Origin of the sequence: Mycobacterium sp. IS-1264, assembly GCF_001954195.1 — a bacterium.
Taxonomy (GTDB): domain Bacteria; phylum Actinomycetota; class Actinomycetes; order Mycobacteriales; family Mycobacteriaceae; genus Mycobacterium.
In genome coordinates this window covers 111,300-166,589 of the sequence record NZ_MBES01000078.1, presented here as the reverse complement: position 1 = coordinate 166,589, position 55,290 = coordinate 111,300, and the positions used below count along the sequence as shown (strand labels likewise).

At 66.3% G+C, this 55,290-nt stretch carries 62 protein-coding genes and 1 tRNA gene (2 of these 63 running past the window's edge); 28 read left to right on the top strand and 35 right to left on the bottom strand.

The annotated features are described in order from the left end of the window. A protein-coding gene (locus A5744_RS21015) for an alpha/beta hydrolase-fold protein (protein ID WP_076064286.1) crosses the window boundary here: on the top strand, window positions 1-119 show its final stretch. The gene continues 781 nt to the left of window position 1, outside the view; the window shows 119 of its 900 coding nt (coding positions 782-900); its start codon lies off the left edge, out of view; it ends in the stop codon at window positions 117-119. A 30-nt stretch (window positions 120-149) separates the two neighbouring features. Then, window positions 150-1,733, top strand: a complete 1,584-nt coding sequence (locus A5744_RS21010; RefSeq protein ID WP_076064285.1) for a gamma-glutamyltransferase family protein — start codon at window positions 150-152, stop codon at window positions 1,731-1,733. 6 nt (window positions 1,734-1,739) lie between these two features. On the opposite strand, the gene purD is transcribed toward A5744_RS21010, so the two are convergent. The 5 genes from purD to A5744_RS20985 are packed head-to-tail and all read right to left on the bottom strand — an operon-like array spanning window position 1,740 to window position 6,557. Continuing rightward, a complete protein-coding gene (gene purD / locus A5744_RS21005; protein ID WP_076064284.1) occupies window positions 1,740-3,008 on the bottom strand; it encodes a phosphoribosylamine--glycine ligase in 1,269 nt (422 codons plus the stop codon). Between the two features lie 23 nt (window positions 3,009-3,031). Further along, window positions 3,032-3,469: a carboxymuconolactone decarboxylase family protein gene (locus A5744_RS21000; RefSeq protein ID WP_076064283.1), complete on the bottom strand. Its 438-nt coding sequence runs from the start codon at window positions 3,467-3,469 to the stop codon at window positions 3,032-3,034. After that, entirely contained in the window at window positions 3,470-4,324 is an 855-nt protein-coding gene (locus A5744_RS20995) for an NAD(P)-dependent oxidoreductase (protein ID WP_076064282.1), read from the bottom strand. Beyond that, window positions 4,321-5,070, bottom strand: coding sequence for an SDR family oxidoreductase (locus A5744_RS20990; protein ID WP_076064360.1), 750 nt, complete (start codon window positions 5,068-5,070; stop codon window positions 4,321-4,323). Before A5744_RS20990 ends, A5744_RS20995 begins: the two co-directional genes overlap by 4 nt. Before the next feature lie 17 nt (window positions 5,071-5,087). Then, window positions 5,088-6,557 (bottom strand): aldehyde dehydrogenase, encoded by a 1,470-nt coding sequence (locus tag A5744_RS20985; protein ID WP_076064281.1) that lies wholly within the window; start codon window positions 6,555-6,557, stop codon window positions 5,088-5,090. Window positions 6,558-6,790: 233 nt separating this feature from the next. Between A5744_RS20985 and A5744_RS20980 the strand changes: the two genes are divergently transcribed. The 9 genes from A5744_RS20980 (at window position 6,791) to A5744_RS20940 (ending at window position 15,328) form a co-directional block, all read left to right on the top strand. Beyond that, window positions 6,791-7,414 (top strand): TetR/AcrR family transcriptional regulator, encoded by a 624-nt coding sequence (locus A5744_RS20980; protein WP_240563135.1) that lies wholly within the window; start codon window positions 6,791-6,793, stop codon window positions 7,412-7,414. Further along, complete coding sequence (locus tag A5744_RS20975; protein WP_076064279.1) at window positions 7,411-8,628, top strand: cytochrome P450; 1,218 nt, start codon at window positions 7,411-7,413, stop codon at window positions 8,626-8,628. The genes A5744_RS20980 and A5744_RS20975 overlap by 4 nt, the downstream gene beginning before the upstream one ends. Next, complete coding sequence (locus tag A5744_RS20970; protein WP_076064278.1) at window positions 8,629-9,453, top strand: SDR family oxidoreductase; 825 nt, start codon at window positions 8,629-8,631, stop codon at window positions 9,451-9,453. Further along, a complete protein-coding gene (locus A5744_RS20965; protein WP_076064277.1) occupies window positions 9,450-10,802 on the top strand; it encodes a cytochrome P450 in 1,353 nt (450 codons plus the stop codon). The genes A5744_RS20970 and A5744_RS20965 overlap by 4 nt, the downstream gene beginning before the upstream one ends. 12 nt (window positions 10,803-10,814) lie before the next feature. Continuing rightward, window positions 10,815-11,024, top strand: a complete 210-nt coding sequence (locus A5744_RS20960) for a ferredoxin (RefSeq protein ID WP_076064276.1) — start codon at window positions 10,815-10,817, stop codon at window positions 11,022-11,024. Between the two features lie 2 nt (window positions 11,025-11,026). Beyond that, on the top strand, window positions 11,027-11,581 hold the full coding sequence (locus A5744_RS20955; protein ID WP_076064275.1) for a hypothetical protein: 555 nt from the start codon (window positions 11,027-11,029) through the stop codon (window positions 11,579-11,581). Between the two features lie 150 nt (window positions 11,582-11,731). Further along, window positions 11,732-12,859: an NDMA-dependent alcohol dehydrogenase gene (locus A5744_RS20950; RefSeq protein WP_076064274.1), complete on the top strand. Its 1,128-nt coding sequence runs from the start codon at window positions 11,732-11,734 to the stop codon at window positions 12,857-12,859. Between the two features lie 18 nt (window positions 12,860-12,877). After that, the gene (locus A5744_RS20945; protein ID WP_240563128.1) at window positions 12,878-14,893 is read left to right on the top strand and encodes an FAD-dependent oxidoreductase; all 2,016 of its coding nucleotides are present in this window, start codon (window positions 12,878-12,880) and stop codon (window positions 14,891-14,893) included. A 15-nt stretch (window positions 14,894-14,908) separates the two neighbouring features. Next, window positions 14,909-15,328: a ketosteroid isomerase family protein gene (locus A5744_RS20940; RefSeq protein ID WP_076064273.1), complete on the top strand. Its 420-nt coding sequence runs from the start codon at window positions 14,909-14,911 to the stop codon at window positions 15,326-15,328. 99 nt (window positions 15,329-15,427) lie between these two features. On the opposite strand, the gene A5744_RS20935 is transcribed toward A5744_RS20940, so the two are convergent. Further along, window positions 15,428-15,667: a zf-HC2 domain-containing protein gene (locus A5744_RS20935; RefSeq protein WP_240563126.1), complete on the bottom strand. Its 240-nt coding sequence runs from the start codon at window positions 15,665-15,667 to the stop codon at window positions 15,428-15,430. Then, window positions 15,664-16,296 carry a sigma-70 family RNA polymerase sigma factor gene (locus A5744_RS20930; protein WP_076064272.1) on the bottom strand — a complete coding sequence of 211 codons (633 nt, stop codon included), beginning with the start codon at window positions 16,294-16,296 and terminating at the stop codon, window positions 15,664-15,666. The genes A5744_RS20935 and A5744_RS20930 overlap by 4 nt, the downstream gene beginning before the upstream one ends. Window positions 16,297-16,412: 116 nt before the next feature. Here A5744_RS20930 and A5744_RS24715 point away from each other — a divergent pair, with 116 nt between their 5' ends. Genes A5744_RS24715 through A5744_RS20915 form a run of 3 tightly spaced genes read left to right on the top strand, consistent with a single transcriptional unit; the run spans window position 16,413 to window position 17,922 of the window. Beyond that, the gene (locus A5744_RS24715) at window positions 16,413-16,910 is read left to right on the top strand and encodes a hypothetical protein (RefSeq protein WP_076064271.1); all 498 of its coding nucleotides are present in this window, start codon (window positions 16,413-16,415) and stop codon (window positions 16,908-16,910) included. Then, window positions 16,907-17,425, top strand: a complete 519-nt coding sequence (locus A5744_RS24710; RefSeq protein ID WP_076064270.1) for a GNAT family N-acetyltransferase — start codon at window positions 16,907-16,909, stop codon at window positions 17,423-17,425. Before A5744_RS24715 ends, A5744_RS24710 begins: the two co-directional genes overlap by 4 nt. 50 nt (window positions 17,426-17,475) lie before the next feature. Beyond that, window positions 17,476-17,922, top strand: coding sequence for a DUF417 family protein (locus tag A5744_RS20915; protein ID WP_076064357.1), 447 nt, complete (start codon window positions 17,476-17,478; stop codon window positions 17,920-17,922). Here A5744_RS20915 and A5744_RS20910 read toward each other — a convergent pair. Next, window positions 17,909-18,553, bottom strand: coding sequence for a dihydrofolate reductase family protein (locus A5744_RS20910; RefSeq protein ID WP_076064356.1), 645 nt, complete (start codon window positions 18,551-18,553; stop codon window positions 17,909-17,911). The genes A5744_RS20915 and A5744_RS20910 overlap by 14 nt on opposite strands. Before the next feature lie 76 nt (window positions 18,554-18,629). Between A5744_RS20910 and A5744_RS20905 the strand changes: the two genes are divergently transcribed. After that, complete coding sequence (locus tag A5744_RS20905) at window positions 18,630-19,034, top strand: HIT family protein (RefSeq protein WP_076064269.1); 405 nt, start codon at window positions 18,630-18,632, stop codon at window positions 19,032-19,034. A 3-nt stretch (window positions 19,035-19,037) separates the two neighbouring features. Here the strand turns inward: A5744_RS20905 and A5744_RS20900 are convergent, their stop codons facing one another. Then, window positions 19,038-20,477, bottom strand: a complete 1,440-nt coding sequence (locus A5744_RS20900) for a HAMP domain-containing sensor histidine kinase (RefSeq protein ID WP_076064268.1) — start codon at window positions 20,475-20,477, stop codon at window positions 19,038-19,040. Window positions 20,478-20,479: 2 nt separating this feature from the next. Continuing rightward, on the bottom strand, window positions 20,480-21,199 hold the full coding sequence (gene phoP / locus A5744_RS20895; RefSeq protein ID WP_076064267.1) for a two-component system response regulator PhoP: 720 nt from the start codon (window positions 21,197-21,199) through the stop codon (window positions 20,480-20,482). A gap of 173 nt (window positions 21,200-21,372) precedes the next feature. On the opposite strand from phoP, the gene A5744_RS20890 reads away from it, so the two are divergent. Then, window positions 21,373-22,095, top strand: coding sequence for a hypothetical protein (locus A5744_RS20890; protein WP_076064266.1), 723 nt, complete (start codon window positions 21,373-21,375; stop codon window positions 22,093-22,095). Between the two features lie 150 nt (window positions 22,096-22,245). Here A5744_RS20890 and A5744_RS20880 read toward each other — a convergent pair. Continuing rightward, a tRNA-Thr gene (locus tag A5744_RS20880) sits at window positions 22,246-22,321 on the bottom strand. 166 nt (window positions 22,322-22,487) lie between these two features. After that, the gene (locus A5744_RS20875; RefSeq protein ID WP_076064265.1) at window positions 22,488-23,264 is read right to left on the bottom strand and encodes a DUF732 domain-containing protein; all 777 of its coding nucleotides are present in this window, start codon (window positions 23,262-23,264) and stop codon (window positions 22,488-22,490) included. Window positions 23,265-23,333: 69 nt separating this feature from the next. Here A5744_RS20875 and A5744_RS20870 point away from each other — a divergent pair, with 69 nt between their 5' ends. Next, window positions 23,334-23,600, top strand: a complete 267-nt coding sequence (locus A5744_RS20870; protein WP_076064264.1) for a YdeI/OmpD-associated family protein — start codon at window positions 23,334-23,336, stop codon at window positions 23,598-23,600. A 19-nt stretch (window positions 23,601-23,619) separates the two neighbouring features. Here the strand turns inward: A5744_RS20870 and A5744_RS20865 are convergent, their stop codons facing one another. The 5 genes from A5744_RS20865 to A5744_RS20845 all read right to left on the bottom strand — a co-directional run bounded on the left by A5744_RS20865 (window position 23,620) and on the right by A5744_RS20845 (window position 27,377). After that, window positions 23,620-24,390: an enoyl-CoA hydratase gene (locus A5744_RS20865; RefSeq protein ID WP_076064263.1), complete on the bottom strand. Its 771-nt coding sequence runs from the start codon at window positions 24,388-24,390 to the stop codon at window positions 23,620-23,622. Window positions 24,391-24,420: 30 nt separating this feature from the next. Beyond that, a complete protein-coding gene (locus A5744_RS24705; protein ID WP_076064262.1) occupies window positions 24,421-25,347 on the bottom strand; it encodes an MAP_0585 family protein in 927 nt (308 codons plus the stop codon). Between the two features lie 50 nt (window positions 25,348-25,397). Beyond that, entirely contained in the window at window positions 25,398-25,823 is a 426-nt protein-coding gene (locus A5744_RS20855; protein ID WP_076122697.1) for a lipoprotein LpqH, read from the bottom strand. 165 nt (window positions 25,824-25,988) lie between these two features. After that, on the bottom strand, window positions 25,989-26,636 hold the full coding sequence (locus tag A5744_RS20850; protein ID WP_076064260.1) for a S1 family peptidase: 648 nt from the start codon (window positions 26,634-26,636) through the stop codon (window positions 25,989-25,991). 81 nt (window positions 26,637-26,717) lie between these two features. Beyond that, window positions 26,718-27,377, bottom strand: a complete 660-nt coding sequence (locus A5744_RS20845; protein WP_076064355.1) for a S1 family peptidase — start codon at window positions 27,375-27,377, stop codon at window positions 26,718-26,720. 148 nt (window positions 27,378-27,525) lie between these two features. On the opposite strand from A5744_RS20845, the gene A5744_RS20840 reads away from it, so the two are divergent. Further along, window positions 27,526-28,188 (top strand): MFS transporter, encoded by a 663-nt coding sequence (locus A5744_RS20840; RefSeq protein WP_076064259.1) that lies wholly within the window; start codon window positions 27,526-27,528, stop codon window positions 28,186-28,188. On the opposite strand, the gene A5744_RS20835 is transcribed toward A5744_RS20840, so the two are convergent. Next, window positions 28,160-29,038: an alpha/beta hydrolase gene (locus A5744_RS20835; protein WP_205866328.1), complete on the bottom strand. Its 879-nt coding sequence runs from the start codon at window positions 29,036-29,038 to the stop codon at window positions 28,160-28,162. The genes A5744_RS20840 and A5744_RS20835 overlap by 29 nt on opposite strands. A gap of 94 nt (window positions 29,039-29,132) precedes the next feature. On the opposite strand from A5744_RS20835, the gene A5744_RS20830 reads away from it, so the two are divergent. Beyond that, a complete protein-coding gene (locus A5744_RS20830; RefSeq protein WP_170874549.1) occupies window positions 29,133-29,402 on the top strand; it encodes a hypothetical protein in 270 nt (89 codons plus the stop codon). Window positions 29,403-29,693: 291 nt separating this feature from the next. Continuing rightward, window positions 29,694-31,244, top strand: a complete 1,551-nt coding sequence (locus A5744_RS20825) for an LCP family protein (protein ID WP_076064258.1) — start codon at window positions 29,694-29,696, stop codon at window positions 31,242-31,244. An 11-nt stretch (window positions 31,245-31,255) separates the two neighbouring features. Here the strand turns inward: A5744_RS20825 and A5744_RS20820 are convergent, their stop codons facing one another. Next, window positions 31,256-32,047: an SDR family oxidoreductase gene (locus A5744_RS20820; protein WP_076064257.1), complete on the bottom strand. Its 792-nt coding sequence runs from the start codon at window positions 32,045-32,047 to the stop codon at window positions 31,256-31,258. Between the two features lie 48 nt (window positions 32,048-32,095). Between A5744_RS20820 and A5744_RS20815 the strand changes: the two genes are divergently transcribed. Beyond that, window positions 32,096-32,989 (top strand): NAD(P)-dependent oxidoreductase, encoded by an 894-nt coding sequence (locus tag A5744_RS20815; protein WP_076064352.1) that lies wholly within the window; start codon window positions 32,096-32,098, stop codon window positions 32,987-32,989. Here A5744_RS20815 and A5744_RS20810 read toward each other — a convergent pair. Further along, the gene (locus tag A5744_RS20810; RefSeq protein ID WP_076064351.1) at window positions 32,972-33,802 is read right to left on the bottom strand and encodes an SDR family oxidoreductase; all 831 of its coding nucleotides are present in this window, start codon (window positions 33,800-33,802) and stop codon (window positions 32,972-32,974) included. The two genes, A5744_RS20815 and A5744_RS20810, sit on opposite strands and share 18 nt — an antisense overlap. A 70-nt stretch (window positions 33,803-33,872) precedes the next feature. After that, the gene (locus tag A5744_RS20805; protein ID WP_076064350.1) at window positions 33,873-34,802 is read right to left on the bottom strand and encodes an enoyl-CoA hydratase; all 930 of its coding nucleotides are present in this window, start codon (window positions 34,800-34,802) and stop codon (window positions 33,873-33,875) included. Window positions 34,803-34,986: 184 nt separating this feature from the next. On the opposite strand from A5744_RS20805, the gene A5744_RS24455 reads away from it, so the two are divergent. From A5744_RS24455 to A5744_RS20795, 3 genes are all read left to right on the top strand, one after another. Then, on the top strand, window positions 34,987-35,151 hold the full coding sequence (locus A5744_RS24455) for a hypothetical protein (RefSeq protein WP_139329559.1): 165 nt from the start codon (window positions 34,987-34,989) through the stop codon (window positions 35,149-35,151). Next, entirely contained in the window at window positions 35,152-36,633 is a 1,482-nt protein-coding gene (locus A5744_RS20800) for a trehalose-6-phosphate synthase (RefSeq protein WP_076064256.1), read from the top strand. Between the two features lie 69 nt (window positions 36,634-36,702). Continuing rightward, window positions 36,703-37,281, top strand: a complete 579-nt coding sequence (locus A5744_RS20795) for a hypothetical protein (protein ID WP_076064255.1) — start codon at window positions 36,703-36,705, stop codon at window positions 37,279-37,281. Window positions 37,282-37,378: 97 nt separating this feature from the next. Here A5744_RS20795 and A5744_RS20790 read toward each other — a convergent pair whose 3' ends face one another. The 13 genes from A5744_RS20790 to A5744_RS20730 form a co-directional block, all read right to left on the bottom strand. Beyond that, window positions 37,379-37,804, bottom strand: a complete 426-nt coding sequence (locus tag A5744_RS20790) for a nuclear transport factor 2 family protein (RefSeq protein ID WP_076064254.1) — start codon at window positions 37,802-37,804, stop codon at window positions 37,379-37,381. A gap of 46 nt (window positions 37,805-37,850) precedes the next feature. Then, window positions 37,851-38,360, bottom strand: a complete 510-nt coding sequence (locus tag A5744_RS20785; RefSeq protein ID WP_076064253.1) for a mammalian cell entry protein — start codon at window positions 38,358-38,360, stop codon at window positions 37,851-37,853. Further along, on the bottom strand, window positions 38,361-39,059 hold the full coding sequence (locus A5744_RS20780) for a mammalian cell entry protein (RefSeq protein ID WP_076064252.1): 699 nt from the start codon (window positions 39,057-39,059) through the stop codon (window positions 38,361-38,363). It lies immediately after the preceding gene. Next, a complete protein-coding gene (locus tag A5744_RS20775; RefSeq protein ID WP_076064251.1) occupies window positions 39,059-40,783 on the bottom strand; it encodes a virulence factor Mce family protein in 1,725 nt (574 codons plus the stop codon). The genes A5744_RS20780 and A5744_RS20775 overlap by 1 nt, the downstream gene beginning before the upstream one ends. Before the next feature lie 12 nt (window positions 40,784-40,795). Then, window positions 40,796-41,959, bottom strand: a complete 1,164-nt coding sequence (locus tag A5744_RS20770) for a virulence factor Mce family protein (RefSeq protein ID WP_076064250.1) — start codon at window positions 41,957-41,959, stop codon at window positions 40,796-40,798. Then, a complete protein-coding gene (locus A5744_RS20765; RefSeq protein ID WP_076064249.1) occupies window positions 41,956-43,392 on the bottom strand; it encodes a virulence factor Mce family protein in 1,437 nt (478 codons plus the stop codon). The genes A5744_RS20770 and A5744_RS20765 overlap by 4 nt, the downstream gene beginning before the upstream one ends. Beyond that, window positions 43,389-44,456 (bottom strand): virulence factor Mce family protein, encoded by a 1,068-nt coding sequence (locus A5744_RS20760; protein WP_076064248.1) that lies wholly within the window; start codon window positions 44,454-44,456, stop codon window positions 43,389-43,391. Before A5744_RS20760 ends, A5744_RS20765 begins: the two co-directional genes overlap by 4 nt. Further along, complete coding sequence (locus A5744_RS20755) at window positions 44,446-45,501, bottom strand: MCE family protein (RefSeq protein WP_076064247.1); 1,056 nt, start codon at window positions 45,499-45,501, stop codon at window positions 44,446-44,448. The genes A5744_RS20760 and A5744_RS20755 overlap by 11 nt, the downstream gene beginning before the upstream one ends. Beyond that, complete coding sequence (locus A5744_RS20750) at window positions 45,501-46,703, bottom strand: MCE family protein (RefSeq protein WP_076064246.1); 1,203 nt, start codon at window positions 46,701-46,703, stop codon at window positions 45,501-45,503. The genes A5744_RS20755 and A5744_RS20750 overlap by 1 nt, the downstream gene beginning before the upstream one ends. A gap of 18 nt (window positions 46,704-46,721) precedes the next feature. Further along, complete coding sequence (locus A5744_RS20745) at window positions 46,722-47,567, bottom strand: ABC transporter permease (RefSeq protein ID WP_076064245.1); 846 nt, start codon at window positions 47,565-47,567, stop codon at window positions 46,722-46,724. A 19-nt stretch (window positions 47,568-47,586) separates the two neighbouring features. Next, on the bottom strand, window positions 47,587-48,351 hold the full coding sequence (locus A5744_RS20740) for an ABC transporter permease (protein WP_076064244.1): 765 nt from the start codon (window positions 48,349-48,351) through the stop codon (window positions 47,587-47,589). A 236-nt stretch (window positions 48,352-48,587) separates the two neighbouring features. Beyond that, on the bottom strand, window positions 48,588-49,502 hold the full coding sequence (locus A5744_RS20735; protein WP_076064243.1) for a 3-oxoacyl-ACP reductase: 915 nt from the start codon (window positions 49,500-49,502) through the stop codon (window positions 48,588-48,590). 44 nt (window positions 49,503-49,546) lie between these two features. Next, window positions 49,547-49,738 carry a ferredoxin gene (locus tag A5744_RS20730; protein ID WP_076064349.1) on the bottom strand — a complete coding sequence of 64 codons (192 nt, stop codon included), beginning with the start codon at window positions 49,736-49,738 and terminating at the stop codon, window positions 49,547-49,549. A gap of 202 nt (window positions 49,739-49,940) precedes the next feature. Here A5744_RS20730 and A5744_RS20725 point away from each other — a divergent pair, with 202 nt between their 5' ends. The 4 genes from A5744_RS20725 to A5744_RS20710 are packed head-to-tail and all read left to right on the top strand — an operon-like array spanning window position 49,941 to window position 54,506. Further along, entirely contained in the window at window positions 49,941-51,122 is a 1,182-nt protein-coding gene (locus A5744_RS20725) for an acyl-CoA dehydrogenase (RefSeq protein ID WP_076064242.1), read from the top strand. A 17-nt stretch (window positions 51,123-51,139) separates the two neighbouring features. Beyond that, the gene (locus A5744_RS20720) at window positions 51,140-52,237 is read left to right on the top strand and encodes an acyl-CoA dehydrogenase family protein (RefSeq protein WP_076064241.1); all 1,098 of its coding nucleotides are present in this window, start codon (window positions 51,140-51,142) and stop codon (window positions 52,235-52,237) included. Window positions 52,238-52,282: 45 nt separating this feature from the next. Then, entirely contained in the window at window positions 52,283-53,788 is a 1,506-nt protein-coding gene (fadD17, locus tag A5744_RS20715) for a long-chain-fatty-acid--CoA ligase FadD17 (RefSeq protein WP_076064347.1), read from the top strand. Between the two features lie 4 nt (window positions 53,789-53,792). After that, window positions 53,793-54,506 carry a serine hydrolase gene (locus A5744_RS20710; RefSeq protein ID WP_076064348.1) on the top strand — a complete coding sequence of 238 codons (714 nt, stop codon included), beginning with the start codon at window positions 53,793-53,795 and terminating at the stop codon, window positions 54,504-54,506. Here the strand turns inward: A5744_RS20710 and A5744_RS20705 are convergent. Continuing rightward, window positions 54,492-55,290, bottom strand: the 3' portion of a protein-coding gene (locus tag A5744_RS20705; protein WP_076064240.1) for an acetolactate synthase large subunit. 752 nt of this gene lie beyond the right edge of the window; only the last 799 of its 1,551 coding nucleotides appear in the window; the start codon falls outside the window, past its right edge — the gene reads right to left on this strand; the stop codon is at window positions 54,492-54,494. The genes A5744_RS20710 and A5744_RS20705 overlap by 15 nt on opposite strands.

Genomic DNA, 55,290 nt, shown 5'->3' with positions numbered 1-55,290 from the left:
TCGCTCAACTGCCCAACCCACCCGCGGGCGGTTTCTCCCCCGGCGGGCACACGGCAGAATTCTGGAGCTCACAGCTGCCGGCCGAGCTGACCTGGATGGCACCGCTGCTGACGGCGTGAGCCCGTGGTGCGCGCGTTACGCTCGCGAGCGTGACCGCACCGTTCGGTTGGAGCTTCCCCTACGCCTGGCCGCGCAAACCCCTGCTGGCCGCCAACGTGGTGTGCACGTCGCAACCGCTCGCCGCGCAGGCGGGTCTTCGGATGCTCGCCCAGGGCGGCAATGCGGTCGACGCCGCCGTCGCGACGGCCATCACTCTGACCATCGTGGAACCGGTGTCGAACGGCATCGGATCGGACGCGTTCGCCATCGTCTGGGATGGCAATCGACTGCACGGACTGAACGCTTCGGGTCGCTCACCCGCGGCGTGGACGCCAGAGTACTTCGGCGGCAACGCCGTTCCCGCACTCGGCTGGAATTCGGTGACCGTACCGGGAGCGGTGTCGGCGTGGACCGAACTGCACACCAAGTTCGGAAAGCTCCCGTTCGACATGCTGTTCGAGCCCGCGATCGGCTACGGCCGCGACGGCTTCCTGGTCTCGCCGACGGTCGCGGAGCAGTGGGCGGCTCAGGTCCCGCTCTTCAAGGAGCAGCCCGGGTTCGCCGAGGCCTTCATGCCCGGCGGGCGCGCGCCGAAAGCCGGTGAGCGGTTTAGGTTTCCCGACCATGCGGCCACGCTCGAGAAGATCGCGGCAACCGGGGGTGCGGCGTTCTATCTCGGGGAGCTGGCGGACAAACTCGAGTCGCATGCGGCGGCGAACGGCGGAGCCATGCGGGCCGACGACCTCGCCGCTCACCGCGCCGACTGGGTAGGCACGATCGACACCACCTATCGCGGCTACACCGTCCACGAGATACCGCCCAATGGGCAGGGCATCGTGGCCCTGATGGCGCTGGGAATCCTGGAGCACTTCGACATGGCCTCGCTGCCAGCCGATTCCGCCGACAGCGTGCACCTTCAGATCGAAGCGGTGAAGCTGGCTTTCGCCGACGCGCAGGCCTACGTCGCCGATGCGAACCACATGCCGTTTCCCACACAACGCTTGCTGAATAAGGAATATCTGCGGAAGCGGGCGGCGCTGATCGACCAGGGTCAGGCCAAACCGGCGTCCGCCGGCACCCCGGCGGGGGGCACCGTGTATCTGACCGCCGCGGACGCCGCGGGGATGATGGTGTCGATGATCCAGTCCAACTACATGGGATTCGGCTCCGGTGTGGTGGTGCCGGGCACGGGGATTTCGCTGCAGAATCGGGGCGCGGATTTCGCTGCGATGCAAGGCCATCCGAACCAAGTCGGCCCGCGCAAGCGCCCCTATCACACGATCATCCCGGGCTTTGTCACCAAAGACGGGAGCCCCGTGATGAGCTTCGGGGTGATGGGCGGTCCCATGCAACCCCAGGGTCACGTGCAGGTGATGGTGCGCATCGCCGACCACGGCCAGAACCCGCAGGCGGCGTGCGACGGCCCTCGCTTCCGTTGGATACAGGGGACGCAGGTCAGCTGCGAACGGGGTTTCCCGCCCTCGACGCTCGACGAGCTCCGGCGGCGCGGGCATGACCTGGTGGCCGTGGACGACTACAGCCAATTCGGTAGCTGCCAAGCGATCTGGCGCCTGGACGGCGGATATTTCGCGGCGAGCGATCCACGCCGGGACGGGCAAGCGACGGGTTTTTGAAACCCGCTAGACGCTGATCTTGCCCTCCGCGGCCGCCAGGCCGATGTCGCTGCGGAAATGACTGCCGGGCAACCGAATTGACGCGAGGATTTCGTAGGCGCGGCTGCGCGCAGCGGCCAGGTCGGCGCCGGTGCCCACCACCGACAGCACCCGCCCGCCCGACGAGACGATCGCGCCGTCGTCGCGCCGGGTCGTCCCGGCATGCAGCACCCCCTCGGCTTCGGAGCCGACGACGACGTCTCCGACCCGCGGGCGCCCGGGATAGTTTTCGGCCGCCAGCACGACGGTCACCGCGGCGCCGTCCCGCCAGCGCAGTTCACCGAAGTCCGCCAGCGTGCCGGTGCCCGCCGCATACAGCAGCTGGCCGAGCGGCGAGTCCAGCAGGGCCAGCACGGCCTGCGTCTCGGGATCGCCGAAGCGGCAATTGAATTCGACCACCGCGGGCCCCTTCGCGGTGATCGCCAGACCGACGTACAACAATCCGGAGAACGGGCTTTCGCGCCTAACCAGTTCGGCGGCAACGGGTTCGACGATCTGGCTGACGATTTCCCGGTGCAGCTCGTCGGGCAGCCAGGGCAGCGGCGCATAGGCGCCCATGCCGCCCGTGTTGGGCCCGGTGTCGCCCTCGCCCACCCGCTTGAAGTCCTGTGCCGGCAGCAACGGCACCACGGTCGGGCCGTCGACGACACAGAACAGCGACACCTCGGGGCCGTCCAGATAGGACTCCAGCAGCACCGGGTGACCGGCCTCGAGCAGGGCGGCGGCGTGCGCGCGCGCGACGTCGCGATCCGGCGTCACCACCACACCCTTGCCGGCGGCCAAATGGTCGTCCTTGACCACCCAGTTCGGGTCGCCGGCGGGGGGCCCGAACCGGTCCAGGGCCGCGTCCAAAAGGGCTGGGCTGTCGACGATTTCGCTATCGGCGGTGCGCACATCGGCGGCCGCCATGACCTCCTTGGCGAACGCCTTGGAGCCTTCGATGCGTGCCGCGTCCTTACCGGGACCGAAGCAGACGATGCCGGCCTCCCGGACGGCGTCGGCCACGCCAAGCACCAGCGGCACCTCGGGACCGATCACCACCAGGTCGGCCCGGACCTCGCGGGCCAGGGCGACGACCTCTTCGCCGGAGGTGACGTCCACATCGCGCTGCTCGGCGAGCCGGGCGGTGCCGGCGTTGCCGGGGGCGATGGCCAGCCCGGTGACCTCGGGGTCCCTGCCGAGCGCGAGCAGCAGGGCGTGTTCACGGGCACCGGAACCGACCACCAGGACGCGCACGAAACGTCACTCTAGCGGGCCGGCTAGTCGCCGGTATTGCCCCTGTGCATCTTCACCGCGTTGTCGACGTTGGCCTTCTTGTCCTCCCCGGCGCCCTTTGCCGCGGCCTTCTTGCGCTTGGCCACCACGGTGTCGACCGCGCCGTTGAGCGCCGAGCCCAGCGGGAACCCGAGATAGTGGGTGAGGAAGACGGCCATCTCCTTGAGTTCGGTCTCGCTGAGCTCCCCGTTGAGCAATGCCGCATTGATTTGGATCTCGGCCAGGTCGCGATTTCCGACGGCGGTTACCGCAGTCAGCGTCATGATGCGCTTGTCGCGCATCGACAATCCCGGCCGGGACCAGATAGTGCCGAATAGGTGGTCGACGGTCAGGTCGAAGTACGCGTCGCCCTCGATGTTGGGCATCTCCCAGCCGTAGACCTCGTTCATTTTTTCGAGGCCTTTGCGGCGCAGTTCGTCCATTTAGGTTTCTTCCTGTGTGTGCGGTACTCCGAGGCCGGCCGCCAGCCGCTCGAAGGCCAGCTCCGCGAGCGGTAGCTCAACCGATACGGCCTCACCCAAGGCCAGCGCCAGACTCAGATCCTTCTCCCCCAGGCCGCGGGTGTGCAAGAACGGCTGGTACAGGAAGTGGTCGGGCTCAAGGTCTTTCATGTCGTCGCGCACCATGATCGCCCCGGCCCCGCCGGTCAGCTGGTCGGTATGGCGCACCACCCGGCCCAGGGCTTGCAGATCGAGCCCGGCCGCCTCGGCCAGCTTCATCGCTTCGCAGGCCGCGGCGTAGGAGGTGAACGTCAACATGTTGCGCGCCAGTTTCATTCGCGTCCCCGCGCCGGGCTCACCGGCGTGTACAACCATCGCCGCCCAGTGTTTGAACGCCGGCTTGATGCGCTCGTACACCTCACGCTCGGCGCCCACCATGGTGGCGAGCTCACCCTTCGCCGCGGCGGCCGCCCCACCACTCACCGGCGCGTCGACGATATGGATGCCTTGCGGTTTGTGCTCTGCCGCGAGCTCGACAGCGGTGGTGTCGCTGATGGTCGAGTGGATCGCGATGACCGTGCCCACCTTCGCATGGGCGGCCAGCTCGCCGACGACCTCTCGCACCTGGGCGTCGTTGAGCACGGTGATATGGATGATGTCCGCGACGGCGACGTCTGCCACGCTGTCGGCCAGGCCGGCGCCCTTTTCGGCCAGTGGCGTCATCGCCTCGGTCCGGATGTCGTAAACCGTTAGTCCGCCGGGCCATTCGGTCATCTTCGTGGCCATCGGTGCGCCCATGTTTCCCAGGCCGATGTAGCCCAGCTTCAGCTCTGTCATGACCGTATTATCTGCCCGCCGTCGACGTTGAAGATCTGCCCGGTGATCCACGAGGCCTCGTCGGACAGCAGGAACAGGCACATGCCGATCAGGTCGTCGGGAGTTCCCATGCGCGACAACGGAAGACCCTTGACGATGTCGTCGACCATCTCCTTGGGCGTGGTGGTCCGGTTGGCCTCGGTGTCGATGGGGCCGGGCGCGATGGCGTTGATCCGGATGTTGCGGCCGCCCAGTTCCCGCGAGAGCTGCTGTGTCAAACCGTTGACGCCGACCTTGGCAAGGCCGTAGTAGTTCGCGTACAGCCACGCGGCGGTGGACGACTGGTTGACGATCGCGCCGCCGCCGCGCTTGGACATCTTCTTGTACACCGCTCGCGTGCACCACAGCGCGCCATCGAGGTTGACGCTCATGAATTTCCTGTAGTACTCGGGATCGATGGTGAGCAAGAAGTCCAGCTTCATGCCGCCGAAGATCGCCGCGTTATTGACGAGGTAGTCGATGCCACCGAACTCGGCCAGCGTGCGATCGGCCATCGCCTTGGCCGAATCCGGATCGGAGACGTCGACCGGAACTGCCAGCGCCGTGCCGCCGTCGGCGGCGATCTGCTTGGCCACCCCTTCGGCGGCCTCCGCGTTGATGTCCGCTACGACCACCGCCGCGCCCTCACGGGCCAGCGCCTCGGCGTACGCCTGGCCGATGCCGCCGCCCGATCCGGTGACGATGGCGACCTTGTTTTCGAACCGCATCTTTTCCTCTCGCACGTTCACTGGACCGCTGTCGCAATGGTTTTGACTTCCAGGTATTCCTCGAAGCCGGCAAGCCCCATTTCCCGGCCGTTGCCGGACTGTTTGTATCCGCCGAACGGCGCGTCGGCGGAGTACCACACGCCGCCGTTGACATTGATCGTGCCCGCGCGGACCCGTGCGGCGACCCTCGCCGCCCTCTCCGGGTCGGCGCCGAACACGCTGCCGGACAACCCGTATGGCGAGTCGTTGGCGATGCGCACGGCATCGTCGTCGCCGTCATGCGGAATCACCGTCAGGACGGGGCCGAAGATCTCCTCGCGCGCGCAGCGGGCGTCGTTGCCCAACCCAGCGATCAGGGTGGGCTCGATGAAGAAACCGACGTCGCGGTCGGCCGGCCGTCCGCCCCCGCACGCAAAGGTCCCGCCCTCGGCGATCGCCGAGTCGAGATAGCCCTGGATCCGGTCGCGCTGGCGTGCGGAAATGACTGGGCCGCAAATTGTTCCGGGATCGGTCGGGTCGCCGGGCTTGATACCGCCCATCGTCGCGGCCGCGACCGCGACGGCGTCGTCGTACCGCGCCCGCGGGACCAGTAACCGGGTGGTGATTGCGCATCCCTGCCCGGCGTGCATGCACACCGAGAACCCCGCCACGCCCACCGCGGCGTTCAGGTCGGCGTCGTCGAGGACGATGAACGCCGACTTGCCGCCCAGCTCGAGGAACACCTTCTTGATGGTCGCGGCGCCGTCGGCCATCACGCTGCGGCCGGTGGCGGTCGATCCGGTGAACGAAACCATGTCCACCCGAGGGTCTTTGGCCAACAGCGCACCCACGCCGTGGTCGCTGGACGTGACGATGTTGATCACGCCGGGCGGAAAGTCGGTGTGCTCGGCGATGAGTTCCCCGAGCACGGCGGCGCACCAGGGCGTATCGGGGGCGGGCTTTAAGACGACGGTATTTCCGGCGGCCAGCGCGGGCCCGATCTTGGCGAGGTTGATCTGGTGCGGGAAGTTCCACGGGGTGATGGCCCCGACGACCCCGACGGCCTCACGGGCGATGGTGCGCCGGGTGGGGATCCCCATCGGTGACGCCTCGCCGAGATCCTGGCTGTATTCGTATGATTCGGCGGTATCGGCCGCGAATGCGAGGTCGTTGACCGGGACTTCGAGCTGAGCGATCGCGGTGAGCATGCGCGGCGCGCCCACTTCGGCGATGGTGATCTCGCGCAATTCTTCGAGGTGCTGGTGCATCGCATCTCGCAGCTGCCGCACACACCGCACCCGCAATTCGGTGTTGCGCGACCAGTCCGTCTCGTCGAAGGCATGCCGGGCGGCATCGATCGCGCGGCCCATGTCTTCGGCGTCGGCGTCGGCGGCGACGCCGAGCACCTCCTCGGTCGCCGGATTGATGGTCGGGAAGGTACCCGCGTTTCCGGTCGACATCTTGCCGTCGATGAACAGCGCGCTCACGCCGTCGGCCAACAGGGCCATCTCCCGCTCCCGTCTGTGGCGATTCGAAGGGCAAATCCACGAAGCCAATCAAGTGGACAGTTGTCCGATATTGTCCCATCGCACCATAGTCGCCAGGCTGTCTGCGGTGCAAGGGCCGACCTGATCCCACCCGATGAGGCCTGCGCTAAGGCCGCGTTACGCTGGGTATTTGCGAAACGGGCTTGCCTCGCCTCGCGCTTATCCGATAGCTTGGACATGTGTCCAGCGATGCCCTGGTTACGATCACATCCCAAGCCGAGCACCAGACCGGTCAGGCGCCGCGCAACCGGCGCCAGGAGGAGACGTTCCGCAAGGTGCTCGCCGCCGGCATCGAGACCCTCCGGGAGAAGTCGTACGCCGACCTGACGGTGCGCGCGGTAGCGGCCCGTGCCAAGGTCGCCCCTGCCACCGCCTACACCTACTTCTCGTCGAAGAATCACCTGATCGCCGAGGTCTACCTCGACCTCGTCCGCCAGGTGCCCTACTTCACCGACGTCAACGACCCCATGCCCACCCGGGTGGACAAGGCGCTGCGGCATCTGGCCCTCGTCGTCGCCGACGAGCCCGAGGTCAGCGCGGCGTGCACCACGGCGTTGCTCGGCGGGGGTGCCGATCCCGCGGTCAGCGCCGCGCGCGACCGCATCGGCGCGGAAATTCACCGTCGCATTTCCACCGCCATCGGGCCCGGCGCCAACCCCACCACCGTGTCGGCGTTAGAGATGGCCTTCTTCGGTGCGCTCGTGCAGGCGGGTAGCGGTGAATTCACCTACCACGAGATCGCCGACCGGCTGACCTATGTGGTGCGCCTCATTCTGGCCGGCGCCAGCGAGACCAAACAGGAGACGACGAGCTCATGACGGTGCACGTTGGGGACCACGAATTGGTCCTCGATCCCTACGACTACGACTTCCATGAGGATCCGTACCCGTATTACAAGCGGCTGCGCGACGACGCCCCCTTGTACCGCAACGAGGAACTGAAGTTCTGGGCGTTGTCCCGGCATCAAGATGTGCTGCACGGGTTTCGGAACAGCACCACGCTTTCCAACCGCGACGGCGTGTCGCTGGACCCGGTCTCGCGCGGACCGCATGCGTCAAAGACGATGTCGTTCCTGGCGATGGACGATCCCGCCCATCTGCGTCTGCGCACGCTGGTGTCGAAAGGCTTTACGCCGCGCCGGATCCGGGAACTCGAGCCACGCGTCACCGCGCTCGCGGTGCAGCACCTCGACGCCATGCTGGAGAAGGCGGACTCGGGAACCGTGGATTATGTCGCGGAATTCGCCGGCAAGCTGCCGATGGATGTCATCTCAGAACTGATGGGCGTGCCGCTGGCCGACCGCGACCGCATCCGCGCGATGGCTGACGGCGTGATGCATCGCGAGGACGGCGTCAACGATGTGCCGGCGTCGGCGATCGAGGCGTCGATCAACCTCATCGTCTACTACCAGCAGATGATCGCCGAGCGGCGCAAGCGGCCGACCGAGGACCTGACGTCGGCGCTGCTGGCCGCCGAGATCGACGGCGACCGGCTCACTGACGAGGAAATCCTCGGGTTCATGTTCCTGATGGTGATCGCCGGCAACGAGACCACCACGAAACTCCTTGCCAACGCCGCATTTTGGGGTTACAAGAATCCCGATCAGCTGGCACCCGTTTACGGCGACCTGTCCCGGGTCCCGCTGTGGGTGGAGGAGACGCTGCGCTATGACACGTCCAGTCAGATTCTGGCGCGCACCGTGTCCGGCGAGCTCACCCTCTACGACACCACCATTCCCGAGGGCGACGTCCTGCTGTTGCTGCCGGGGTCGGCCCACCGCGACGAGCGGGTGTTCGACAATCCCGACGCCTACGTCATCGGGCGCGACATCGGTTCCAAGCTCGTGAGTTTCGGCAGCGGCGCGCACTTCTGCCTGGGCGCCCATCTGGCCAGGATGGAAGCCCGCGTGGCGCTGACCGAACTGTTCAAGCGAATCCGCGGATATCAGGTCGACGAGGCCAACGCCGTCCGCGTCCACTCCAGCAATGTCCGCGGATTCGCTCACCTACCCATGACCGTGGAGGTCCGCTGAATGCCCCGCTTTGATCCCTTGCCCGAGCGTCGACCGGCGATCGTGGCCGGCGCCTCATCCGGCATCGGAGAGGCCACCGCCATCGAACTCGCCGCGCATGGCTTTCCGGTCGCCCTCGGCGCCCGCCGGGTCGAGAAGCTGAACGACATCGTCGGCAAGATCAACGCCGAAGGGGGCGAGGCCGTCGGATTCCACCTGGACGTCACCGACCCGAATTCCGTGAAATCGTTTGTCGCACAGTCGGTCGACGCGCTCGGCGAGATCGAGGTGCTGGTGACCGGCGCGGGTGACACCTACTTCGGCAAGCTCGCCGAGATCACCACCGATGAGTTCGAATCGCAGCTGCAGATCCACCTCGTCGGCGCTAACCGGCTGGCCTCCGCGGTGCTGCCAGGCATGCTCGAGCGGCAGCGCGGCGACCTGATCTTCGTCGGATCCGATGTCGCGCTGCGCCAACGCCCGCACATGGGCGCGTACGGCGCGGCCAAGGCCGCGCTCGTCGCGATGGTCACCAACTTCCAGATGGAGCTGGAGGGCACCGGCGTGCGGGCCTCGATCGTGCACCCGGGTCCCACCAAGACAGGGATGGGCTGGAGCCTGCCGGCCGAGAAGATCGGCCCGGCGCTCGAGGACTGGGCCAAGTGGGGCCAGGCCCGCCACGACTACTTCCTGCGGGCGGCGGACCTGGCACGAGCCATCACCTTTGTCGCCGAGACACCCCGCGGCGGCTTCATCGCGAATATGGAGCTTCAACCCGAGGCCCCCTTGGCCGACAAAAAAGATCGTCAGAAGCTCGCGCTCGGCGAGGAGGGGATGCCGTCATGACAACCGCCATCGTGCCCCGGGTTTCCGGCGGCGAAGAAGAACACGGTCATCTCGAGGAGTTCCGAACCGACCCAATCGGCCTGATGCAGCGTACGCGTGACGAATGCGGCGACGTCGGCTGGTTCCAGTTGGCCGACAAACACGTCATCTTGCTCTCGGGCTCAAACGCCAACGAGTTCTTCTTCCGTTCTGCCGACGAGGATTTGGACCAGGCGGCGGCGTATCCGTTCATGGCACCGATCTTCGGCAAGGGCGTGGTCTTCGACGCGAGCCCGGAGCGGCGCAAGGAGATGCTGCACAACTCGGCGCTGCGCGGTGAACAGATGAAGGGCCACGCGGCCACCATCGAGGCTCAAGTCAAGGGGATGATTGCCGACTGGGGTGAGGAAGGCGAACTCGAACTGCTCGACTTCTTCTCCGAGTTGACCATCTACACCTCAACCGCCTGCCTGATCGGCGTGAAATTCCGCAATCAGCTCGACCACCGATTCGCCGAGTACTACCACGAGCTGGAACGCGGCACCGACCCGTTGTGTTACGTCGACCCGTACCTGCCGATCGAAAGCTTCCAGCGCCGCGACGAGGCCCGCGTCAAGCTCGTCGCGCTGGTGCAGGAGATCATGAACCAGCGCATCGCCAACCCGCCCGAGGACAAGGGCGACCGCGACATGCTCGACGTGCTGGTCTCGATCAAGGACGAAGACGGCAATCCGCGGTTCTCCGCCGACGAGGTGACTGGGATGTTCATCTCGCTGATGTTCGCCGGGCACCACACCAGTTCTGGCACCTCGGCATGGACGCTGATCGAGCTCATCCGCCATCCCGACGTCTACGCCGAGGTGCTCGACGAACTCGAGGAGCTCTACGCCGACGGGCAGGAGGTGAGTTTCCATGCGCTGCGCCAGATTCCGAAGCTGGACAATGTGGTCAAGGAAACGCTGCGCCTGCACCCGCCGTTGATCATCTTGATGCGGGTGGCCCGGGGCGAGTTCGATGTCGAGGGCTTCCCGATTCACGACGGTGACTACGTCGCCGCCTCCCCGGCCATCTCCAACCGGATCCCGGAAGATTTTCCCGACCCGGATGCGTTCAAGCCCGATCGCTACAACAAGCCCGAGCAGGCCGACATCGTCAATCGGTGGACCTGGATCCCGTTCGGGGCGGGGCGACACCGCTGCGTCGGCGCCGCCTTCGCCCAGATGCAGATCAAGGCGATCTTCTCGGTTTTGTTGCGCGAGTACGAGTTTGAGATGGCGCAGCCCGCGGACAGCTATCACAACGACCACTCCAAGATGGTCGTCCAGCTCGCGCGGCCGGCGAAGGTCCGATACCGCAAGCGCAGCGCGTAAGGAGTCAGTCCGATGGGCGGATTCAGGATCGAAGCGGATCTGGATTTGTGTCAGGGCCACGCCATGTGTGAATTGGAGGCGCCGGACTACTTCCGGGTGCCCAAGCGGGGCAAGGTCGAGATCCTCGACCCCGAACCGCCCGAAGACGCCCGCGAAGACGTCGAGCGCGCGGTCGATATGTGCCCAACGCAAGCACTATTCATCAAAGAGAAAGAAGACTGACAATGACGTCGGAGCCGTCACACTCACGCGCGGAACTCGAGGCATGGGTCGACCGCTGGCTGCAGGCCAACAAGGACTGCGAAAAAGCCGGCGACTGGAAGCCGCTGGCGGACTTCTACGCCAAGGATGCCACCTACGGGTGGAACATCGGCCCCAAGGAGGACGTGATGTGCGTCGGCGTCGACGAAATCCGCGATGTCGCACTCGGCCTGGAGATGGAGGGCCTGGAGAACTGGGTCTACGAGTACCAGAAGGTGCTCATCGACGAGAAGCAGGGCGAGATCGTCGGCTTCTGGAAGCAGATCGTCAACAAGGCCGACGGCACGCAGGACGAGATCTACGGCATCGGCGGCAGCTGGTTCCGCCTCAACGGCGAGGGGCTCATCGAGTGGCAGCGGGACTTCTTCGACTTCGGTCATGTCGCGAAGATGTTCGCGAAGCTCATCGAGTCCGGCGACCTGTCCGCGGGTATGCAGAAGCGGATCGAGCGCAGCATCGCCGGTGAGAAGCTGCCTGGCTACTACCCGCTCGGGCAGGCGCCCGTCCCGATCTGGTGAACCGGGTCCCGCCCACCCAACCAAGCATTTGATTTGTTGCACGCGCTATGCTGACGCGACAGGAGTGCCCTGTGGCACCCGTCACCACCGCTGCCAGGCAAGATTGGTCGGGCAGTCTCAATTCAAAGGCGAAATGGGGTCAGGTCCAACGTGAAGACAAAAGGCGCACTGATCTGGGAATTCAACCAGCCGTGGTCCATCGAAGAGATCGAGATCGGCGACCCGCAAGCGCACGAGGTCAAGATCCAGATGGAAGCGGCGGGCATGTGCCACTCCGACCATCACCTGGTCACGGGCGGCATCCCGATGGCGGGCTTCCCGGTGCTCGGCGGGCACGAAGGCGCGGGCATTGTCACCGAGGTTGGGCCGGGCGTGGAGGACATCGCCCCGGGAGACCACGTGGTGCTGTCGTTCATCCCGTCGTGCGGGCAGTGTGCGACCTGTCAGGCGGGCATGCGCAACCTTTGTGATCTGGGTGCCGGGCTGCTCGGCGGGGAGGCGGTGTCCGACGGCACCTTCCGCATCCAGTCCCGCGGCCAGAACGTCTACCCGATGACGCTACTGGGCACCTTCTCGCCTTACATGGTCGTGCACCGCAGCTCGGTGGTGAAGATCGATCCGTCGGTGCCCTTCGAAGTGGCCGCCCTGGTGGGTTGCGGCGTCACCACCGGCTACGGTTCGGCGGTCCGCACCGCCGATATCCGTCCGGGCCAGGACGTCGCGATCGTCGGCGTCGGTGGCGTCGGCATGGCCGCGCTGCAGGGTGCCGTCAACGCCGGCGCCCGTTACATCTTCGCGATCGACCCGGTGGAGTGGAAGCGCGATCAGGCACTGAAGTTCGGCGCCACCCACGTGTACCCCGACATCAACGCCGCGCTGATGGGCATGGCCGAGGTCACCTACGGCCTGATGGCGCACAAAGTGGTGGTCACGGTCGGTGAGCTGAAGGGCGCCGACGTCGACGCCTACCTGAACATCACCCAAAAGGGTGGCACCTGCGTGCTGACCGCGATCGGCAGCCTGCTGGACACCAACGTGACGCTGAACCTGGCGATGCTGACCCTGATGCAGAAGAACCTGCAGGGCACCATCTTCGGCGGCGGGAACCCGCAATACGACATTCCGCAGCTGCTGTCGATGTACAAGGCCGGCAAGCTCAACCTGGACGACATGATCACCCGCCAGTACCGGCTCGAGCAGATCAACGACGGCTACCAGGACATGCTGGACGGCAAGAACATTCGCGGCGTCATCCGCTACACGGACGCCGATCGGTAGCCGACCATCGGCTTGCCGGTGACCGCCGGCTTTCGGCATCTGTTGGCGCCCGGGCGAATCGGCGCCATGACGGTGCGCAACCGGTTGGTGATGTCTCCGATGGAGACGATGTACGGCACCCCCGACGGGCTGCCGTCGCAGCGCACCCGCGACTATTTCGCCGCCCGAGCTCGCGGTGGCGTCGGGCTGATCACGTTGGGCGCCACCGGAATCGACCATCGCCACCCCGAGACTCCGGGCGGCCTGCATCTGGCCACCGACGATGCGGTCGACGCCCATCGTGCGCTGGTCGAGGCCGTGCACGAACACGGCGCCAAGATCCAGCCCCAGATCGTGCACGCCGGCCCCGACGGCCTGGGGCCGGAGATCTTCGGCGTCCCGTCCGTGGGGCCCTCGGTGATCCCGTCCTATCTCACCGGCCGTCCGTCGACGGAGATCAGCAAGGCTCAGCTCTGCGCGGTGTTCGACCTGTTCAAGGCCGCGGTGCGCCGCGCCGCCGAGGCGGGATACGACGGGATCGAGCTGCACGCCGCGCATGGCTACATGCTGCTGGGCTCTTTCCTTGCCCCGCAACGCAATCGACGCACCGATGACTACCGGGGCGACTCGTCGCGCGGTCGGATCAAGGTGGTGCTGGACGCGCTGGCGGCGATTCGCTCCGAGGTCGGCGACGCCCTGCCCATCACGTTGCGGATTTCCGGTTACGAACGGGTGGCCGGAGGACGGCCGATCTACGAAACCGCGCGGGTGGCACCCGAACTGGTGGCCGCCGGCGTGGATGCGTTTCACGTCAGCGGCGGCGTGATAGACCGACTGGTCACCGGGATGGTCAACGGTGCCGACGACGGCGACGCGGTCAACGTCGGCGCCGCCGCCGCGGTCAAGCAGGCCGTCGACGTGCCGGTGATCGCCGTCGGCCGAATCCACGACCCGGCCCGGGCCGAGGAAATCCTTGCCGAGGGGCGTGCGGATTTCATCGCGATGGGCCGCCCGCTGCTCGCCGACCCCGAGCTGCCGCGCAAACTGCGATCCGGGAACGCACACCGGATTCGCAAGTGCATCTCCTGCGAAAACTGCATCGACTCAATGGAACAACGCTTCTCCGTCGACTGCGCGGTCAATCCCCGCACCGGCAAGGAGCGCGAATTGGCGGCGCCCCGCACCACGCGCGCCAAGCGCGTCGTAGTGATCGGCGGCGGACCCGCCGGGCTCGAAGCCGCCCGCGTGGCCGCCGAGCGGGGCCATCGCGTCCAGCTATTCGAACGCGGTGGCCAATTGGGCGGCGCCCTGCGGTGGGCGTCGGTGCTGCACCCGGAAAACCAGCCGTTCCTGCACTATCTGCGCGACGAGATCAAGTCGAGCACCGCGAAAGTCGCCCTGCGCCATGCGGTTTCGGCCGAGGAGGTCATCGCTCAGACGCCCGACGCGGTGATCGTGGCAACGGGCGGCCATGTCGCCCTGCCGACCCTACCGGGAGCCGACCTGCCGCACGTCCGCACCGGTCCCGGGTTACGTGCAGTCCTCGACGGCCAACTGTTCGCCGGCTGGCGACAGCGGCTGGTGCGCCCCACGGCGGTTCGCCTCGCCAGCCGGGCGTGGATGCCCGTTGGGCGGCGTGTGGCCATCGTCGGCGGTGACCTGGTCGCGCTGGAATTGGCGGAATTTCTCGCGAGCCGGGGCCGGCTGGTGTCGGTACTCGAGGCAGGCAAGGACATCGCCCCCGAAGTGGGCAACAAGCGCAAGACCGAGCACATGGATCGTCTGGACCGGCTCGGCGTCACCGTCCATGTCCGGGCGGAAGTCGAACGAATCACGACCACCGCCGTGGTGTTCACGCCCGCCGGTGGCACCCGGCGGCAATTGCCCGCCGACAGCGTCGTGCTGGCCGGGACGGTCGAGCCCGACACCGCGTTATTCGACCGCCTGGTCGCCGCCATGCCCGGAGCCGAGGTGCACGCGGCCGGCGACTGCAGCGGCCTTGGCCTCATCCGCAAAGCCACCGAGGAGGGCGCACGCGCCGCGTGCGCAATCTAGAGACAGGAGAACACGATGACCCAAACCGCCCAATCCCCGGCACTGACCGCGTCGCAATCGTCGTGGCGCTGTGTGCAGGCCCATGACCGCGAGGGCTGGCTCGCGCTGATGGCCGACGACGTCGTGATCGAGGACCCCATCGGCAAGTCGGTGACCAACCCCGAGGGCGACGGCGTGAAGGGCAAGGAAGGCGTCGCCGCCTTTTACGACAACAACATCGCGGCCAATCAGTTGACGATCACCTGCGAGGAGACGTTCCCGTCCAGCTCACCCGACGAGATAGCCCATATCCTGGTGCTGCACAGCAAGTTTGAGGGTGGTGTCACGAGCGAGGTGCGCGGGGTGTTCACCTACAAGGTCAACGACGCGGGGCTGATCACCAACATGCGAGGGTACTGGAACCTCGACGCGATGAAGTTCGGCAGGGAGGAGTAGCCGGCACTGCTCCACGCGCCGAAATTGCCGTCATGGTCGCGAATTGGACGGCGACCACAGCCATGGCGGCAATCTCGGCACCCGTATGCTGTCCTTGTTCTATTGCCAGTGGCGAAAGGCGCTGAGCAGTCGGTCGCGGAAGGCGGGGTCGAGTTCCTCGCCGGGAATCTTGCCGAGGGTCGCCACCGTCGTGCGGAATTGCTGGAGATAGTTTTCGCAGCCGTCACACGCTTGCAAGTGGCCGACGAAACGGGCGCGGGTCGGCTCGTCCAGCGCGTCGTCCAGATAGGCGGTGACAAGCTCGACCAGCTCGTTGCAGTCCATCGGCCGCGCGCTCATGACGGGTCCGCCAGGTAGTTCTCGAGTGTTTGCCGGACGGCGGCCCTGCCGCGGTGCAGCAGCACCCTCTGGTTGGCCACGCTGATGTTGAGCAATTCGCACACCTCGCTGGAGTCGAATCCGAGCATGTCGCGCAGCGACACGACCATGCGCTGACGTTCCGGTAGTTTGTCGAGTTCGCGTCGCGCGACCGCGACCAATTCATCGGCGAGGACCGACCCCTCCGGGGTGTCGGGGAACGCGGCCGGTTCCTGACGTTCTTTCCAATGACCCGGCCACGCCGGGTCGTCGGCACCACGGAATCGCCCGGGATCGACGGTGCCACCGGTATACGCGGCGATTTCCGCGTCGGCGTCGCGGCGCTCCCTCAAGCCCCGCTGCTTGGCGATATTGATTACCACGGCGAAAAGCCAAGTGCGTAACGAGGATCGGCCTTCAAATCTCGAAATTCCTTTCAGCAGCGCGATCCAGGCTTCCTGGACGACCTCCTCGGCGATCTGATGTGTCGGCGCATAACCGCGAGCCACCCGCAGCATCGCCGGGGTGTACTGATCGACAAGCTGGGCGAATGCGGCCTCGTCGCCTTCGCGCAGCGCCGCGATCAGCCCCGACTCGTCTTTCACAGTCATCGCGACCTAACGCTAACCACCATCGGCTTTAGATTTAGTTGGCCGGACGGGCCCGATCGTTACACCGCCATCCACAGTCTGTGTAACGCCGGACGATCCCACGCACACCACTCAGCATGCAATCATCCACGAGCCTGTCCACCGTGCCGGGCTGGAAGCTGAATTTCGCCGCCGGCTTCGTTCCCCTCGCGGCCGGACTGACCACGCTCCTGACCACATGGATCGGTGTGGCGGCACGCCCGAATTCTGCGTGGTGGACCGGGTTAGGCACCCTCGACTTCTCCTACTCGGATCTTTCGCGCGCCGGACTCGACGCCCCGGCGTGGATGCAGTTGAGCGGCTCGGTCGGCGGGGTCAACATCGTGGCCGGCGCGGTCGCCGTGATTCTCGTCGCGCGGTTCGGGCTGCGCGACGGACAGCGCTGGGCATGGTGGTTCCTTGCCTTTTGCTTCGTATGGGTCGGTCTCCACGATGCGATCATGGCCACCCGCTTCTTCAGCGCAACCGGGCAGCCGCTCATGGTGTTGCCCTACGGGTACTGCGCGCTGATGCTCGCGGGTCTGGTGAGGTCGCGGGGTGCCGTATTCGCCTCCACCGGCTGGAGTCCGATGTGACGGACGTGCTTGAACTGCAACGGCTTACGCTGCGCCCGGTATCGGCGGACGACGCCGACTTCTTGATCGCGCATTGGAGCGATCCAGTGATTCGCCGGTTCTTGTTCGACGCAACGCCCGCCGTCCCGGACGAGATAGTGGCAACCATCATGGAAAGCGTTCGCCGCTTCGCGTCCGGCGGATATGGGCTATGGCTCATTCGGCTCGACGGCGGCGGTCCACCCGTCGGCGCGGTTGGGTTACGGCCGTTGGAGGACGTGGGCGTCGAAGTCTTCTATAGCCTGACCCCCGACAGCTGGAGCAACGGCTATGCCACCGAGGCAGCGGGCGGCGTGATCGATTACGCGCTAGGCAAATTGGGTCTAGCGGAGATTTTCGCCGAGGTCGACGGCGGCAACGTCGCGTCGGCCGCAGTGATCGAACGTCTCGGCATGACCCCCATCGCCTGCGTACCCGGCCCCCTGGGACCAGTAACCCGCTATCGAATGACCCGCATTGAAGGATGTGCTCAATGAACCTGCGGTACAACGTTTCCACTCAAGACTTCGCAATAGCCGATGCCACGATGCGGCTGGGCAGCGGGCTCGCCCGCTACGGGTTGGTCATCGTGATCGCCTGGTTCGGCGTAATGAAATTCACGGCCTACGAGGCGCAGGGAATCCAACCGCTCATAGCGCATAGCCCCTTCATGAGTTGGCTCTATGCCGTGTTCTCGGTCCGCACGTTCTCAACCCTGCTTGGAATCTTCGAACTTACTGCAGCACTGTTGCTTTCGGTCAAACCCATGTCGCCCCGCGCGTCGATCGTAGGCAGCTTAATGTCGATTGGCCTTTTCGTCGCCACCATCAGCTTCTTGTTCACCACACCGGATATTTTCGACGCCGCCGCAGGAGGATTCCCCCTGCTGTCGGCGGACGGTGGATTCCTGATCAAAGACGTTGCGCTACTCGGCCTGGCGGTCTGGACGCTTGCCGACGCGCTGGCAGCCCGCGACAGGCCTAGCGGCGGGTAAAGATCAGGTGCGTGACGCCGCTGGGGCTGCTCACCGATTCCACGGAGTATCGCTCTTCGAGGCCTTCCAGGCCATTCCACAACGGCTCGCCTCGGCCCAGGATGATCGGCACCACCACGACGTGCAGGTGGTCGACGAGGTCGGCGGCGAGGAATTGTCGGATGCTTGACGGGCCTCCACCGAGGCGAATGTCCCTGTCCCCGGCGGTCTTTCGGGCGATTCGAAGTGCCTCGGCGGGACTGGCATCGATGAAGTGGAAGGTGGTGCCACCTTCCATCTCGATTGAGGGCCGGGGGTGGTGGGTGAGCACGAAGACCGGGGTATGGAATGGCGGGTTGGCACCCCACCAACCCTTCCAGTCATCGGCGGTCCACGGTCCGCGCTGCGGTCCGAACTTGTGGCGTCCCATGATTTCGGCGCCGATGCCCGTTGCCCATTGGCTGGCGAAAGCGTCGTCGATGCCCGTCGTCCCGCCCGACTCGCCGTGCATTGTGCGGAAGGTACGCGTGCCGAAAAACCACTCATGCAACCGCCCGCCGGCGTGTCCGAACGGCGCATCCATGCTTTGTCCGATGCCCGTACCGAAGCCGTCGAGGGAAACCGAAAAGTTGTGCACGCGCACCTGTGACATGGCGAAGTCTCCTTGTTGGTCTTTGCAGGACTGACCATCGAGACCGGCCAAACTCATCGGCACATATGCTTGGCCCATGGCGTCGATCTTCACCAAGATCATCAACCGTGAACTGCCCGGCCGATTTGTATATGAGGACGACGACGTCGTCGCGTTCTTGACCATCGAGCCGATGACACAGGGGCACACCCTGGTGGTGCCGCGCGAGGAGATCGATCAGTGGCAGGACGTCGACAACGCGGCGTTCTCACGCGTCATGGCGGTGAGTCAGCTGATCGGCAAGGCGGTGTGCAAGGCGTTCAGAACGGAGCGTGCCGGGGTGATCATCGCGGGGCTGGAAGTGCCGCATCTGCACGTCCATGTCTTCCCCACCCGCAGCCTGAGCGATTTCGGCTTTGCCAACGTCGACCGCAACCCGTCGCCGGAATCCCTCGACCAGGCCCAGGCCCGGATCAAGGCGGCGCTGGAGCAACTGGCTTAGAGCTCAAACGCGCGTGGGCACGTCGCTGCTGCGCGGCAGCCTGACGCGGAAGCAGCAACCCTCTCCCGGCACGGTGGTCACGGTGACGTCGCCGCCGTGCGCGTGCACCAGCGAGTCGACGATCGACAACCCCAGGCCGGTGCCGCCGCTGGCCCGGGCCCGCGACGAGTCGGTGCGATAGAACCGCTCGAACACCCGCGACGCGTCCTGCTGGCTCATCCCCGGGCCCGTGTCGGCCACCTCGAGCACCACGTCGTCGCCTTCCGTGCCGACGCGCACGACGACGTCGGCGCTGGCCGGGGTGTGCTGCAGCGCATTCGCAACCAAGTTGCTCAGCACCTGCCGGATCCGGGGCTCGTCGCCGACCACTTCGGGGACGCCGGGGCCGTCGAAGACTTCCATCGTGATGCTGCGCGTCGGGTCGATCGCCTGCGCGTCGTGCACGGCATCGCTGGCCAGCGCCAGCAAGTCGACCTGGTGGTGCTCCAGCGGCCGTTGCACGTCCAACCGCGCCAGCAGGAGCAGGTCGTCCACGAGCAAGCCCATCCGGCTGGCTTCGCTTTCGATCCGCGACAGCAGCATGGCAACGTCACGCGCGGCGCCCTGCCGATACAGTTCCGCGAAGCCACGAATCGTAGTCAACGGCGTGCGCAGTTCGTGGCTGGCGTCGGTGATGAACCGTCGCATCCGCTCCTCGGAACCGCGCGCCTTCTCGGCCGACGACTCCGAAGAGGCCAGCGCCTGCTGGATTTGGGTGAGCATCCCGTTGAGCGCCAACGAAAGTCGGCCCACCTCGGTTCGTGGATCGCGTTCTGGAACCAGGAGGTCTCGCTGCCCCGCGGCGATCGCGGCGGCGGTGTGCTCGACTTCGTACAGCGGCCGCAGGCTGCGGTGCACCACGACGAAGCTCGCGACCCCGACCACCACCAGCACCGCCGCCCCGATGCCGATCTGCAACAAGACCAGCGAGCGCAGGGTGTGCTGGACGTCGGACAGATCGATCGCGACGGTGATCAAACCGTGTGGACCGCGCACCGACACCGCGCGCCACTGAATATCGGAGCCATTGACCGAGGGCAGCGTCGTGGGATTGGGTCCCACGTTGTTGTCGGGCGGCAGCGCCGGTTCGGCGTTGCGGTCGTTGATCGCTGTGAACGGGGTGCCGTCGATGCCGACGCCGCGCACGTAGAACTTCGACGGCGGCCGGCCCGGGTCCGGACCCTCGTACGGCGGCGCGGATTGCCGCCGCGGCGCCTGGGCCCAGCCGCGGGACGCGTCGAGCAGCGTCTGGTCGATCCGGCTGATCAGGCTATGACGAAGGATCGACGTCACCGCGATCCCGGACGCCACCAGACCGCAGGCCACCAACAGCAGGGTGGCCGCGACGAGGCCCACCCGCAGGGGTATACCGCGTCGAGCCGTTCGGTGCCTTTCCGCGCGCATGCTCAGCGCGGCTCCCGAAGCACATAGCCCACGCCGCGCAACGTGTGGAGCAGCCGCTTCTCGCCGGTGTCGATCTTGCGACGCAGATACGACACGTAGGACTCGACGACGTTGACGTCGCCGCCGAAGTCGTAGCGCCAGACGTGGTCGAGGATCTTCGGTTTGCTCAGCACCGTGCCCGCGTTGATCACGAAGTAGCGAAGCAGCGTGAATTCGGTCGGCGACAGCGACACCGGCTCGCCGGCCTTCCACACCTCGTGCGTCTCTTCGTCGAGTTCGATGTCGGCGAATGTCAAACGGGCGCTGCGGGGTTCGGCGCCGCCCTTGCCGGCGCGGCGCAGGATGACCCGCAGCCGGGCGACGACCTCCTCCAGGCTGAACGGCTTTGTCACGTAGTCGTCGCCGCCGAGGGTCAGGCCCGCGATCTTGTCCTGCAGGGAATCGCGCGCCGTCAGGAACAGCGCCGGGGCGTCGATGCCGTCGGCACGCAGGCGGCGCAGCACCCCGAAGCCGTCCATACCGGGCATCATCACGTCGAGGATCACCGCATCCGGGCGGGCGTCCCGGGCGCGATCCAGGGCCTGGGCTCCATTGGTCGCCGTGTAGACCTCGAACCCTTGGAACTTGAGGCTCACCGAGAGAAGTTCGACGATGTTGTCCTCGTCGTCGACCACGAGGACGCGGGCCTCCGGTTTGGTTTCGGTGCGGGCGGCCCCCGTCATGAGGTCACATCCATGCGGGTTACTTCCGTCCCTTGCTTGAACGTTGCCTTGGTAGTCATTGTGTAGTTCCTGAAAGCTCGTTGCTAATGGTCTGCCAGTAGTCTGCCAGGAATCATCGCATCGGCTTGGACTCGTCTCGGGTTATGGGGGTATGTCGTGAATAGACTCGGAGAATGAATCTCGCCAGAAGCATTGTTTCCCTTGCGACCGCTCCTGCGCGAGTCGGGCTTGCCACCGCCGAAGCGAGCTTGAACGTCGCGTCGGCGGCGGTTGGTGTCGCGAAGCGGGCGGTGTCGGACGCCGGTGGCGACGCCGGTACCAACGCGGTGACTTCCATGCTGGGGATCGACGATGCGATCATCAGGGCCAATCGGCTCGCCAAGCTGCTCGATGACGACGCGCCGCTGGGACGCGCCGTGGCACCCGACGGGCCGATGGACCGGTTGCTGCGCCCTGGCGGGGTGGTCGACCTGCTGACCTCCGAGGGCGGTTTGCTCGACCGCCTCACCGCGGAGGGCGGCGGCCTGCATCGCGCGCTGCAGCCGGGTGGGCTGGCCGACCAGCTGCTCGCCGAGGAGGGGCTAATCGATCGGGTGCTGTCGGAGGACGGGCTGGCCGAACGGCTGCTCGCCGAGGGCGGGCTGATCGACAAGCTGACCGCCAAGAACGGCCCGCTGGACCAGCTCGCCGACGTCGCCGACACCCTCGCTCGGCTGACGCCGGGGATGGAAGCGCTGGAGCCGGCCATCGCCACACTGCAGGACGCGGTGCTCGGGCTGACCATGGTGGTCAACCCGCTGAGCAACATCGCCGACCGCATTCCGCTGCCCGGCCGCCGGCCGCGCTCATCGTCGCGGTCGGTGCGCACGCAACGTGTCATCGACGGCGAGCAGTAACCGGTTAGGCCTCCAAGAGCAAGCGTCGGCGGTGTGACTGCTGGCATGCATTGGTGCAGAACACCTTAAGCCGACGCCCTTCGAAATCGACTCCGCACCCGAGACAGGTCCTCGACATGCGACGACGCTATCCCTGAGTTCCGACAGGAATGGAGCCGCGTGAGAGACTCGAACTCTCGACATCCGCTTTACAAGAGCGACGCTCTACCAACTGAGCTAACGCGGCCGGGGCCGGCTCGATGAGCCAGGACGATTCTACGACGGGGTGTTGCCGTCGGAACTGCGTGCCGACTCGAGCCGGCGGAGGCGCGAGCCAGCGCGGTCGTGTCGCCATGTCGGACGGAAGTTCGCGGAAGGCTCCACAACGTCGTGTTCTGCCGTAAAGCGGTTTCCTACGGTGGGCCGGGGATTGCCGGCAGGCCATCGCCGATGCCGTGCAGATCACGTTGGATGCCTTGCAAATCGCCTTGGATGGCTTGCATGCCAGACAGAGCATTCTGGAGGTTCTGCTGCGCGTCACCGGTGCTTGCAATTTGGTACTGAGGGCAGTACGAAACGATCGCGCCAGTGGCGAACACCGCGCTTTGATTGGCATCCCATATCGACGATCGCTGCACGAAGCTGACGGCCTGTCCGAAGTCGGGTTGGTGCGCCAGGAAGTCGCAAACCGCGTGCCCTTGCGTCATCGCGTATTCCTGGCTGGGAACAGGCACACCTTCTTGTTTCAACGCGGCGATGAACGCCATGTCGACGACGTCAATCCGCGGAGCGGGTGCTTTCGGCGCAACCGGCTTGGGCGGCGCGGCCGACGGCGGGGTTTCCGGCGCCTGCGCCGATGAATCCTCGTGGTGGGACGCGAATATCACCACCACCGCGGCGGCGACGGCTATCAGAGATAGGGGCAACGCCGCGAAGAGGCCCAAGCGTCGGCGCAGCACGTCGTTCCGCCGGTGAGGCGTCGTGCCGTTGTTGTAGCCCCGCGGCCTGGTGTCCGCCACAATATCGGGTTCCACCGGCGTGGCGAGAGATGCCCCTGCGTCGTGGGCCAGGAGCTCGTCGAGAAGTTGGTCGGCCTCTCGGGACGACGGCTGATGACCCTGCTCGCGGATCGATCGGCGGGCAGCAGCGAGGAGCCGCAATTCTGAGTCGATCGTCTCGCGATCGCGCATATCAGTCAGTTTGATGGTCCCGCGACGTTGTGACAAGTCCCGGGACATCGAGCAAGTTAGGCTGGCCCCGTGAGCAGCCAGCGAGTGCCCGGTGGGGTGGTGCACAAACTGCCCGCCGACCTGCGCCAGGCGCTGATCGCGAACTCCACCGCACTTACCGCGTGGAACGACATCACGCCCTTGGCGCGCAACGAATTCATCTGCTGGGTCGAGGATGCGAAGCAACAGAAGACCCGAGAGCGCCGCATCCGCCGAACCCAGGAAGAGTTGGAAGAAGGCATGCGGAGGCCCTGCTGCTGGCCGGGCTGCACGCATCGCGAGCGCACCGGCAAGTAGCCGCCCTCGACCAACCGCGCTATTTCTTGTCGCGCTTGCGAGACAGGAATTGCCGCATGTGGTGTTGCGGCTCGCCGGTCAGGAATGCCAGGCCGAACTGATCGATGCTGTCCTCGACCGCCCCGTAGACCGTCATGTCGAACCACTTATTCAGCAGGTGCTTTTGTTGTCGCACCGCCTGCGGCCCGAATCCAGTTAGCTTCCTTGCGAGTTCGGCAATGCGCACGTCGAGTTCGCCGGGAGTAGTGACCTCGTGTACCAAACCCCAGCTGGCGGCCGTGTCGGCATCGATCGTCTCGCCGGTCAGCAGTAGCCACGCCGCGTGCGAGGCGCCGATCAGCTTCGGCATTAGCGCCGAGTGGATGACCGACGGGATTCCGACCGCCACTTCCGGCATTCCAAACTTGGCCCCCGCCTCTGCAATTCGCAGATCGCACGACATTGCGATCTCCAAACCGCCGCCGAGGCACCAGCCCGCAAGCCGGGCGATAACAGGGACTGGGCATTCGCGGATCGCTTCGCACAGGTCCGCGAGCCGGCGGATGAACGCCTCGCCGCTGGACCGGTCCAGGGTGACCATCTCGTTGATGTCGGCACCGCCGATGAACGCCTTCTCACCCGTTCCACGCAACACCACGACCCGCACGTCACCGTCCTGGCCGACGGCACGGAATGCGTCGGTCAGCTCCGAGATAGCGCCGCTGCCAATGATGTTCAGCGGCTTCGAGTTGATCAACTCGATGGTGACCACGCCGCCGTCACGAGCGAGCTGGACGAAGCGCCCGTTCATGGGCGCCGCAGTCCGTTGCGCTGCTCGGCGTCAGTACAGCGGGACCCAAACACCGAAGAACCAGTATCCCCAACCTCCGTACTGCCAGTTGAAGACCGGGATGACGGTAAAGGTGTTGTACTCGAACGGTCCGAAATCGCTCTGCGCGTACACCACGTCGCGGTCGCGCGGTCCGTACCACGGCCGGTTCCAGCCTCCGGGGGGCGGCGGGCCGTCCCAGCCGCCGGGAGGCGGCGGGCCGTACCAGTTGGGCGGCGGGTGATGGGGAGGCGGGCCGTCGTTCCAGCCGTACCCTCGTTCCCGCGGCGGCAGCGGCGCGCCGCGGCCCGGGATGCTGAAGCCAACGCTCGCGTCGACGGGGCCGCCGATTTCCGCGCTGCCCCGTGCGATTTCTCCGCGCGGCGGAATGTACGCCGGGTGCGGAGGCTGGGTGCTCGGCGGATTCAAGGCCTGACGCTCAGTTGGGCCGGACGACGTGCTGGTATTTGCACCCGGCGTCGTCGTCTGCGCGCTCGGCGTCGTCTGCTCGCTTGTCGACGTGGTCTGCGCGCTGGTCGACGTGGTTTGCGCGCTGGTCGACGTGGTCTGCGTGCTCGTCGACGTGGTCTGCGTGCTTTGGGTGGTCTGCTGCTCGGTGCTCTGAGTGGCCGGCGTCTCCGTGGTTTGAGACGCGGGCGGAGCAGTGGTTTGAGCCGGCGCCGTGCTGTGCGTGGGCGCCGGCGCGGTGGTTGCCGGAGCCTGCGGGTTCTGCCCGGCCCCGCCGGAAACCCCACCACCGCCGGAAATCCCGCCGCCGCCGGAGACCCCGCCACCGCCGCCACCGCCACCGTGGCAGTTCGGGCACGGCGGCGGCGGGTCCATCGGCGCGGAGTTCGCGAACCCCGGATTCAACGTCAGCGCGGAGATGCCCAAGCCCGCCGCGACCGCCGCCGCGCTGACGACACGTTTCCTAGACATAGCTGCGTCCCCTCTGGGGCTTCGGGCCCCGACGATGTCTGACTAGCCCCCTAGGGGCAGGTCACCTGTATCTCGAACGACTTGGTCACCTGCTTCGGCTGCTGCGGGTTGCTCATGTCGGCACCCGTGGCCGTGCCCTTGATCGCATACGACTTGCCGTTGACCGCGGCTCCGGCGTTGGCGCCCTGGTTGTTCGGTGCGGCATCCGAGAACCCGAGCGAGATGCCGTTGACGCTGCCCAGCCCGACCGAATGGACGATGGGCGGATTGTCGTTGCTGACCACCGCGCCGACACCGGCGGTCGGGTCGCCAATGCCGATAGTGGTGTTGGCGCCCGCCGGGGTGCACGTGACGGGCCCGCTGACGTTCTGGTTCTGCCCGTCAACGATGACCTGCGGGCCGGCCGGCGCTGAGCTCGACGACGCACCCGTATTGGACTTGTTGCTCGAACAGCCGGCGCAAGCCGCGACCACCATGGCCGCGCCGGCGACGCCGACTACGATCCCACGCTTTAGCACTGGTCTCCTTCGTCTCGCTGGTCCCGGACTCGTCATCCAGACCTCGTCAACAAAGGCAGACCCTACCGGTCGCCCTCGGACGGGCCGCACGATGCCGCCCCGCGAATACCCGATGCCCCACGTTTAGGGCAGAATTCGCAAACCCCATCTGCCGAGCAGTGGATTCACGAGCGCGAAGTATGTCGTGTTGTCGTCGCCCTCAGGCGAAGACATCAACAGACCGACCGCGCTCACGGTGCCGTCGGCGTTTTTCACGAAGCCGGGACTGCCGCTGTCCCCCTGGAGGCTGTACACGCTGGCTTCGATGACGTCGCCCTCGATGCCCGTGACGGCGCCGCAGGTCTCACCGGTGACCGCACCGACCTTGCAAAACGGCATGCCCACTTTGATTTGGGGAAGGCTCAGCACATCCCGCACCGGATACCTGCCGCCGACATCACCCACCGGGGCACCGACGTTCGGGTCGAGGAGGATGATCGCGGCGTCCCGCTTGTCGCCTTCCTGCTCGCTGGCCGAGATCCTGCCCAGCGGGACGTCGTTCGCGTAGGTCCACACCGAGCCGTCGTGAGCGTCGCAGTGTCCGCTCGTCATGAGGAAGTAGCTGCCGTCGTTGCCTTGTGCCGCGAAACCCGCTGTGCACGAGCTGCTTTCGTCTTGAACTTGGACGCCCGGCGTCAGACCTGGGTCCGGTCGCGCCGGGCTCGCCAACACCGTCGCGGAGATCGCCACGACGCCGACCCCGCCGAGTCCCCGTAACCACGGTTTGGCCATGGCGCTCTCCTTCGGGCATGCCGGTGCGAACCGTCAGATGATCTCATCTGGAGATGCGCCGCGTGGGCGTTTTCCGCCGCGTCAGGGAAGAATGTGCAAGCCCCACTTGGCAAGTAGCGGATGCACGAGTGTGAAGTACGTCGTGTTGTCGTCGCCGTCGGGCGAAGACATCAAGATTCCGACGGCGCTCACGGTGCCGTCGGCGTTTTTGACGAAGCCAGGGCTCCCGCTGTCGCCGTTGAGGCTGTACACGCTGGCCTCGATGACGTCGCCCTTCTCGCCTTTGACGACGCCACAGGTCTCACCGGTGACCGCGCCCAGTTTGCAGAAGGGCATGCCCACCCGAATCTGTGGGAGGCTCAACACATCCCGGACCGGATACCGGTCACCGACATCGCCCGTCGGCGCTCCGACGCTCGGGTCCAGGCGGATAATCGCGGCGTCCCTGGTGTCGCCCACCTTCTCGCTGGCGGTGATCATCCCGAGCGGACGATCCTCCCCGTAGGTCCAAACCGAACCGTCGTGCGGATCGCAGTGTCCACTGGTGAGCAGGTAGTAGCTGCCGTCGTTGTCCTGCGCCGCGAAAGCGGCTGTGCACCCTCCGGTTCCATCGGCAACGTGCATGCCCGGCATGGGGCGCGACGCCAAGTCCGGGTCCGCCGCCGCTGTCCCGGCGACCGTCGTCGCGGCCACGATCACGGCACCGACCAGCCCCGGCGCCCGCAACCACCGAAAGGTCACGCCGTCCTCCTCCAGTTGTGTCCGCAGCATGCTAGCAGTGTGCGGCGCCTCCTACCTGGCGAGAGAAACGGGAACGCGGCGGAAGGTCGGGTGAGCGTTCCAAGAATTTCGCAAGGATTCCTCAAGCGCATCGGCTGACGATTCAGCCGTGACGCCGACGACAATCGAACAAGCTCGCGCCAAGGCCCATCCCGCCAGGCTGGCTTCCAGACTCTGGCTGATCACGGCGGCGTGCACAATTCTCCCGGTGATGATCACCCTGGACGCCACGGTCGTGAACGCGGCGCCGCGGGCTTTGAGCGGGCGATTCGGCTCGACGGGGGCCATCGCGTGGTCGGTGACCGGCTACACCTTGGCGATGGCGGCGGTGATCCCACTTGCCGGCTGGGCCGCACGCCGGGTGGGCGCGAAACCCCTATTCCTGGGTTCGGTGCTGTTGTTCTCCTGGGCATCCCTGCTGTGTGTGCAGGCCCCAAATGTCGGTCTGCTGGCGGTCTTTCGGGCATTCCAGGGACTCGGCGGTGGCATGCTGATACCGCTCTTGCTGATCATCCTGGCCCACGCCGCCGGACCCGAAAGACTGGCCCGGGTGCTGGCGATCAGCATGGTCCCCATCTTGCTGGCGCCGATCTGCGGGCCACAGGTCGGCGTTTGGTTAATCGACTCGTTCGGCTGGAAGTCGATCTTCCTGGTCAACATCCCGATCGGGGTACTCACCTTGATCGTCGCGGGATTCGTTCTCCCCGAGGATGTTCCGTCGGCCAGCGATCGCTGCGCGATCGTCACCCCGCCTGGTCGACGCGCCGGGTGAGGAAATCCAGCACGGCGCCGGCGAAAATGTCGTTGCGGTCCCCGGCAACCATGTGCCCGGCGCCGCGCACGTCGGTGAACTCGACTTGTGGGAAACGCGCGAGAAATGCGTCGGCACTTTCCTGGCTGACGAGGTCACTCATCTGACCCCGGATCAAGAGCATGGGCACGCCGTCGCGCAGGATCGCATCGACGGCCGCGTGCATGCGATCGGCGTCGGTGACCTCGAATGGGGGAAACGGCGCTGTGCCGCTGATGAATTGCGGATCCCAATGCCAATACCAGCGGTCGCCCCGCCGGCGCAGATTAGCGGTCAGACCGTCCAGATCGGTCGGTCGGGGCCGGTGCGGGTTGTACTCGGCGATCGCGTCGGCCACCTCTTCGAGAGAGGCGAATCCCGATTCCACCCGATCGGCCATGAAGTTGTGTATCCGCGTCGCCCCGGACTGCTCCATGTTCGGCACGATGTCGACCAGGACCACCGCGCCGGCGATGCCCGGTGAGAGCTCGCCCGCGAGCAGCATCGAGGTGAATCCGCCCAGCGACGCGCCAACCAGAACCGGTTGTAGCGGCAGGCTCTCCAGAACCTGTTGGACGTCGGCGGCGAAGCTGACGACACGATAGTCGCCGTCGCTGGACCAGTCGGACTCGCCGTGACCGCGTAAGTCGATCGTGACGGCCTGCCACCCGCGTCGGGCCACAGCGGCGGCCGCGCGGGCCCACGAGCGTCGGGTCTGCCCACCGCCGTGCAGGAAAACCACGGCGCGCGCGTGGGGATCGCCCCAGCGATCCGCGACGATACGAACCCCACCCGGCCCGTGGGTCGAGAACTGCTCTGGTGCGGTCGCCATCAGGAGATCGTAAGACGGCCCCGCCCAGGGGATCAGGCCCGCCGCGGCGCCTGGGCTCCGCGGCGCCGCTAAGCGAGACGCTTACACTCCTGTGATGCATCCCGCGCAGGCGACGCGCACGCTGACCAAAATCCCGGTTGTAGTGGGGATTGTCGTCGTCGTGCTGCTCGGCGTGCTCGCGATTCCGGTCAAACAGCGATGCGGCGCGCCCGGTTATTCGTGCGCGACCGCGTTGGATACGCGGGGCTACGTGCACTACTACTACGAGGTCGAACCGCTCGGCGTGTACCTCGCCGAGTTCGCCACGGGCTCGAACATCCGCCTCTGCTACTCCTCGGGCGAGGACCTCGTACCGGCTCGGTGACGAGTTGGCGTCGATTTCGGCGGCCGAGTGGCCCGCCCGAGACCTTTCCGAGACGCGCCCACACCCGACGGGGGCGTAGCCCCGCCAAACGTGCTGGTAGTGGGAAGATTGGCGCCGCCGATTTCGCCATTTACGGCGGGTGAGCCTGCCCACAGTCGGCCGCTCGGCGGCCTTCTCGATTGGGGGCTTCACAGCAAGCTAACGCATACTTGACCTCATGCTTTTAGCGCCGTCACCGCAAACCGCAGTCGCGGTAGCGAGTGCTGCGCTGGATACGGGCCGGGCTTTGTGATGGCGCGCTCGGGCGGGGCCCATCGCCGCCACCGAGCCGTTCGTCAGCCATCAGCAATTCGCAAAGGGCTGGCGCGCAGCTTCATGTCGCTGGTCTCGGTCGGGGCCATCCTGATGACCGGGGCAGGCTACTACGTCGCTCACGGGGCGCTGGGCGGCATCACCGTCTCGGACGCCCTAAGCCCCGACGATCCACGATCCAGCGGCGACAACATGAACATCTTGCTCATCGGCCTGGACTCCCGAAAAGATCAGGACGGCAACGACCTGCCGTCGTCGATTTTGCGGCAGCTGCACGCCGGCGATTCCGACGACGGTGGCTACAACACCAACACGCTGATACTCGTGCACGTCGGGGCCGACAACAAGGTGACTGCCTTCTCGATCCCCCGCGACGACTGGGTGCCGTTCAACGGGGTTCCGGGCTACAACCACATCAAGATCAAAGAGGCCTACGGGCTCACCAAGCAGTACGTGGCGCAGAAGCTTGCCAACCAGGGTGGAAGCAGCCAGCGGGAGCTCGAGACCCGCGGCCGCGAAGCCGGCCGTGCCGCGACCCTGCGCGCGGTGCGCAGCCTGACCGGCGTGCCGATCGACTACTTCGCCGAGGTCAACCTGGCCGGTTTCTACGACTTGGCGCAAACCCTGGGCGGCGTGGACGTGTGCCTGAACCACGCCGTCTACGACTCGTATTCCGGCGCGGACTTCCCGGCCGGCCCCCAGCGGCTGGACGCGTCGCAGGCGCTCGCGTTCGTCCGGCAGCGTCACGGCCTGGACAACGGAGACCTGGACCGTACGCACCGGCAGCAGGCGTTCATCTCCTCTGTCATGCGGGAACTGCAGGACTCGGGGACCTTCACGAACTTGGACAAGCTCAAGGGCCTGATGGCGGTGGCGCGCAAAGACGTTGTGCTGTCGACGGGTTGGGACGAGGACCTGTTCCGCCGCATGGGTGAACTCGCCGGCGGCGGCAACGTCGAGTTCCGGACGCTGCCCGTGGTGCGCTACGACAACATCAACGGGCAGGACGTCAACATCATCGACCAGGCCGCGATCAAAGCCGAAGTGGCCGAGGCGATCGGCGCCGCGCCCGAGACGACCACGCCGGCCACCACGGCGAGCAAGCCCAGTCCGTCGACGGTCGTCGACGTCGTCAACGCGGGCAGCATGAGCGGCGCGGCCAGTGAGGTGTCCCGCGCGCTGAAAAAGCGCGGCTACACCGCGGGCCAGGTCCGCGACCGCCAATCCGGCGACCCGACGTCCACCACGATCCAGTACGGCGCGGGCGCCGAAACCGACGCGCACAACCTGGCTGCGCTGCTCGGCCTCGACGCCCCCAAACAACCCGACCCCAGCCTGCAGCCCGGCCACATTCGCGTGACCGTGGATACCACTTACTCGATGCCCGCCGCGGACGACACCAGCACCACCGACGAGACCACCACCACGACGACCACCAAGACGAATCGCTACGGGTACGCCACCAGCACCTATCCCACGCCCGATCAGGGCAAGCCCATCGGCGGTGGCGGGGTGCCCTGCGTTAACTAGCCGCGATCGGGCTAGGCGTGCGTACCGCCGTCGATGCGAATTTCGGTGCCGGTGATCCAGGCGCCGTCGTCGGACACCAGCATCGCGATCACGCCGGCGATCGCAGAGGGCTCGGCCATCCCGGCTCCACTGGATTCGACCGTCGTGGGCAGGATCGGCATGAGGCGGGGGAACAACGACCAGTCGGCGTCTTTGGGTATGTATCCCCCAGTCGCGTCGGTGATTCCGGACTTGATGCTGCCGGGCGCCACGCAAGCCGCACGCAGACCGTCCTTCGCGTATTCGAGAGCCAACGAATGGGTGAAGGCCTGGATTCCGCCCTTACTCGCGGCGTAGGCCGCCATGTAGGGATGGGCGAACGAGGCCGACGTGGAGCTGAAGTTGACGATCGCGCTGCGCGAATTCCCCAGCAGCGCCGGAAGCGCCTCGCGGACCACCAGAAACGTTCCGGTGAGGTTGATACCGACGATCCGATTCCACAGTTCGAGGCTGGTCTCGTGGGTGTGCGCGGCCCGCAGGACGCCGGCGGCGTTGACCAGCGAATCGAGGCCGTCGAGTGTCTGAACGGCCCAGCACACGCCGTCGATCACCGAATCCTCGCTACCGACGTCCATCGGCATGGTGGTGAGGCGGTCAGCCGTTCCGGCTTCCTCCGCCTGGGCCTGGGTGGCGGCCAGCCCGTCTTCCGCGACGTCTGAAGCCACGACCCTGGCCCCTTCTTCGAGCAACCGCAACGCGGTGGCCTGACCGATGCCTGACGCCGCGCCGGTCACCAAGATCCGCTTGCCCTCGAGTCGGTTCATCTAGCACATCTTTCACCAAGACCCCTTAAACGCGGCATGGTGGACGGCATGGAGATCGGATTCATCGGCCTGGGGAACATGGGCCATGGCATGGCGACGAACCTGCTGACGGCGGGTCACCAGATCACCGTCTACAACCGCTCGCCAGCCAAGGCGGAGCCGCTCGTCCAGCGGGGCGCGACCGCGGCGCGCAGCGTGGCCGAAGCCAGCACCGGTGAGGTCGTGTTCACGATGCTCTCCGACGACGACGCCGTCGAGGAGGTCGCGTTCGGTGCGAATGGCCTTGTGGCTTCGCTGGCCCCCGGTGCCACCCACGTGTCGTCGAGCACGATCAGCGTGGCGCTGTCGGAGCGCCTGGCGGCCGCGCATGCCGAAGCCGGACAACGCTATGCCGCGGCGCCGGTGTTCGGTCGGCCCGAAGCCGCTTCTGCCGCAAAGCTTTTCGTCATCGCCGCGGGCGCCCCGCAGGTGCTGGAGCCGTTGGTTCCGCTCTTCGACGCCATAGGGCAGCGGACCTTCGTGGTCTCCGATCAGCCGTATACCGCCAATCTGGTGAAGCTGAGCGGTAACTTCCTGCTCGCGTCGGCGATCGAGTCCGTCAGCGAGGCCGTCGCGTTGGTCGGCAAGGCCGGGGTGGACCGGCAGCAGTACGTCGACATCCTCACCTCGACGTTGTTCACCGCGCCGGCCTATCAGACCTACGGCGGGCTGATCGCGCGTCGGGAATTCGAGCCGGCGGGGTTCGCGTCGCGCCTCGGTCTCAAGGACGTCCGGCTGGTGCTCGCCGCGGCCGAGGGCCTGCAGGTGCCGCTGCCAGTGGCCAGCGTGCTGCGCGACCGTCTGCTCACGCTCGTCGCAACGGGTGGCGGGCACCTGGACTGGTCGGCGCTGGCCACCCTCGCGGACCGCGACGCGGGCCTGACGTCAGACGACTCCGCGTAGCCCGTCGGCGCCGAACGCGGGTTCCAGCATCGCGGAATAGTCGGGTCCGCGGCGCAGCATCATGCCGCCGTCGGCGTTGATGACCTGGCCGGTGATATAGCTGGCGGCATCGCTGAGCAGAAACATCGCGAGGTTGGCGATGTCCTCGACCTCACCGGGCCGAGGCAGCGGCGTGCACACGCGATAGTCCTCGCTGACCTCCGGCACAGCGAACACGGGCGCAACCAGATCCGTGCGGATCAGGCCCGGGCGGATGCTGTTGACCCGCACCCACGAGGGTCCGAGTTCATCGGCGGCCAGTTGCATCATGTGGTCGATGGCGGATTTGCTGACCCCGTAGGCGCCGAACCACCGGTGGGTGTTGCTCGCCGCGATCGACGAGATCCCGACGAACGAACCCCCGCCGCCGCGCACCAGTTCACGCGCCGCGTGCTTGAGCACGTACATGGTGCCGTTGACATTGAGGTCGACCGTGCGCCGCCACGCCTCCGAGTCGATCTGTGTGATCGGCCCGATGGTCTCCGAGCCGCCGGCGCAGTGCACCACACCGTGTAGCCGGCCGTGCCAGGCCGTCGCCGCGTCCACCGCGCGGGCGGCCTCGTCCTCGCTGGTGACGTCGGTGGGTTCATATCGGATGGAGCCGTCGGCCTGCAGCGCTTCGATGTCTTCGACGGCGCCGGCCAGCCGGTCGGGGTTGCGGCCGACGATCATGACCGAGGCACCGGATTTGACCAGGCCGGCGGCGACCCCTTTGCCGATTCCGCTGCCACCGCCGGTGACCAGATACGTCCGGTTTTCGAAAGAAAGCTGCACGCCGCGCCCCTTCACGCCAAAACTGAAACACGTTCTAGCAATAGAACCATGCGGGCGGACGAGCTGTCTGCTAGGGCGTATCGCGCCGGGCCAGTTTCGTCGGTTTCGCGTTGCGCCAGTCCTCGACATCCGGCGGCTGGCCGACCGCGTACCTGTTCTCGTTGTGGGCGGCCCAGTGCGCGTGCCCGAGCTCGTGGATGTGGAACGCGTGCCGCAACGCCTCGGTGAATCCCATTGCGTCGGAGGCGGCGTTGACCGAGTCCTTGACGAGCAGCGCCGCCATCGTGGGCCGGTCGGCGATGCGCCGGGCGAATTCCAAAGTCTTGTCCGCCAGCTCATCGACCGGGAATACCTTCGACACCATGCCAAGCCGATAGGCATCGTCGGCGTCCAGCGCATCACCGGTCAGCAGCAGCTCTTTGGCCTTACGGGGGCCGAATTCCCAAGGGTGACCGAAAAATTCGACGCCCGGCATCCCCAGGCGCGCTGCGACCACATCGCTGAACTTTGCATTATCGGCGGCGACTATCAGATCGCACGCCCAGATCAGCATCAGGCCGGCCGAGATCGCGTTGCCCTGGACCTGGGCGATGGTGATCTTGCGCAAATCACGCCAGCGGCAGGTGTTTTGGAAGAAGTAGTGCCACTCCTGCAGGTAGATCTTCTCCGCGATGGGGTCGCGGGTCCCGCCGTTGATTCGGAAGCTCGGCAGCTGGCTGCGCTCGGCGATGGCCAACTCCGAGCCCAGGTCGTGACCCGCGGAGAAGTTTTTGCCGCGCGCCGCCAGGATCACCACCCGAACGGTGTCATCCGCCTCGGCGCGCAGGAACGCCTCGTCGAGTTGCACCAACAGGCCGCGGCTCTGCGCATTGTGGGCCTCGGGCCGGTTGAGCCAGATCCGCGCGATGCGACCCTCGTCGAGGGTTTCATAGGCCACCAGCTCGTCGGCGCCGGCGTCGGCGTTGGTCGCCTGGGTGCCGGCCTGGTCGGAGACAGTCATTCCGCCCACCTACCTTGTTGTCGGGCTCGTTACAAGTTGACATCGATCCGTAAATGCCCGAATCGACTCTTTGCAGCTTACGGCCAGTGCCGAGCACAGTCATCGCTGGGTTGATCCCAACCCGCAACGACGCCCATACTGCGACTACCTGCGGGCAAATATTCGCGTCGCATAGAGTTATGTCATGCCTACGAAATCTGATCCTGGCGAACTCGGCGATGTGGAGCCGCTGGCTGACAGCACCGCCAGCCAGGCCAGGCGTGTCGTCGCGGCCTACGCCAACGACGCCGACGAGTGCCGCATTTTCTTGTCCATGCTCGGTATTGGACCGGCGAAACTCGACACCTAAATGGCTCCCAAGGGAGGCCAGAACTCGAAAACTAGGCACTACGGCGATTCCGACTTCGTGGTGGTCGCCAATCGGCTGCCCGTCGATCTGGAGCGGCTGCCCGACGGCACGACCTCGTGGAAACGCAGCCCGGGCGGCTTGGTCACCGCACTAGAGCCGCTCCTGCGCCGCCGGCGCGGGGCCTGGGTCGGCTGGCCGGGCGTGGTCGACGATGTCGTGGACGTGGTCGACGAGCCCGTCACGCAGGAAGAACTGCAACTTCACCCGGTACGCCTGTCCGCCGACGACGTCGCCCAGTACTACGAGGGCTTTTCCAACGCCACGCTGTGGCCGCTGTACCACGACGTCATCGTCAAGCCGCTCTACCACCGCGAATGGTGGGAGCGCTACGTCGACGTCAACCGGCGCTTCGCCGAAGCCGCTTCGCGCGCCGCCGCCGAGGGCGGCACGGTCTGGGTCCAGGACTACCAACTGCAACTGGTCCCGAAGATGCTGCGCACGCTGCGGCCGGACGTGACCATCGGTTTCTTCCTGCACATCCCGTTCCCGCCGGTGGAGCTGTTCATGCAGATGCCGTGGCGCACCGAGATCATCGAGGGGCTGCTCGGCGCCGACCTGGTGGGCTTCCACCTGGCCGGTGGTGCCCAGAATTTCCTGTTTCTGTCCCGCCGGCTGGTCGGGGCCAACACCTCGCGGGGAGCGGTGGGCGTGCGGTCGCGGTTCGGTGAGGTGGAGCTGGAGTCTCGTACCGTTCGCGTCGGCGCCTTCCCGATCTCCATCGACTCCGGCGCGCTCGACCACACGGCCCGCGATCGCAACATCAGGCACCGCGCCCGCGAGATCCGCGCCGAACTCGGCAACCCCCGCAAGATCCTGCTCGGCGTCGACCGGCTGGACTACACCAAGGGCATCGACGTCCGGCTGAAGGCCTTTTCCGAGCTGCTCGCCGAGGGTCGCGCCAAACGCGACGACACCGTGCTGGTGCAGCTGGCGACGCCGAGCCGCGAACGCGTGGAGAGCTACCAGATTCTGCGCAACGACATCGAACGCCAAGTCGGGCACATCAACGGCGAATACGCCGAAGTCGGTCACCCGGTGGTGCACTACCTGCACCGCCCGGTGCCGCGCGAGGAGCTCATCGCGTTCTTCGTCGCCAGCGACGTCATGCTGGTCACGCCGCTGCGCGACGGGATGAACCTGGTGGCCAAGGAATACGTCGCCTGCCGCAGCGACCTCGGCGGCGCGCTGGTGCTGTCCGAATTCACCGGAGCGGCATCCGAACTCCGGCAGGCCTATCTGGTCAACCCACACGACCTCGAAGGGGTCAAGGACGCGATCGAGGCGGCCCTGAACCAGCCGGTCGAAGACGGGCGGCGCCGGATGCGCGCGTTGCGGCGCCAAGTGCTCGCCCACGACGTAGACCGCTGGGCGCGGTCGTTTCTCGATGCGCTCGCCGAGGCGAATCCCCATGACGCCAAGTAGCGGCCGCGCACCCATGGTGTTGCCACCCAAACGCTGTGATACTCGATGCAGCGTGAAGGGAGGGGCACTGTGAATCTGCGTCGCGCGCTGGCCGCGGGCGCCGGCATTGTCTCGGCAGTTGCAATCGGAATCGCGCTGGAGTCGGGCGACCCGGCGCACGCGGTGGGGCCGCCCGCGGATGGCAACTACAGCTTCAACGAGGCCGGTGTGTCGGGGGTTACCTGGACGATCACGGCACTGTGCGATCAGCCATCCGGAACCCGCAACATGAACGACTATTCCGACCCGATCGTTTTTGCGATGAACTGCGCTCTGAATGTCGTGAGTGCGACGCCCGAACAGATCAGCCGCGCGGACAAGTTGCAGAACTTCAGCGGCAGGGCGCGCTACTCCAGCATGCTGTGGACCTTCAAGGTGGATAAGAGCGACGGCGTGTCATGTCCGGGCGGCGGCACCGCGCCGTCCACCGAAACCTATGCGTTCAGCGACGAAACCATGAGCGGCACCCACACCAGCCTCCACGGTCCGGTCTGTGGGATGCAGCCGGAGATGAAGAAGCAACCGTTCTCGCTGCAGCTGACCGGGCCGCCACCCAGCCCGATCCAACGTTATCCGTTGTACTGCAACGGCATTGCGATGTGCTACTGAGCTTTCGTCGTTAGCGGCGCACCCGAGCGGGTGTGCTGTGTTTCAGAATTTGATAGCGCATGTGCTATCAAATTCGGGCGCGACTAGCCCGTGCCCTTCAGGACTGCCGGTCCGGCGGCCGACCGGACGTCCAGGTGACATGCATCGTGGTACGAGAGATTCTCCACCCTGCGGGGAGTTGCACAAAATCGGCCTCACTCCAGGTGCCCGAGCTGAACAGATCGCCTTCGGGGTGAACGTGATGGTTGACCTGGTTCCAGCGGGCCGATGCTCCAGCGCCGCTGGGGCTCGCATCGACCAGGTAGTTCAGGCCGAGGTGCTGGGTCCGGGCGAAGCGCAGCACGCCATGGCGTGTATTCGCCAGGATCCCGTCGATCCCCTCGGCATTCCCGATCGGAAATGCAACGGTCGCATCCTCGGTGAAAAATCGACGCGCCCAGTCCTCGTCGAAGTTGCGTTCGTCCAGTGAGCACAGGTATCGATCGACCAATTCGGCGATCTCGCTCTTGATCCCAATGTCCATCCGCCCACGCTAAAACCTCAACAACACTTGAGGTCAAGTCGCAGTGCTAAATCGGCGTGATGTAGGCGATCAGCCATTGCTTGCCGACTTTTTTGAAGTCGACGCGCAATCGGCTGCCGTCGTAAAGCGGTTGGCGTGACTTGTCATTGACGGTGCGGTTCATGTAGACCATCACCGATCCCGAATCCCGTGTGGCAGTCATGACGCCGACGCCGACGACGTTGGCCTGGACCACCACCTCGCGCTTCTTGGCCTCGGGGATGATCTGCGTGTTGGCGCTCTTCTGAAACTCCGCGCGATATTCGGGAGTCAGCAACGGGTAAGCGGCCGAGAGGCTGCGTTCGACGGTCTGGTAGTCGTAGGCGAAGACCTCGGGTACCCGCTTGGCCGCCAGGCCAGGCAACTCCGCGCGTGCGGCCGCCTCGCCGCGGGTCTCCACCCGCTCCCAGTAGAACCACCCTGCCGCCGCGGACAACCCGACCACGAGCGCAATCGACACGGAGGCCGCGACGGCCGTCAGCCACCTCCGAAAACGGGGCCAGGGCACCCGACGCATCTAGTTGCCCCCGTCGGGATACTTCAGGTCGTACCCGGTCATCCGACCCTGCTCGTCCTCGTGCACGATCACCCGCAGCCGATACGGCATGGACGGCTTGTTGACCCCGTCGATGTCGGCCACCGTGACCCGTACCGATACCAGCACCGAGGCGTTGTCCGTGACCGCGTCGACGCCTTCCAGGGCGGCGCCGTTGATGACGGCCTCCGACGTCGCGTTGGTCGAGCGGAAGATGCCCTTGAGGTTCTCGATGTTGTTGTTGGCGCCGAGCATGCCGCGCAGCGGTCCGCTGGTGCCGTTGTAGAAGCGGTTCACGCTCTCGTCGATGTTGTCCTGCTTGTAGCTGAACATGTTGACCACCGTCTGCGTCGCGGTGTCCACGAAGCGTTGGTCGCGGGCTTGCGCCGCTTCGGCGTGCCGCTGTTGGACGAGCATGAACGCCAGGCCGGCCGCCAACGCCCCGATCGCCACCAGCGCGGCGGCAAAGGAGATCCAGCCGACCAGGACGCGGTTCGGCCGCCGCCGCGGTGGCGGCTTGACCGATTTGAGGGCCTTGACGGGCGTCGCGGACCGCTTCGGCCCGTCCGATACGTCGACCCGAGCGGTAAAGCCCTCGTCCGAGGCGCCCTTCGCCGGGCCCGCCGCGCGCGATGCGCGCCGTCGAACTCGCTGAGTCGTTTCGGTCACTGCAGCCCCCACTAAAGAGGCCTTGGATCAAGCATGAGGTCCACCCAATTCTCGGCACCGGACGCGCCGCTGGCGCCGGGCGCGAAGATACCAGTGCCGCCGGCCGGGTCCACGAAGGCTCCGGTGCGCTGGTCGTAGGTGGCGTAGGCCGGACCGCTGGCCTGCGGCGTCGGCTGCCCGGGCGGCGGCCCCCACGGCTTCTCCGGTCCCGGGCCCGCGGGTGGAGGATTGATCCCCTCCGGCGGTGGCGGCGGCGGCAGCCACTTCGGATACGGGAGCTGGGGCGGCACGGGAGGTATTCCCGGCGGCTGCCACGAAGTGAACGGCGGCGGCGGCCCGTTGTCGTTGGGCGGCGGTGGGTCGTACGCCGGCTGGTGCGGCGCCGGCCCGGGCCCGGGGACTACGCCGGGAGGGGGTGGGCCGACGATCGGAGTACCGGGGTCGGGATCGGCGCCCGGTGGGATGTACGGGAACTTGTTGGGCGGCAACGTGTTCAGCCCGTTCGTCACCGGCGTGTCGTAGGGCACCGGCGGGCCGCGCCACGGGTTGCGGCCGACCGGCACGTAGCCCCTCGGGTCGCGGCACAGCTGGATCGTCGGCGCCCGCTTGCCCGGAAACTCCTGGCACGGATAGTTACGGGCACCGCGCACCGTGCTCGGATCGTTCTGCGCGACCTTGCAGTACATGTCCCTCGGGAGCTCCCGCAGCGTTTCGTCCGCCGGCGTTCGCATCAGCGGCGGGGGAAGGAAGCCGACGGCGCACGGCGGCGGGTCGTTCAGGTCGAGCTTGAAGTCCAGCTTGGCGCCCTCGTCTTGCGGGGCGCCGCCGGCCGCGGTGGTGATCGCGGCGAACAACGCGGGCAGGACCACCAGCAGCTGCTCGATCGACTTGTGGTAGATCACTCCCACCCGGCCCAGGTTGGCCAGGCTGGCGGCCAGCGCCGGGAAGGACGGGCGGATACCGGAGAACGCGGTGCTGGCCTCGTCGGCGGCGCTCGGGGCGTTAGCTAACGTCGAGCGAAGCTGCGGGTCGGCCTGACGCACATCGGACGTGAACCGCGCCAAACCATCCGACAGCGTCTTGATGTCGGCGCCGGCACGGATCTGGGCTTCCAGGAACGGACCCGCCTGATCGATCAACTGCGAGACCTGCGGGTAGTTGACGTTGGCCTCGTCCACCAGCAACCGGGCCGACTCGATCAGCCGGGCCAGTTCGGGACCCGAACCGTTGGCCGCGATGAACGTCTCGTGCAGCAGCTCGCGCAACCGCGTATCACCGAGGCTGTTGACTAGTGTCTCCGCCCGCTTCAACAGGTCGGCGACGTCCTGGCCGATCCGGGTGTTGGCCCGCTCGATGCGAGATCCGTTGCGCAGCTTGGCCGACGACGGACTGGGAGGCGGCACCAGGTCGATGTATTGCTCACCGACGGCCGACACGCTCTTGACGGTGGCGGTGACGTTCGACGGGATCGGTGTGCCGCTGTTGAGGCGCATCTCGGCGGTAACCCCGTTGGGGTTCAGCCCGACAGACTCCACCCGACCCACCTCGACACCCCGGTAGGTGACGTTGGCGTTCTTGTACAAGCCGCCGCCCGCGACGAAGTCGGCGCTCACGCCGTAGGTTCCGATGCCGAACGTGGCCGGCAGCCGCAGGTAGAAGATCGCCATGATGGTCAGCGTGACGGCGGTGATCACCGCGAAAATCCACAGCTGGATCCTGGTCAGTTTGTCGATCATCTGCGCCGCCCCTCAGTGCCCTTCAGAACCCGAAGCCGTGCCGGGCGGAATCGTGAACGGGTCGGCCGCCTGCCCCGACAGGTTCGCCAATTCGCCGGTCAAGAAATCGGGCGGGTTGAGGATCTCGTTCATGTGAGCCATGTTCGGGTCGAAATACGCTGTGGTGAAGAATGTTTCACCGAGGCGACGCAGGGTGAGATCGAAGGTCGTGAACACGTTGAGGTAGTCGCCGCGCACGGCTTGCTTGATTCCGAAGTTCGGGAACGGGAACGTCAGCAGCAGCTGCAGCGAGGTGACGAAATTCTTCCGGTTGTCGTTGAGGGCTTTGGCAACCGAATACAGCCCCTTGAGGTCCTCGGCGAAGTCCACCTTGGTCTTCGACAGCACATGGGATGTCACCGTCGCCAGCTGTTTGAGGGCGGCGAACGCGTCGACGATGTGGTCCCGGTTCTTGTTGAGCACGCGAAGGGCTTCGGGCAGCGTGTCGATCGCCCGGCCCAGGTTGTCCTTGTCGCGCGCGAGGGTCGCGGAGAATCGGTTCAACCCGTCGACCGCATCGATGATGTCGTTGACCTGCCGGTTGAGTCCGGCGGTCAATTCGGACAGCCTGGGGATCAAGTCGGCGAACTGGTCCTGCCGGCCAGCGAAGGCCTGATACGTCTCGTCGGTGATCTCTTGCAGCGCACCGAGATTGCCCTTGTTGACCACCACACCGAGCGCCGACAGCACCTCTTCGGTGGTGGGATACCGGCCCGTGTTGGACTGCGGGATCTTCGACCCGTCCTTCAGCCTGCCGGTAGCCGGCTTGTCCTTGGGGGCGGCGAGGTCGATGTGCATCGAGCCCAGCAGCGACGTCTGGGCTACCGTCGCGGTCGCGTTGGCCGGCAACACGACGTTCTTGTTCAACGCCAATTTCACTGCGGCGTAGAAGGATCCGTCGGACCGCTGCTCGGCCGAAATGCCGGAGACGCTGCCGACGGTGACGTCGTCGACCATGACCGGCGAGTTCTGTGGCAGCGTCGCAACGTCGGGCATCTCGACGGTGATCGAATACGCGCCCGCGCCATGGCCGGCGGTCCCGGGCATCACCAGAGAGTTCAGCCCGCTGAATTGGCAACCGGCCAGCAGCACGCTGCCCGCCGCTAAAGCGCTCCCGCGCAGCAAGATCCGGCTCATCCGCCACCACCCTGGTCGGTGGGCGCCGGCGCGCTTGGCGCTTGGTTCGGCGGGGGGCCGGGCAGCGGACCGAACGCCGAGCCCGGAGCAGGTCCGGGCGCGGGACCCGCGCCGGTGGCGGCCGGTGCGGGGCCGGTCTGCGGGGCGGTCGGCAGCAGCAGGCTCTGCAGATCCGCCGGGTTCTGGGTGGGCGCCGGCGGGTGCGCGCCTTGCGCGGGTATCCAGGTCAGCTGCGGAATCGGAGTCGCGGCCTTGGCCTGAGTTTCCGGGGTGTCGTAGATGATCTGGCCCTTGTACGCGGTGATCGTGTTGAGCGGGTGGAACATCACCGGCGGGTAGTTCACGGCCAGGCGGCGCAGCACCGGCCCCAGGCGCTCGCGGCAGAGCTCGGCGCGCCTGTAGTAGTCCGGCGCTTCCGGCCCGCCGGCGGTCTCGAAGGAACCACCGCAGATGAACTGCACCGGGTTGGCGAACTCGGGTATCGACAACAGGCCGTTCAGCGTGCCCTGCGCGGGGTCGTAAATGTTGTAGAAGTTGGCGATACCGGGACCGGCGACGTGTAGCACCTGCTCGATGTTTTCGCTCTGGTCACTCAGTGTCTGCGCAAAGTCGTTGAGGTTGTTGACCGTATCGATGATCGTCGAGTTGTTTTCGTGCAGGAATCCCCGGATGTCCGAGAGCGCCTGGTTGAGCGTGCCCAGGGTGTTGTCCAGACGGCGCGAGCTGTCGGCGAGCACCTGCGACACCGACGCGACGTTTCCGGCGAACTGCACGATCTGTTCGTTACTCGACGACAGCGCGTTGACCAGCACCTGCAGATTCTTGACCGTGCCGAATATGTCGCTGCGCGAATCCCCAAGCCGCCCAGCGGCTTGTGAAAGTTCGCGCAACGCGTTGTGGAACGATTCGCCCTTGCCGTCGAGCGTGTCGGCGGCCTGGTTGATCGCTCGTCCCAACGGACCCTGCGCCGACCCTGCCGTGGGACCCAGCTGAACGGCCAGCTGCGTCAGGGCCTGTTTCACCTCATCCCACTCCACCGGGACCGCGGTGTGATTCAGATCGATGCTTCCGCCGTCGGGCAGCGCCGCCCCGCCGGTGTAGGCCGGGGCGAGCTGAATGAACCGCGCCGACACCAGGTTCGGCGAGATGATGACGGCCTTGGCGTCCTTGGGGATTTTCACGTCCTTGGACACCGACATAGTGATCTTCACGTCGGAGGGCCGCGGTTCGATCGTGTCGATCGAGCCGATCGGGACACCGAGAACGCGCACCTGATCTCCGGGATAGAGACCGACGGCGGAGGTGAAGTAGCCGACGATGGTTCGGTTATTGCCTTGCGACGAAAGGACATACACGCCCCCCACCAACACCGCGACGAGCGCGATGACGGTGGCGTAGCGCAGCCCCCGGCTGCCGGCGATCCGATTGGTCATGGTGACTTGGGCCTGATGATCCAGCGTTCCTGAATGAGTCCGCGCAGGTAGTCCGAAAGGCTGGCCGGCAGCTTGCCGGGCTGGTAGAAGAAGTCGAACATCGCGGCCATGAGGGGGGCCGGGATCACGCTGTAGACGTTGACGTTGAACCCCGGCCCGGATCCGACCACCTCACCGAGTTCGGTGGCGTAGGTGGGCAGCCGTTTGAGGGCTTCGGTGATGTAGTCGCGGCGCTCGTTGAGATTGGACAGCACCTGGTTCAGCTTGCTCAGGGCCGGGCCGAACTCTTTTCGGTTGTCGGCGACGAAACCGGAAATCTGTTGCGCCAGCGGGCCGATGCCCGCGATCAGCTGACCGATCGCGGCACGCCGCTCGTCGAGGGCGGCGAACAACTCGTTCCCGTCGTCGACCAGCTTGTTGACCTGATCGGCGCGCTGCGCCAGCACCGACGTCACCGACTTCGCGTGCGCCAGCAGCCCCTGCAGCGCTTCGTCACGGCGGTTCAGGGTACGGGACAGCGAGGTCACTCCGTCCAGCGCGCCGCGCAGCTGCGGGGTGGCGTCGCGCAGGGTATCGCTGAGCACGTTCAGGGACTGCTCGAACCGCGGCTTGTTCAGATCGTTCGCGTTTTGCCCCAGATCCTCGAGCGCGCCCGCCAACGTATACGGGGTCGTCGTCCGGCTAAGCGGAATGGTGGTGCTGCCCTTACCGGTGCCGGCCGGGGTCACGGAGATGGAGCGCTCGCCGAGGATGGTGTCGGTGCGGATGGCGGCGAGTGACTGGTCGCCGACGGCGACGTGGCGATCCACGGTGAAGGTCACCTTGGCGCTGTCCCCGGCCAGGCCGACGGACTGTACTCTGCCGACCTTCAAGCCCGAGACATATACGTTGTTGCCGGGCGAGATGCCGCCGGCGTCGGTGAAGTAGGCGTCATATGTCTTGCCCTGTGGCCAAAACGGCAGTCCGGCGTAGCCGAAGGCGAGCAACACGACGCACACCACCAGCACGACGCCGAAGATGCCGGTGCGCAGCGGGTCGCGGTCACGCTTTGCGTTACTTGGCAAAAGCGCACCTCCCCTTGCTCGGATCCACCTGGCCGCCGAGTGGCAGCAGGATGTCGCTGCCGGCCGGACCGTTGATCTTGATCGTCACGGAGCAGAAGTAGATGTTGAAGAACGACCCGTAGGCGCCGAGCGCCGCCAGTCGCAGGTAGTCCTCGCCCAGCTGCTCAACGTCGTTGTTTACCTCGGCCTTTCGGTTGTCGAGCTCGGTCGCGAGCGGCCGGGTGTTTTCCAGGATGCCCTGCAGGGGCCGGCGCGAATTCCTCAGCAGCTCGGTCAAATCCGTCGTGGTCGACGCCAGCGGCGGGATGGCGCCGGCGATCACGTCCTTGTTCTTAGCCAGTCCGCTGATCAGCTGCTGCAGCTGGTCGACGCTGGCGGAGAATTGCGCGCTCTTTTGGTCGACGGTTCCCAGCACGGTGTTGAGGTTGGTGATGGTGTCACCGATGAGTTGGTCGCGCTGTCCCAGCGCCGTCGAGAACGCACTGGTATCGGCCAGCACGTTCGACAACGCTCCGCCCTGGCCCTGCAACAACTGGATGACCGCGCTGCTGATGGTGTTGACCTTCTCTGCGTCCAAGCCCTTGACCAGTGGTCGCAGCCCACCCAACAGCGCATCGAGATCCAGGGCGGGCTGGGTGTGTTGGGAATTGATCGTGCCGCCCGGCGCGAGCTTGCGCAATTCGCCTGGCCCCGAGGTGATTTCGAGGAACCGGTCACCGACCAGGTTTTCGTAGCGGATCACCGCGCGCGTCGAGGAATACAGGGTGTAGCGCTGGTCGACCCCGAATTTCACGTCAATGGTGTTGTCGGGGTTGAGCTTTACGCCGGACACCGAACCGACGGGCACGCCGGCGATACGCACCTTCTGTCCGGCCTTCAGCTTGGTCACGTCGATAAAGGTTGCGTGGTAGGTGTTTTCGGAACCGAACCGCAGATCACCGAAGATCACCACCAGGCCCGACGCCACGATCAACATCGCCACGGCGAAGATGCTGACCTTGATCACCATCGACCGATGCGTCGGCATACCCGATGAGGCCGCCATCAGAAGTCGTCCCGTTCTGCGAAGGCGCCGTGGAACAAGAACTGCATCGTCGAGGGTGCGTCGAACTGAAGTTCGGTGAACGGCTCGTACGGGATGTTGGCGTTGTCGGTGACCAGGAAGGGCGCACGATAGAACGACCCACCCGTCTGCTTGGTCGGGATATCGGGCAGACCGCGGCAGTTCGGGCCTCCGGAGGCGTTGACGATCGGCAGCGACTCCGGATAGGTGTACGACGGCGCGCCCAACACGAAGCTCGAGGACGTGAACAGACCCGCCTTGCGGACACCGAGCAGCGGGGCGAATTCCTTGATACCGCGCTCGATACCGGCGAACAGGCAGCCTAATTCGGGCGAGTAGTCGTGGGCCACCTTGATCGGCGCCCGCAGCCTGTTGATGGCGTCGATCAAGTTCTGCTCGGCCGGCGCCAACGTGTCGTAGGCGTTGTTGGCCAGACCGATCGTTGCCAGCAGCGTGTCGTTGAGGTTGTGCTGCTGGTCGACGACCGTCTTGTTGATCGTCGGCAGGTTGTCGAAAATGGTGTTCAGATCGGGCGCGGCGTCGGCGTAGTTGTTGGTGACGACGCCGGTCTTGCGGAAGTCCTCTTGCAGGGCAGGGAGCTTCGGGTTCGCTTGCCGCGCCAGGGTATTCAGCCCGGAGAGCAGCGAGCCGAAGTCGTCACCGTGACCGCGCAAGCCTTCGGCCAGCGCGCTCAGCGTCCCGTTCAATTCGAGCGGGTCGATCTTGTGCAGCAGGTTGATGAGCGATTGGAACAACGTGTTGACTTCCAGCGACACCGCCGAGGCCTCCACATGCGCGTCGGGGCGCAGCGTTGTCGGCGAGGGCGTCTGCGGCGGAATGAATTCCACCGACTTGGCCCCGAAGATGGTGTTGCCCGCGATGTGCACGGCCGCGTTGGACGGGATGAAGTGCATCTGGTCGCTGTTGATGGCAAGCGTCAGCCGTGCCTGGTCGCCGCTGTAGCTGATGTCGGAGACCTTGCCGATCTGGAGGCCCCGGTATTTGACCTTGGCGCCCTTGTCCATGACGAGTCCGGCCCGCGGCGCCGAGACGGTGACCGTGTCGATCGAGGCGAAAGCCGCCGTGTAGGAGAGGTAAGTCACGACGGTGAACGCCACTATCAAGCCGGCCAGCAGCGCTGCTGCCAGCCGGACGGTGCTACGTCGCGATTCGCCTTCTGCCATGTCTTTTAAGCGGTCCCCTTATCCGGAGAGGTTGAAGTTACCGGACGCCCCGTAAACGGCGAGCGAGATGAACAAAGTAATGACGACGACGACGATCAGCGAAGTCCGCACAGCCTGGCCGACCGCGATGCCCACCCCGACCGGTCCGCCGTGGGCGTTGTAGCCGTAATAGGTATGGACGAGCATCACCGCGATGGACATCACGATCGCCTGCAGGAACGACCACAACAGGTCCGACGGGATGAGGAAGGTATTGAAGTAGTGGTCGTAGAGGCCTTTGGATTGTCCGTTGATGTACACCGTGGTGAAGCGGGCGGCGAAGAACGCGGCGAGCACCGACAGCGAGTACAGCGGAACGATCGCGATCAGACCGGCGATCAAGCGGGTCGACACCAAGTAGGAAACCGAGTGCACCGCCATGCATTCGACGGCGTCGATCTCTTCGGATACCCGCATGGCACCCAGTTGCGCGGTGGCGCCGGCACCGATGGTGGCCGCCAGCGCGATACCCGCGATCACCGGGGCGACGACGCGGACGTTGAGGAACGCCGAGAGGAAGCCGGTCAGCGCCTCGATACCGATGTTGCCCAGCGACGCATAACCCTGCACGGCGATGACCCCACCGGAGGCCAGCGTCAGGAAGGCCGCGACGCCGACCGTGCCGCCGATCATGACGAGCGCGCCCGCGCCCATCGTCATCTCGGCAACGTTGCGGATCGTCTCCTTGCGGTAGCGGGTGAGCGCGTTGGGGACATAACGAATGGTTTCGCCGAAGAACAGCGCCTGCTCGCCGAAGTCGTCAACCGGCCCTTGGAGCACCCGCGACACCGCATTGCGTAACCGGTAAGTGACGTCGTAGCTCATCGGTGGTCCACTCGTCTCATCACTTAGCCGTAATCCGCACGCCGATGGCGGTCATGACCACGTTGATGACGAACAGGCAGATGAACGCGTAAACGACGGTTTCGTTGACGGCATTGCCGACGCCCTTGGGCCCGCCCTTGACGGTCAGGCCGCGGTAACAGCCGACGAGGCCCGCCATCACACCGAACAGCAGCGCCTTGACTTCGGCGAGCACCAACTCGCGCAGCCCGGTGAGAACGGTGAGCCCGTTGATGAACGCACCCGGGTTGACGCCCTGAAGGAAAACGGAGAACACATAGCCGCCGGACAAACCGATCGCGCACACCAGACCGTTGAGCAACAGTGCGACCACGGTGGACGCCAAAACCCGTGGGACGACGAGCCGTTGGATCGGGTCGATGCCCAGCACCCGCATCGCGTCGATTTCCTCACGGATGGTGCGGGCGCCCAGGTCGGCGCAGATCGCGGTGGCACCGGCCCCGGCCACGACAAGCACCGTCACCACCGGGCCCAGCTGGGTGATGGTGCCGAATGCCGTTCCGGCGCCGGACAAGTCGGCCGCACCGATTTCGCGCAGCAGGATGTTGAGGGTGAATGCCACCAGGACGGTGAAGGGGATGGACACCAGCAGGGTGGGGACCAGTGAGACGCGGGCGATCATCCACGTCTGGTCCAGGAACTCGCCGAATTGGAACGGTCGCCGGAAAGCAGCGCGGCCCGTATCGATCATCATCTCGAAGAACCCGCCGACAGCACGAGCCGGGACCGCAAGTTGCTCTCTCAACTCAGGCACCCCCCTCTGCTGCTCGCGGCGAAGCCTATGTTTCGCCTTAGCGCGGCCTTCGGACACAAGCGGCTCGGAGTGAGCCGGATCATATTAACTCAGAGAAAGTGCACGCTGTCAATGAACAGCATTTCTCTACCCAAAGCGTTAATTTGTCCAGGTCAGGCCGTTGCGCCGTTATCAATCTGACACATGTTCTACTGGCCGATTCCCCCCCGTTGACTAGCACTACATCGCTATTGCTCCATCAGCCCAGTCGCGGAAAAATTCTTTTCCGAATCGCGTCCAGCAAAGTAATCCCGCAATGTGTTACTCAGCACAGCGGGGTCCCAGGCCGCTCCTTCCGCGATGAACCTGTGCTCCGCCGTCGGTGCCGCAACCAACGTCACCTGAGGACCGTAGACGATGAACACCTGCCCGTTGACCTCCGCGGCGGCGGGCGACGACAGAAACTGGACCAGCCTCACCACGTGCTCCGGCGACAGCGGGTCGACGCCGCCTTCCTCTATATCTGGCGCGTCGCCGAACACGTCGGCCGTCATCGCGGTGCGGGCCCGCGGACAGATCGCGTTGGCGCACACCCCGTAGCGGCCCAGCGCCCGGGCGGCCGTCAAGGTCAGCGAGATGATGCCCGCCTTGGCGGCCCCGTAGTTGGCCTGCCCGACCGGGCCCACCAGGCCCGCCTCCGACGCGGTGTTGACGATCCGGCCGAAGACCGATCCGCCCGCGTCCTTGGCCTTGGAGCGCCAGTAGGTGGCCGCGTTGCGCGTGAGCAGGAAATGGCCGCGCAGGTGGACCGCGATGACGAGGTCCCATTCCTCGTCGGACATGTTGAACAGCATCCGGTCGCGGGTGATCCCGGCGTTGTTCACCACGATGTCCAGGCCGCCCAGGCCGTCGGCCGTGGCCACCAGCTCGTCGGCGGTCGCGCGCTGGCTGATGTCGCCGGCGACGGCGACGGCCTTGGAGCCGGCGGCGGTGATCTCGTCGATGACGTCGGAGGCGTCCAGCGCCGCGGCGATGTCGTTGACGACGACGGTGGCGCCCAGCTTGGCCAGGCCCAGCGCCTCGGCCCGTCCCAGCCCCGCGGCCGCACCGGTCACCACCGCGACCTTTCCGGATAGATCGGTCGCGTTCGTGCTGCTAGTCAATTTATGAATACCTCTAGTTTCGGGTTACCGGTGCCGGCCGCGGCCTAGTCCTCGCGCAGCAACGCGGCGCGCGGGCATTCGGCGATTGCTTGCTCGGCCAGTTGTTCTTGGTCGGACGGAATCGGATCGGTCTTCACGACGGCATAGTCCTCATCGTCCAGGTCGAAGATATCCGGCGCGATTCCCAAGCACACCGCGTTACCTTCACACCGGTCACGATCGACGATCACCCGCACGGCACCCTCCTTGAACCTGGCCTTCAACCTGAGCACGCGCCCCATCGGTAGGTAGCTCCACCATAGGGCCCTGGTGCGTCTGGCGAAACGGTCGCTGGATTCCCAGACTAGAACGTGTTACAACCGGGAAGACGAACGGGTAGCCGTTGGTCGAGCCGCGGCCGCCAGAATGGCCGGTCACGTTGAACAAAGGACGGCTGGAATGCGCATCAGTTACACCCCTGAACAGGAGGAGCTGCGTCGCGAGCTGCGGTCGTACTTCACCACGCTGATGACCCCGGAGCGCCGCGAGGCGCTGAGCTCGACGCAGGGCGAAATCGGCGTCGGCAACGTGTACCGCGAGACGGTCGCGCAGATGGGCAAGGACGGCTGGCTCACCCTGAACTGGCCCAAGGAGTACGGCGGCCAGGATCGGTCCCCGATGGACTCGTTGATCTTCACCGACGAGGCCGCCATCGCCGGCGCGCCGGTGCCGTTCCTGACCATCAACAGCGTGGCGCCGACGATCATGGCCTTCGGCACCGACGAGCAGAAGAAGTTCTTCCTACCCAAGATCGCCGCGGGCGACCTGCACTTCTCGATCGGCTACTCCGAGCCCGGCGCCGGCACCGACCTGGCCAACCTGCGCACCACCGCGGTCCGCGACGGCGACGACTACGTGGTCAACGGCCAGAAGATGTGGACCAGCCTGATTCAGTACGCGGACTACGTCTGGTTGGCGGTGCGCACCAATCCCGAGGCGAAAAAGCACCGCGGCATTTCGGTGCTGATCGTCCCGACGACCGCGGAGGGCTTCTCGTGGACGCCGGTGCACACCATGGCCGGCCCCGACACCAGCGCCACCTACTACTCCGATGTCCGGGTGCCGGTGACCAACCTGGTCGGCGAGGAGAACGGCGGCTGGAAGCTGGTGACCAACCAGCTGAACCATGAGCGGGTCGCCCTGGTGTCAGCACAACCCATCATCGTGGCCCTGCGCGAGGTCCGTGAGTGGGCGCAGCACACCAAGGACGCCAGCGGGGCCCGGCTGATCGACTCGGAGTGGGTGCAGCTCAACCTGGCCCGCGTGCACGCCAAGGCCGAGGTGCTCAAGCTGATCAACTGGGAGCTGGCATCGGCGGCAAGTGAGAACTTGGGGCCGGCCGATGCGTCGGCGGCCAAGGTGTTCGGCACCGAGCTGGCCACCGAGGCCTACCGGCTGCTGATGGAGGTCCTGGGCACCGCGGCGACGCTGCGTCCGGACTCGCCGGGCGCGCTGTTGCGCGGCCGCGTCGAGCGGATGCACCGGGCGTGCCTGATCCTGACCTTCGGGGGCGGCACGAACGAAGTGCAGCGCGACATCATCGGGATGGTCGCGCTGGGATTGCCCCGAGCCAGCCGCTGAATTAAGGACGAACATTCATGGATTTCACGACAACCGAAGCGGCGAACGACCTCGGTGGGCTGGTCGACACCATCGTGGACGCGGTGTGCACACCGGAACACCAGCGCGAGCTGGACGGGCTTGACCAACGGTTCGACCGCGAGCTGTGGCGCAAGCTCGTCGACGCCGACATCTTGACCAGCGCGGCGCCGACGGCAGTGGGCGGCGACGGTTTCGGCGTGCTCGAGCAAACGGCCGTGCTGGTCGCGCTAGGCCACCAACTGGCGGCGGTGCCCTACCTGGACTCGGTCGTCCTGGCCGCCGGGGCGCTGGCCCGGTTCGGCTCCGAGGAACTGCAGCAGCAGTGGGGCGCGCCGGCGGTCAGCGGGGAGAAGATCCTCACGGTCGCCCTCGACGGCGAGATGGGTGAGGGGCCGGTCCAGGCCGTCGCCGCCGGCGATGGCTACCGTCTCACCGGCACTCGAACCCAGGTCGGCTTCGGGCCGGTCGCGGACGCATTTCTGGTTCCCGCCCAGACCGATTCCGGCGCCGCCGTCTTTCTGATCGCTGCGGACGATCCGGGCGTCACGGTGACCGCACTGCAAACCACGGGCTTGGGCAGCGTGGGGCAGCTGACGCTGGACGGGACCGAGGTGGGCGCGGGCCGGAAGGTGGGCGGCGCCGAGGTGGTGGTCTGGCTCGAGACGCTTGCCACCCTGGGCCGCAGCGCCTTTCAGCTCGGCGCGCTCGAGCGGGGATTGCAGATGACTGCCGAATACGCGCGCACCCGCGAGCAGTTCGACCGGCCGATCGGCAGTTTCCAGGCCGTCGGGCAACGGCTGGCCGATGGATACATCGACGTCAAGGGATTGCGGCTGACGCTCACGCAGGCGGCCTGGCGCGTCTCGGAGGATCTCCCCGCGGACATCGACGTGGCCAGTGCGGCGTTCTGGGCCGCCGATGCCGGACATCGGGTGGCGCACACCATCGTGCACGTGCACGGCGGCGTCGGCGTCGACACCGATCACCCGGTGCACCGCTATTTCTTGGCCGCCAAGGAGACCGAGTTCGCGCTGGGCGGCGCGACCGGCCAGCTGCGTCGGATCGGCCGTGAGCTGGCGGAAACCCCTGCTTAGCCCCGCGGGAACGTCGAACGGGGAGCGCGCGAATTGAGCTTCGTGATCCCGGCCGACCTCACGGTCACCGACCTGCTGGTGCCGCTGGCTGAGATCGACGACCGGGGCGTCTACTTCGAGGACTCGTTCACCAGCTGGCGTGATCACATCCGGCAGGGCGCCGGGATCGCCGCAACGCTGCGCGAGCGCCTCGACCCCGCACGACCACCGCACGTCGGCGTGCTGCTGGAAAACACTCCGTTCTTCTCGGCAATGTTGGTCGCGGCCGGGATGTCGGGCATCGTGCCGGTCGGCCTCAATCCCGTGCGCAGGGGCGAGGCGCTGACCCGCGATATCGACCGGGCCGACTGCCAGCTGGTCCTGGCCGATTCGAACTCGGCTGCCACACTGGGCGATATCGAGCACCTCAACGTCGATTCCGACGAATGGGCCGACGAGCTGGCCGCGCACTCCGACGCCGAACCCAGCTTCCAGTCCGCCTCGCCCACCGACCTGTTCATGCTGATCTTCACGTCGGGCACCAGCGGCGATCCCAAGGCGGTGAAGTGCAGCCACGGCAAGGTCGCGATCGCCGGCGTGACGATGACACAGCGATTCGATCTCGGCCCCGACGACGTCTGCTATGTGTCGATGCCGTTGTTTCACTCCAACGCCGTGCTGGTGGGCTGGGCGGTGGCGGTAGCGTGCCGGGGATCAATGGCCTTGCGGCGCAAGTTCTCTGCGTCGAACTTCCTAAGCGATGTTCGTCGCTACGGCGCCACCTACGCCAACTACGTCGGCAAGCCGTTGTCGTATGTCCTTGCCACACCCGAGCGGCCCGACGACGCAGACAATCCGCTGCGGGCGGTGTACGGCAACGAGGGCGTGCCCGCCGACGTCGAGCGCTTCGGGCAACGGTTTGGCTGTGTGGTGCAGGACGGATTCGGTTCCACCGAGGGCGGGGTGGCCATTGCGCGCACCCCCGACACCCCGCCCGGTGCGTTGGGTCCGCTCACCGAGGGGCTCGACATCGTCGACCCGGACACCGGCAAGCCCTGCCCGGCGGGAGTGGTCGGCGAGCTGGTGAACACGGCCGGGTCGGGCCGTTTCGAGGGTTACTACAACGACGAGGCCGCCGAGGCCGAGCGGATGGCCGGCGGTATCTATCACAGCGGCGACCTCGCCTATCGCGACGAGTCCGGATATGCCTACTTTGCTGGGAGACTTGGTGATTGGATGCGCGTCGACGGCGAGAACCTCGGCGCGGCGCCGATCGAGCGGGTGCTGCTGCGCTATCCTGATGCGACCGAGGTGGCGGTGTACGCGGTGCCCGATCCGGTCGTCGGTGACCAGGTGATGGCGGCGTTGGTGCTGGCGCCCGGGAGCGAGTTCGACCCCGAGAAATTCCGGGCCTTCCTGGCCGAACAACCGGACTTAGGACCCAAGCAGTGGCCGTCGTACGTCAGGGTGAGCGCGGAGCTGCCGCGGACGGTGACCTTCAAGGTGCTCAAGCGACAGTTGTCGTCCGAGGGTGTCGACTGTGGCGAACCCGTCTGGCCGATCCGCCGGTAAGCACATGACGTCCCGCCCCCTCGAGCTCGCGCTGGAAGCGAGTTTCGAACAGCTTGCCGCCGCGGTGCCCGCGAGTGTCGGCATCGCGATCGCCCGCCCGGACCGGACCTACTCGCTGGGCCGGTGGTGGTCCGGCGTCGCCTGGTCGACGATCAAAGTGCCGCTGGCAATCGCGGCGTTGCGCAGCGACTGGTTGCGCGCCAAAGACCTGGCCGTGAAGGCCATCACGGAATCCGACAATCGCGCGTCCGAGCAGTTGTGGTCCGGGCTGGGCGATCCGGCGGATGCGGCACGGCTGGTGCAGGGCGTCATCGCCGAGGGCGGCGACACCGCCACCGTGGTCGAATCGCGCCGACTTCGCCGCGGTTACACGGCATTTGGCCAAACACCGTGGACGCTGCAGCGGCAGGCGCGGTTCGCCGCCGAGCTGACGTCGATCCCCGACGCGGCCGACGTCATCGACCTGATGCAGCGCCTCACCGCGGGCCAGCAATGGGGCCTGGCCGCTAAAGGCCTTGCGGCGAAGGGCGGTTGGGGCCCGGGGGTAAATGGTGACTATTTGGTCCGGCAGTTCGGGATCGTCCCCACACCGTCCGGCCAATGGGGCGTGGCGCTGGCGGCCGAGGTCCACGACGGGGCGTTCGAGACGGGCGTCGAGGTCCTCAACGCGCTGTCGGAGTGGCTACTCAGCCGTATTCCCGGGCTAGCGCGTTATTGACGGGACGACGGCGTCGATCAGGTGCGGCCCGGGTTCGGCGAAGGCTACTTGCAGGGCATCGGCGAATTCTTCCGCGGTGGTGACGCGGCGGGCCGGAACACCCATCCCTTCGCTGATCTTGACGAAATCCATTGTCGGGCGCGACAAGTCGAGCAGGTCCAGCGCTCTGGGACCGGGCGCTGATCCGGCGCCCACCCGGGCCAGCTCGATCCGCAGGATGTCGTAGGCGCTGTTGTCGTAGACGACGGTGGTCACGTTGAGCTTTTCCCGCGCCTGGCTCCACAGGCCCGAAATCGTGTACATGGCCGATCCGTCGGACTCCAGACACAGCACCGGCCGCTCGGGCGCGGCGACCGCGGCACCCACCGCGGTCGGGATGCCGTAGCCGATCGCCCCGCCGGTCAGCGTCAGCCAGTCGTGGGCGGGCGCGCCGGCGGTGGCCTGCGGCAGCAGCACGCCCGACGTGTTCGCCTCGTCGACGACGATCGCCCTGTCCGGCAGCAGCGCACCGATCACGTCGGCCGCCGAGGCGGCGGTCAGCTGCCCGGTCGGCAGCTGCGGGCGCGACGGGGCCGCGACCTCCGCGACCGTCCCGGGCGCGATCTCGTCGGCCAACGCGGCCAGCGCGCCGGCCGCGCCGCTGTGTCCGGCGAGCGTGTGCACCTCGCAGCCGGCCGGGACCAGGTCGCTGGGCATCCCCGGGTAGGCGAAGAAGGACACCGGCGACTTGGCGCCGGCCAGGACAAGGTGTTTGGCGCCGTCCAGCTGGGCCGCGGCGGCCTCG

What these genes read in the sequence shown, in the direction of transcription:
- A5744_RS20990 (WP_076064360.1), bottom strand. Translation starts at nt 5,070, where the DNA reads ATGCGGTTCGAAAACAAGGTCGCCATCGTCACCGGATCGGGCGGCGGC.
- A5744_RS20965 (WP_076064277.1), top strand. Translation starts at nt 9,450, where the DNA reads ATGACAACCGCCATCGTGCCCCGGGTTTCCGGCGGCGAAGAAGAACAC.
- A5744_RS20725 (WP_076064242.1), top strand. Translation starts at nt 49,941, where the DNA reads ATGCGCATCAGTTACACCCCTGAACAGGAGGAGCTGCGTCGCGAGCTG.
- phoP (WP_076064267.1), bottom strand. Translation starts at nt 21,199, where the DNA reads ATGACGGGGGCCGCCCGCACCGAAACCAAACCGGAGGCCCGCGTCCTC.
- A5744_RS20790 (WP_076064254.1), bottom strand. Translation starts at nt 37,804, where the DNA reads ATGGACATTGGGATCAAGAGCGAGATCGCCGAATTGGTCGATCGATAC.
- A5744_RS20875 (WP_076064265.1), bottom strand. Translation starts at nt 23,264, where the DNA reads ATGCGCGATCGCGAGACGATCGACTCAGAATTGCGGCTCCTCGCTGCT.
- A5744_RS20915 (WP_076064357.1), top strand. Translation starts at nt 17,476, where the DNA reads ATGCGGCTGGGCAGCGGGCTCGCCCGCTACGGGTTGGTCATCGTGATC.
- A5744_RS24455 (WP_139329559.1), top strand. Translation starts at nt 34,987, where the DNA reads ATGCCTACGAAATCTGATCCTGGCGAACTCGGCGATGTGGAGCCGCTG.
- A5744_RS20935 (WP_240563126.1), bottom strand. Translation starts at nt 15,667, where the DNA reads ATGAGCGCGCGGCCGATGGACTGCAACGAGCTGGTCGAGCTTGTCACC.
- A5744_RS20765 (WP_076064249.1), bottom strand. Translation starts at nt 43,392, where the DNA reads ATGACCAATCGGATCGCCGGCAGCCGGGGGCTGCGCTACGCCACCGTC.
- A5744_RS20745 (WP_076064245.1), bottom strand. Translation starts at nt 47,567, where the DNA reads ATGAGCTACGACGTCACTTACCGGTTACGCAATGCGGTGTCGCGGGTG.
- A5744_RS20710 (WP_076064348.1), top strand. Translation starts at nt 53,793, where the DNA reads ATGACGTCCCGCCCCCTCGAGCTCGCGCTGGAAGCGAGTTTCGAACAG.
- A5744_RS20800 (WP_076064256.1), top strand. Translation starts at nt 35,152, where the DNA reads ATGGCTCCCAAGGGAGGCCAGAACTCGAAAACTAGGCACTACGGCGAT.
- A5744_RS20825 (WP_076064258.1), top strand. Translation starts at nt 29,694, where the DNA reads ATGGCGCGCTCGGGCGGGGCCCATCGCCGCCACCGAGCCGTTCGTCAG.
- A5744_RS20930 (WP_076064272.1), bottom strand. Translation starts at nt 16,296, where the DNA reads ATGACTGTGAAAGACGAGTCGGGGCTGATCGCGGCGCTGCGCGAAGGC.
- A5744_RS20900 (WP_076064268.1), bottom strand. Translation starts at nt 20,477, where the DNA reads ATGCGCGCGGAAAGGCACCGAACGGCTCGACGCGGTATACCCCTGCGG.
- A5744_RS20905 (WP_076064269.1), top strand. Translation starts at nt 18,630, where the DNA reads ATGGCGTCGATCTTCACCAAGATCATCAACCGTGAACTGCCCGGCCGA.
- A5744_RS20855 (WP_076122697.1), bottom strand. Translation starts at nt 25,823, where the DNA reads ATGGTGGTCGCGGCTTGCGCCGGCTGTTCGAGCAACAAGTCCAATACG.
- A5744_RS20955 (WP_076064275.1), top strand. Translation starts at nt 11,027, where the DNA reads ATGACGTCGGAGCCGTCACACTCACGCGCGGAACTCGAGGCATGGGTC.
- A5744_RS20970 (WP_076064278.1), top strand. Translation starts at nt 8,629, where the DNA reads ATGCCCCGCTTTGATCCCTTGCCCGAGCGTCGACCGGCGATCGTGGCC.
- A5744_RS20985 (WP_076064281.1), bottom strand. Translation starts at nt 6,557, where the DNA reads ATGGCCCTGTTGGCCGACGGCGTGAGCGCGCTGTTCATCGACGGCAAG.
- A5744_RS20830 (WP_170874549.1), top strand. Translation starts at nt 29,133, where the DNA reads ATGCATCCCGCGCAGGCGACGCGCACGCTGACCAAAATCCCGGTTGTA.
- A5744_RS20750 (WP_076064246.1), bottom strand. Translation starts at nt 46,703, where the DNA reads ATGGCAGAAGGCGAATCGCGACGTAGCACCGTCCGGCTGGCAGCAGCG.
- A5744_RS24715 (WP_076064271.1), top strand. Translation starts at nt 16,413, where the DNA reads ATGCAATCATCCACGAGCCTGTCCACCGTGCCGGGCTGGAAGCTGAAT.
- A5744_RS20770 (WP_076064250.1), bottom strand. Translation starts at nt 41,959, where the DNA reads ATGAGCCGGATCTTGCTGCGCGGGAGCGCTTTAGCGGCGGGCAGCGTG.
- A5744_RS20995 (WP_076064282.1), bottom strand. Translation starts at nt 4,324, where the DNA reads ATGACAGAGCTGAAGCTGGGCTACATCGGCCTGGGAAACATGGGCGCA.
- A5744_RS20850 (WP_076064260.1), bottom strand. Translation starts at nt 26,636, where the DNA reads ATGGCCAAACCGTGGTTACGGGGACTCGGCGGGGTCGGCGTCGTGGCG.
- A5744_RS20805 (WP_076064350.1), bottom strand. Translation starts at nt 34,802, where the DNA reads ATGACTGTCTCCGACCAGGCCGGCACCCAGGCGACCAACGCCGACGCC.
- A5744_RS20890 (WP_076064266.1), top strand. Translation starts at nt 21,373, where the DNA reads ATGAATCTCGCCAGAAGCATTGTTTCCCTTGCGACCGCTCCTGCGCGA.
- A5744_RS20960 (WP_076064276.1), top strand. Translation starts at nt 10,815, where the DNA reads ATGGGCGGATTCAGGATCGAAGCGGATCTGGATTTGTGTCAGGGCCAC.
- A5744_RS20940 (WP_076064273.1), top strand. Translation starts at nt 14,909, where the DNA reads ATGACCCAAACCGCCCAATCCCCGGCACTGACCGCGTCGCAATCGTCG.
- A5744_RS20835 (WP_205866328.1), bottom strand. Translation starts at nt 29,038, where the DNA reads ATGGCGACCGCACCAGAGCAGTTCTCGACCCACGGGCCGGGTGGGGTT.
- A5744_RS20975 (WP_076064279.1), top strand. Translation starts at nt 7,411, where the DNA reads ATGACGGTGCACGTTGGGGACCACGAATTGGTCCTCGATCCCTACGAC.
- A5744_RS20910 (WP_076064356.1), bottom strand. Translation starts at nt 18,553, where the DNA reads ATGTCACAGGTGCGCGTGCACAACTTTTCGGTTTCCCTCGACGGCTTC.
- A5744_RS20755 (WP_076064247.1), bottom strand. Translation starts at nt 45,501, where the DNA reads ATGGCGGCCTCATCGGGTATGCCGACGCATCGGTCGATGGTGATCAAG.
- A5744_RS20820 (WP_076064257.1), bottom strand. Translation starts at nt 32,047, where the DNA reads ATGAACCGACTCGAGGGCAAGCGGATCTTGGTGACCGGCGCGGCGTCA.
- A5744_RS20785 (WP_076064253.1), bottom strand. Translation starts at nt 38,360, where the DNA reads ATGCGTCGGGTGCCCTGGCCCCGTTTTCGGAGGTGGCTGACGGCCGTC.
- A5744_RS24705 (WP_076064262.1), bottom strand. Translation starts at nt 25,347, where the DNA reads ATGTCTAGGAAACGTGTCGTCAGCGCGGCGGCGGTCGCGGCGGGCTTG.
- A5744_RS20815 (WP_076064352.1), top strand. Translation starts at nt 32,096, where the DNA reads ATGGAGATCGGATTCATCGGCCTGGGGAACATGGGCCATGGCATGGCG.
- A5744_RS21000 (WP_076064283.1), bottom strand. Translation starts at nt 3,469, where the DNA reads ATGGACGAACTGCGCCGCAAAGGCCTCGAAAAAATGAACGAGGTCTAC.
- A5744_RS20865 (WP_076064263.1), bottom strand. Translation starts at nt 24,390, where the DNA reads ATGAACGGGCGCTTCGTCCAGCTCGCTCGTGACGGCGGCGTGGTCACC.
- A5744_RS20775 (WP_076064251.1), bottom strand. Translation starts at nt 40,783, where the DNA reads ATGATCGACAAACTGACCAGGATCCAGCTGTGGATTTTCGCGGTGATC.
- A5744_RS20720 (WP_076064241.1), top strand. Translation starts at nt 51,140, where the DNA reads ATGGATTTCACGACAACCGAAGCGGCGAACGACCTCGGTGGGCTGGTC.